The sequence below is a fragment of the Stenotrophomonas sp. FSL W7-1447 genome, from assembly GCF_037966425.1.
Classification (GTDB): Bacteria; Pseudomonadota; Gammaproteobacteria; order Xanthomonadales; family Xanthomonadaceae; genus Stenotrophomonas; species Stenotrophomonas pavanii.
The window spans coordinates 1,145,228-1,197,878 of the sequence record NZ_CP150199.1; the positions used below are offsets into that span (position 1 = coordinate 1,145,228).

General features: G+C 67.9%; 62 protein-coding genes and 1 pseudogene (2 of these 63 cut by a window edge). 15 read left to right on the plus strand and 48 right to left on the minus strand.

Annotated elements, in window-relative coordinates:
- The 13 genes from ptsP to NSQ78_RS05400 form a co-directional block, all read right to left on the minus strand.
- Window positions 1-487, minus strand: the start of a protein-coding gene (gene ptsP, locus NSQ78_RS05340; protein WP_339208055.1) for a phosphoenolpyruvate--protein phosphotransferase. It extends 1,283 nt beyond the left edge of the window; 487 of the gene's 1,770 nt are visible here — the first part of the coding sequence; its start codon is at window positions 485-487; its stop codon lies off the left edge, out of view.
- A gap of 2 nt (window positions 488-489) precedes the next feature.
- Window positions 490-759, minus strand: coding sequence for an HPr family phosphocarrier protein (locus NSQ78_RS05345; RefSeq protein ID WP_005408385.1), 270 nt, complete (start codon window positions 757-759; stop codon window positions 490-492).
- On the minus strand, window positions 752-1,144 hold the full coding sequence (locus NSQ78_RS05350) for a PTS fructose subfamily transporter subunit IIA (RefSeq protein WP_010483657.1): 393 nt from the start codon (window positions 1,142-1,144) through the stop codon (window positions 752-754). The genes NSQ78_RS05345 and NSQ78_RS05350 overlap by 8 nt, the downstream gene beginning before the upstream one ends.
- A 410-nt stretch (window positions 1,145-1,554) precedes the next feature.
- Complete coding sequence (gene rapZ / locus NSQ78_RS05355) at window positions 1,555-2,439, minus strand: RNase adapter RapZ (protein ID WP_057495186.1); 885 nt, start codon at window positions 2,437-2,439, stop codon at window positions 1,555-1,557.
- Between the two features lie 27 nt (window positions 2,440-2,466).
- The gene (gene hprK, locus NSQ78_RS05360) at window positions 2,467-3,417 is read right to left on the minus strand and encodes an HPr(Ser) kinase/phosphatase (protein WP_005408388.1); all 951 of its coding nucleotides are present in this window, start codon (window positions 3,415-3,417) and stop codon (window positions 2,467-2,469) included.
- Window positions 3,414-3,866, minus strand: a complete 453-nt coding sequence (locus NSQ78_RS05365; RefSeq protein ID WP_053462355.1) for a PTS sugar transporter subunit IIA — start codon at window positions 3,864-3,866, stop codon at window positions 3,414-3,416. The genes hprK and NSQ78_RS05365 overlap by 4 nt, the downstream gene beginning before the upstream one ends.
- 21 nt (window positions 3,867-3,887) lie before the next feature.
- Window positions 3,888-4,205: a ribosome-associated translation inhibitor RaiA gene (gene raiA / locus NSQ78_RS05370; RefSeq protein ID WP_005415556.1), complete on the minus strand. Its 318-nt coding sequence runs from the start codon at window positions 4,203-4,205 to the stop codon at window positions 3,888-3,890.
- A 58-nt stretch (window positions 4,206-4,263) separates the two neighbouring features.
- Entirely contained in the window at window positions 4,264-5,685 is a 1,422-nt protein-coding gene (locus NSQ78_RS05375; protein ID WP_064237785.1) for an RNA polymerase factor sigma-54, read from the minus strand.
- 40 nt (window positions 5,686-5,725) lie between these two features.
- Window positions 5,726-6,445, minus strand: a complete 720-nt coding sequence (gene lptB, locus NSQ78_RS05380; protein ID WP_049466089.1) for an LPS export ABC transporter ATP-binding protein — start codon at window positions 6,443-6,445, stop codon at window positions 5,726-5,728.
- Entirely contained in the window at window positions 6,445-7,011 is a 567-nt protein-coding gene (gene lptA / locus NSQ78_RS05385) for a lipopolysaccharide transport periplasmic protein LptA (protein ID WP_049466091.1), read from the minus strand. The genes lptB and lptA overlap by 1 nt, the downstream gene beginning before the upstream one ends.
- A 101-nt stretch (window positions 7,012-7,112) precedes the next feature.
- Window positions 7,113-7,688: an LPS export ABC transporter periplasmic protein LptC gene (gene lptC, locus NSQ78_RS05390; RefSeq protein WP_049466093.1), complete on the minus strand. Its 576-nt coding sequence runs from the start codon at window positions 7,686-7,688 to the stop codon at window positions 7,113-7,115.
- Window positions 7,685-8,233 (minus strand): HAD hydrolase family protein, encoded by a 549-nt coding sequence (locus NSQ78_RS05395; protein WP_049398160.1) that lies wholly within the window; start codon window positions 8,231-8,233, stop codon window positions 7,685-7,687. The genes lptC and NSQ78_RS05395 overlap by 4 nt, the downstream gene beginning before the upstream one ends.
- Window positions 8,234-8,299: 66 nt before the next feature.
- Window positions 8,300-9,301, minus strand: coding sequence for a KpsF/GutQ family sugar-phosphate isomerase (locus tag NSQ78_RS05400; RefSeq protein WP_064237786.1), 1,002 nt, complete (start codon window positions 9,299-9,301; stop codon window positions 8,300-8,302).
- Window positions 9,302-9,355: 54 nt separating this feature from the next.
- Here NSQ78_RS05400 and NSQ78_RS05405 point away from each other — a divergent pair, with 54 nt between their 5' ends.
- From NSQ78_RS05405 to NSQ78_RS05415, 3 genes are read left to right on the plus strand one after another with little or no spacing between them, the layout of a single operon-like run.
- Window positions 9,356-9,586 (plus strand): BolA family protein, encoded by a 231-nt coding sequence (locus tag NSQ78_RS05405; protein WP_021202589.1) that lies wholly within the window; start codon window positions 9,356-9,358, stop codon window positions 9,584-9,586.
- Window positions 9,587-9,607: 21 nt separating this feature from the next.
- Window positions 9,608-10,879, plus strand: a complete 1,272-nt coding sequence (murA, locus tag NSQ78_RS05410) for a UDP-N-acetylglucosamine 1-carboxyvinyltransferase (protein WP_049466097.1) — start codon at window positions 9,608-9,610, stop codon at window positions 10,877-10,879.
- Window positions 10,876-11,193 (plus strand): hypothetical protein, encoded by a 318-nt coding sequence (locus tag NSQ78_RS05415; protein WP_049466099.1) that lies wholly within the window; start codon window positions 10,876-10,878, stop codon window positions 11,191-11,193. The genes murA and NSQ78_RS05415 overlap by 4 nt, the downstream gene beginning before the upstream one ends.
- A gap of 87 nt (window positions 11,194-11,280) precedes the next feature.
- Here NSQ78_RS05415 and NSQ78_RS05420 read toward each other — a convergent pair whose 3' ends face one another.
- The 7 genes from NSQ78_RS05420 to purM form a co-directional block, all read right to left on the minus strand.
- Window positions 11,281-11,964 carry a DUF3108 domain-containing protein gene (locus NSQ78_RS05420; RefSeq protein ID WP_049466102.1) on the minus strand — a complete coding sequence of 228 codons (684 nt, stop codon included), beginning with the start codon at window positions 11,962-11,964 and terminating at the stop codon, window positions 11,281-11,283.
- Window positions 11,965-11,966: 2 nt separating this feature from the next.
- Entirely contained in the window at window positions 11,967-12,794 is an 828-nt protein-coding gene (locus NSQ78_RS05425) for a DUF3108 domain-containing protein (RefSeq protein WP_049466104.1), read from the minus strand.
- Between the two features lie 68 nt (window positions 12,795-12,862).
- Window positions 12,863-13,522 (minus strand): phosphoribosylglycinamide formyltransferase, encoded by a 660-nt coding sequence (gene purN, locus NSQ78_RS05430; RefSeq protein ID WP_064237787.1) that lies wholly within the window; start codon window positions 13,520-13,522, stop codon window positions 12,863-12,865.
- Window positions 13,519-14,181 carry a DUF2238 domain-containing protein gene (locus tag NSQ78_RS05435; protein ID WP_064237788.1) on the minus strand — a complete coding sequence of 221 codons (663 nt, stop codon included), beginning with the start codon at window positions 14,179-14,181 and terminating at the stop codon, window positions 13,519-13,521. Before NSQ78_RS05435 ends, purN begins: the two co-directional genes overlap by 4 nt.
- Window positions 14,182-14,222: 41 nt before the next feature.
- A complete protein-coding gene (locus tag NSQ78_RS05440) occupies window positions 14,223-14,645 on the minus strand; it encodes a hypothetical protein (protein ID WP_064237789.1) in 423 nt (140 codons plus the stop codon).
- The gene (locus NSQ78_RS05445; protein ID WP_064237790.1) at window positions 14,642-15,127 is read right to left on the minus strand and encodes a hypothetical protein; all 486 of its coding nucleotides are present in this window, start codon (window positions 15,125-15,127) and stop codon (window positions 14,642-14,644) included. Before NSQ78_RS05445 ends, NSQ78_RS05440 begins: the two co-directional genes overlap by 4 nt.
- A 21-nt stretch (window positions 15,128-15,148) precedes the next feature.
- A complete protein-coding gene (gene purM, locus NSQ78_RS05450; protein WP_049466113.1) occupies window positions 15,149-16,207 on the minus strand; it encodes a phosphoribosylformylglycinamidine cyclo-ligase in 1,059 nt (352 codons plus the stop codon).
- Between the two features lie 99 nt (window positions 16,208-16,306).
- On the opposite strand from purM, the gene NSQ78_RS05455 reads away from it, so the two are divergent.
- From NSQ78_RS05455 to hda, 3 genes are read left to right on the plus strand one after another with little or no spacing between them, the layout of a single operon-like run.
- Window positions 16,307-17,446 carry a DUF2066 domain-containing protein gene (locus NSQ78_RS05455; protein WP_064237791.1) on the plus strand — a complete coding sequence of 380 codons (1,140 nt, stop codon included), beginning with the start codon at window positions 16,307-16,309 and terminating at the stop codon, window positions 17,444-17,446.
- Complete coding sequence (locus NSQ78_RS05460; RefSeq protein ID WP_049466117.1) at window positions 17,443-18,615, plus strand: AI-2E family transporter; 1,173 nt, start codon at window positions 17,443-17,445, stop codon at window positions 18,613-18,615. Before NSQ78_RS05455 ends, NSQ78_RS05460 begins: the two co-directional genes overlap by 4 nt.
- A complete protein-coding gene (hda, locus tag NSQ78_RS05465) occupies window positions 18,615-19,322 on the plus strand; it encodes a DnaA regulatory inactivator Hda (protein WP_049466118.1) in 708 nt (235 codons plus the stop codon). The genes NSQ78_RS05460 and hda overlap by 1 nt, the downstream gene beginning before the upstream one ends.
- A 429-nt stretch (window positions 19,323-19,751) precedes the next feature.
- Here the strand turns inward: hda and murU are convergent, their stop codons facing one another.
- From murU to NSQ78_RS05485, 4 genes are all read right to left on the minus strand, one after another.
- The gene (murU, locus tag NSQ78_RS05470; RefSeq protein WP_064237792.1) at window positions 19,752-20,462 is read right to left on the minus strand and encodes an N-acetylmuramate alpha-1-phosphate uridylyltransferase MurU; all 711 of its coding nucleotides are present in this window, start codon (window positions 20,460-20,462) and stop codon (window positions 19,752-19,754) included.
- Window positions 20,459-21,484 carry a phosphotransferase gene (locus NSQ78_RS05475; RefSeq protein WP_064237793.1) on the minus strand — a complete coding sequence of 342 codons (1,026 nt, stop codon included), beginning with the start codon at window positions 21,482-21,484 and terminating at the stop codon, window positions 20,459-20,461. The genes murU and NSQ78_RS05475 overlap by 4 nt, the downstream gene beginning before the upstream one ends.
- Window positions 21,485-21,548: 64 nt before the next feature.
- A complete protein-coding gene (locus NSQ78_RS05480) occupies window positions 21,549-21,818 on the minus strand; it encodes a GlsB/YeaQ/YmgE family stress response membrane protein (protein WP_005415577.1) in 270 nt (89 codons plus the stop codon).
- 69 nt (window positions 21,819-21,887) lie between these two features.
- Entirely contained in the window at window positions 21,888-23,381 is a 1,494-nt protein-coding gene (locus NSQ78_RS05485; RefSeq protein WP_049467454.1) for a M20 family metallopeptidase, read from the minus strand.
- 201 nt (window positions 23,382-23,582) lie between these two features.
- On the opposite strand from NSQ78_RS05485, the gene NSQ78_RS05490 reads away from it, so the two are divergent.
- From NSQ78_RS05490 to NSQ78_RS05505, 4 genes are all read left to right on the plus strand, one after another.
- Window positions 23,583-23,909 (plus strand): helix-hairpin-helix domain-containing protein, encoded by a 327-nt coding sequence (locus tag NSQ78_RS05490; protein ID WP_308304597.1) that lies wholly within the window; start codon window positions 23,583-23,585, stop codon window positions 23,907-23,909.
- Between the two features lie 351 nt (window positions 23,910-24,260).
- Window positions 24,261-25,343, plus strand: a complete 1,083-nt coding sequence (locus NSQ78_RS05495; protein WP_064237795.1) for a L,D-transpeptidase — start codon at window positions 24,261-24,263, stop codon at window positions 25,341-25,343.
- Window positions 25,344-25,360: 17 nt separating this feature from the next.
- Window positions 25,361-26,086: a murein L,D-transpeptidase catalytic domain family protein gene (locus NSQ78_RS05500; protein WP_053506913.1), complete on the plus strand. Its 726-nt coding sequence runs from the start codon at window positions 25,361-25,363 to the stop codon at window positions 26,084-26,086.
- A 34-nt stretch (window positions 26,087-26,120) separates the two neighbouring features.
- On the plus strand, window positions 26,121-26,729 hold the full coding sequence (locus NSQ78_RS05505; protein WP_064237796.1) for a HutD family protein: 609 nt from the start codon (window positions 26,121-26,123) through the stop codon (window positions 26,727-26,729).
- A 289-nt stretch (window positions 26,730-27,018) separates the two neighbouring features.
- On the opposite strand, the gene NSQ78_RS05510 is transcribed toward NSQ78_RS05505, so the two are convergent.
- From NSQ78_RS05510 to NSQ78_RS05570, 13 genes are all read right to left on the minus strand, one after another.
- A complete protein-coding gene (locus NSQ78_RS05510; protein ID WP_064237797.1) occupies window positions 27,019-28,623 on the minus strand; it encodes a sulfite reductase subunit alpha in 1,605 nt (534 codons plus the stop codon).
- Window positions 28,620-29,591 carry an FAD:protein FMN transferase gene (locus NSQ78_RS05515; RefSeq protein ID WP_064239616.1) on the minus strand — a complete coding sequence of 324 codons (972 nt, stop codon included), beginning with the start codon at window positions 29,589-29,591 and terminating at the stop codon, window positions 28,620-28,622. Before NSQ78_RS05515 ends, NSQ78_RS05510 begins: the two co-directional genes overlap by 4 nt.
- 55 nt (window positions 29,592-29,646) lie before the next feature.
- Entirely contained in the window at window positions 29,647-30,450 is an 804-nt protein-coding gene (locus NSQ78_RS05520) for a DUF4198 domain-containing protein (RefSeq protein ID WP_049467443.1), read from the minus strand.
- Between the two features lie 114 nt (window positions 30,451-30,564).
- Entirely contained in the window at window positions 30,565-31,083 is a 519-nt protein-coding gene (locus NSQ78_RS05525; protein ID WP_049467441.1) for a DUF2271 domain-containing protein, read from the minus strand.
- 26 nt (window positions 31,084-31,109) lie between these two features.
- The gene (locus tag NSQ78_RS05530) at window positions 31,110-31,748 is read right to left on the minus strand and encodes a PepSY-associated TM helix domain-containing protein (protein WP_064237798.1); all 639 of its coding nucleotides are present in this window, start codon (window positions 31,746-31,748) and stop codon (window positions 31,110-31,112) included.
- Between the two features lie 197 nt (window positions 31,749-31,945).
- A complete protein-coding gene (locus NSQ78_RS05535) occupies window positions 31,946-34,366 on the minus strand; it encodes a TonB-dependent receptor (RefSeq protein WP_064237799.1) in 2,421 nt (806 codons plus the stop codon).
- 145 nt (window positions 34,367-34,511) lie between these two features.
- Window positions 34,512-34,913 (minus strand): hypothetical protein, encoded by a 402-nt coding sequence (locus tag NSQ78_RS05540; protein ID WP_064237800.1) that lies wholly within the window; start codon window positions 34,911-34,913, stop codon window positions 34,512-34,514.
- Window positions 34,914-35,077: 164 nt separating this feature from the next.
- Window positions 35,078-35,755 carry a Fe2+-dependent dioxygenase gene (locus NSQ78_RS05545; protein ID WP_064237801.1) on the minus strand — a complete coding sequence of 226 codons (678 nt, stop codon included), beginning with the start codon at window positions 35,753-35,755 and terminating at the stop codon, window positions 35,078-35,080.
- Between the two features lie 10 nt (window positions 35,756-35,765).
- Entirely contained in the window at window positions 35,766-36,485 is a 720-nt protein-coding gene (locus NSQ78_RS05550; protein WP_064237802.1) for a tetratricopeptide repeat protein, read from the minus strand.
- A 68-nt stretch (window positions 36,486-36,553) separates the two neighbouring features.
- Window positions 36,554-38,845, minus strand: coding sequence for a TonB-dependent receptor (locus NSQ78_RS05555; protein ID WP_064237803.1), 2,292 nt, complete (start codon window positions 38,843-38,845; stop codon window positions 36,554-36,556).
- A gap of 148 nt (window positions 38,846-38,993) precedes the next feature.
- The gene (locus NSQ78_RS05560; protein WP_064237804.1) at window positions 38,994-39,398 is read right to left on the minus strand and encodes a hypothetical protein; all 405 of its coding nucleotides are present in this window, start codon (window positions 39,396-39,398) and stop codon (window positions 38,994-38,996) included.
- A gap of 177 nt (window positions 39,399-39,575) precedes the next feature.
- Window positions 39,576-39,908 carry a non-heme iron oxygenase ferredoxin subunit gene (locus NSQ78_RS05565; protein WP_049467425.1) on the minus strand — a complete coding sequence of 111 codons (333 nt, stop codon included), beginning with the start codon at window positions 39,906-39,908 and terminating at the stop codon, window positions 39,576-39,578.
- Window positions 39,905-40,444 (minus strand): GNAT family N-acetyltransferase, encoded by a 540-nt coding sequence (locus NSQ78_RS05570; RefSeq protein ID WP_049467423.1) that lies wholly within the window; start codon window positions 40,442-40,444, stop codon window positions 39,905-39,907. The genes NSQ78_RS05565 and NSQ78_RS05570 overlap by 4 nt, the downstream gene beginning before the upstream one ends.
- Before the next feature lie 241 nt (window positions 40,445-40,685).
- On the opposite strand from NSQ78_RS05570, the gene NSQ78_RS05575 reads away from it, so the two are divergent.
- Window positions 40,686-41,057 carry a hypothetical protein gene (locus NSQ78_RS05575; protein WP_223224812.1) on the plus strand — a complete coding sequence of 124 codons (372 nt, stop codon included), beginning with the start codon at window positions 40,686-40,688 and terminating at the stop codon, window positions 41,055-41,057.
- Window positions 41,054-41,383 carry a hypothetical protein gene (locus tag NSQ78_RS05580; RefSeq protein WP_064237806.1) on the plus strand — a complete coding sequence of 110 codons (330 nt, stop codon included), beginning with the start codon at window positions 41,054-41,056 and terminating at the stop codon, window positions 41,381-41,383. The genes NSQ78_RS05575 and NSQ78_RS05580 overlap by 4 nt, the downstream gene beginning before the upstream one ends.
- A gap of 181 nt (window positions 41,384-41,564) precedes the next feature.
- Here the strand turns inward: NSQ78_RS05580 and NSQ78_RS05585 are convergent.
- The 6 genes and pseudogenes from NSQ78_RS05585 to NSQ78_RS05610 all read right to left on the minus strand — a co-directional run.
- Window positions 41,565-41,715, minus strand: a pseudogene (locus NSQ78_RS05585) (cysteine desulfurase CsdA); the annotation flags it as partial.
- 392 nt (window positions 41,716-42,107) lie between these two features.
- Window positions 42,108-43,364 (minus strand): cysteine desulfurase, encoded by a 1,257-nt coding sequence (locus NSQ78_RS05590; RefSeq protein WP_064237807.1) that lies wholly within the window; start codon window positions 43,362-43,364, stop codon window positions 42,108-42,110.
- Window positions 43,361-44,623 (minus strand): Fe-S cluster assembly protein SufD, encoded by a 1,263-nt coding sequence (gene sufD, locus NSQ78_RS05595; RefSeq protein ID WP_064237808.1) that lies wholly within the window; start codon window positions 44,621-44,623, stop codon window positions 43,361-43,363. Before sufD ends, NSQ78_RS05590 begins: the two co-directional genes overlap by 4 nt.
- Window positions 44,623-45,387, minus strand: a complete 765-nt coding sequence (gene sufC, locus NSQ78_RS05600) for a Fe-S cluster assembly ATPase SufC (RefSeq protein WP_064237809.1) — start codon at window positions 45,385-45,387, stop codon at window positions 44,623-44,625. Before sufC ends, sufD begins: the two co-directional genes overlap by 1 nt.
- Before the next feature lie 74 nt (window positions 45,388-45,461).
- The gene (gene sufB / locus NSQ78_RS05605; protein WP_057494207.1) at window positions 45,462-46,937 is read right to left on the minus strand and encodes a Fe-S cluster assembly protein SufB; all 1,476 of its coding nucleotides are present in this window, start codon (window positions 46,935-46,937) and stop codon (window positions 45,462-45,464) included.
- Window positions 46,938-46,953: 16 nt separating this feature from the next.
- The gene (locus NSQ78_RS05610; RefSeq protein ID WP_005408436.1) at window positions 46,954-47,409 is read right to left on the minus strand and encodes an SUF system Fe-S cluster assembly regulator; all 456 of its coding nucleotides are present in this window, start codon (window positions 47,407-47,409) and stop codon (window positions 46,954-46,956) included.
- A gap of 210 nt (window positions 47,410-47,619) precedes the next feature.
- Between NSQ78_RS05610 and NSQ78_RS05615 the strand changes: the two genes are divergently transcribed.
- Window positions 47,620-48,087 carry an SET domain-containing protein-lysine N-methyltransferase gene (locus NSQ78_RS05615; protein WP_049467412.1) on the plus strand — a complete coding sequence of 156 codons (468 nt, stop codon included), beginning with the start codon at window positions 47,620-47,622 and terminating at the stop codon, window positions 48,085-48,087.
- Window positions 48,088-48,208: 121 nt separating this feature from the next.
- Complete coding sequence (locus NSQ78_RS05620) at window positions 48,209-48,751, plus strand: type 1 glutamine amidotransferase domain-containing protein (RefSeq protein WP_049467411.1); 543 nt, start codon at window positions 48,209-48,211, stop codon at window positions 48,749-48,751.
- A gap of 92 nt (window positions 48,752-48,843) precedes the next feature.
- Here NSQ78_RS05620 and NSQ78_RS05625 read toward each other — a convergent pair whose 3' ends face one another.
- The 4 genes from NSQ78_RS05625 to NSQ78_RS05640 form a co-directional block, all read right to left on the minus strand.
- Window positions 48,844-49,440, minus strand: a complete 597-nt coding sequence (locus tag NSQ78_RS05625) for a DUF1439 domain-containing protein (protein WP_049467409.1) — start codon at window positions 49,438-49,440, stop codon at window positions 48,844-48,846.
- An 81-nt stretch (window positions 49,441-49,521) separates the two neighbouring features.
- Entirely contained in the window at window positions 49,522-50,076 is a 555-nt protein-coding gene (locus NSQ78_RS05630) for a hypothetical protein (protein ID WP_064237810.1), read from the minus strand.
- Window positions 50,077-50,131: 55 nt separating this feature from the next.
- A complete protein-coding gene (locus NSQ78_RS05635) occupies window positions 50,132-50,440 on the minus strand; it encodes a DUF3861 family protein (RefSeq protein WP_053462642.1) in 309 nt (102 codons plus the stop codon).
- Window positions 50,441-50,734: 294 nt separating this feature from the next.
- Window positions 50,735-51,133, minus strand: coding sequence for an HU family DNA-binding protein (locus NSQ78_RS05640; RefSeq protein ID WP_005408442.1), 399 nt, complete (start codon window positions 51,131-51,133; stop codon window positions 50,735-50,737).
- A gap of 370 nt (window positions 51,134-51,503) precedes the next feature.
- On the opposite strand from NSQ78_RS05640, the gene NSQ78_RS05645 reads away from it, so the two are divergent.
- Window positions 51,504-51,935 (plus strand): OsmC family protein, encoded by a 432-nt coding sequence (locus NSQ78_RS05645; protein ID WP_049467406.1) that lies wholly within the window; start codon window positions 51,504-51,506, stop codon window positions 51,933-51,935.
- Between the two features lie 166 nt (window positions 51,936-52,101).
- Here NSQ78_RS05645 and NSQ78_RS05650 read toward each other — a convergent pair whose 3' ends face one another.
- Window positions 52,102-52,651, minus strand: the 3' portion of a protein-coding gene (locus NSQ78_RS05650) for a PhzF family phenazine biosynthesis protein (protein ID WP_064237811.1). It continues 329 nt past the right edge of the window; the window shows 550 of its 879 coding nt (coding positions 330-879); its start codon lies off the right edge, out of view; the stop codon is at window positions 52,102-52,104.

The following is a 52,651-nucleotide window of genomic DNA, read 5'->3' on the forward strand; positions in this document are numbered from 1 at the left end:
CGCGTTCGGGTTGCAGGAAGGCATGGATACGGCCGATCACATGGTCCAGGTCGTCCATGCGGCTCTTCAGGTAGGCATCGTCCATGCCATCGAAGACCTTGGCCAGGCGGTCGCGCTGCAGGCGCAGGGCGTAACCGGCACTGTACGGGCCGCTGCGGATCAGTTCGTCCAGGCCATACAACAGCTCGGGGTCGTCCAGCAGCAGCGCGTGCAGGTCCAGGAACTCGCCCACTTCCTGGTTCAGTGCGCCATGCAGGCGCTGCCGCAGCTCGTGCATTTCCATGCGCGCGGCATCCACGGCATGGTGCAGGCGCGCCAGCTCGGCCTCGACCTGGTGGGGGGCGACACGTTGTTCGGCCACTTCCAGCGCATGCGGCAGGCGCACCCGGGCCCGGCCCATCGCCGTACCACGGGCGGCGCCGTGCCCGGCCAGCCGTTGTACCGGCCGCTGGCCCGGGGGAAGCTGGCCGGCGCGTGCGCGTGGCACGCTCAGCTGTCCTCGTCGAAGCGGCGTTCGAACAGGCCGACCACCGCCTCCATCGCGGCGGCTTCGTCCTCGCCGTTGATGCGGACCGTGACCGGAGTGCCCTGGCCCGCGGCCAGCAGCATCACGCCCATGATGCTCTTGGCGTTGATCTCACGGCCCTTGGCGGCCATGGTCACGTTGCAGCGGAACGGTGCCAGGGTCTGCACCAGCTTGGCGGTGGCCCGGGCATGCAGGCCCAGGCGGTTGCTGACGGTGAGTTCTCGTTCAAGCATCGTCGACTATCGCTCCATTACGGGTACCCGCCGCGGCTGTGGCGGGCAGTTGATCCAGTCCCTGTTCCGGATAATTCATCACCCGCAGCAACATCGGCAGGCTCAGCGCCGACACCCGGCGAACCGGGGTCCCCAGCCGGGCCAGCTGCCCGGCAAGGTTGGCGGGGCTGGCGCCGTACAGGTCGGTCAGGATCAGCACGCCTTCACCGCCGTCGACCCGCCGCAGGGCGGCCGAGGCAAGTGGCAGCAGGGCGTCCAGGTCTGCGTCGAACGGTACTTCGAAAGCTTCGGTTTTCAGCGGCAATTGCCGCAGCAGCCGGGTCGCCACGTCTAGCAGGGCGGTCCCGACCCCGGGATGTGTTACGAGGAGAATGCCACAGGTCATTACCGCACGTTAACAGGTCAAGGTGAATTGGCGATAGCAGCAGGCGAGGGGTACTGTGTCCCGTATTCAGTGTTGCTCGCTGGCGAGCCCTTTTCCGCTGAAAAAGAGATCCGACGCCATCCGTTTTTCGATGCCTGAAAGCGATTCATCCACGCACGGCGTGGATCCACGTGTCGACCAAGGTCGACACCCACCAACAGCACACGGAATCTGTCAGAGGCGGGGCGGTGTGGGCAGGCAGGACCGTTGGCGCCATGGATGGCGCCATCGAGCCCCCAGGGAGGGGTTCACGGCGTGTCCTGCCTGCCCACACCGCCCCGCCATCCCACGGAATGCCGCTTTTGCTGTTGCTGTTGCCGGCCAGCGGCCGGCACTACCGGCGGGTGCCGGGCGCAGCCCGGCCGACCCCCTCAATCCTGTTCGCGGTGGTACGTGGCCACGTCTTCCCAGCCCTTCTCGCGCGCATGCCGGGCCATGCGCTCGGCCAGGTACACCGAGCGATGCTTGCCGCCGGTGCAGCCGAACGCCACGGTCACGTAGCTGCGCGTGCCGTCGCCCAGTTTCGGCAGCCAGGTATCCAGGAAATCCATCAGCTGGGCCAGGTAGCGCTGCACGTCCGGCTGTGCCTCCAGGTAGTCGCGCACGCCGGGCTCACGGCCGCTGAGCGCGCGCAGGTCCGGGTCCCAGTGCGGATTGGGCAGCACACGCGCGTCGAACACGAAGTCCGCCTCGGCCGGTACGCCGCGCTTGTAGGCGAACGATTCGAACAGCAGCGACAGGCCGGTGGCATGGCCCATCGCGAACTCGGTGATGATCCGCCGCCGCAGCTGGTGCACGTTGAGGTGGCTGGTATCGATCACCGCATCGGCCTCACGGCGCAGCGGCGCGGTCAGTTCGCGTTCGCGGGCGATGGCCTCGGGCAATGACAGCCGCAGCTGGCTCAGTGGATGGCGGCGACGGGTGTCGGCGTAGCGCTTGAGCACCGCCTCGTCACTGGCTTCGAAGAACAGCACCTTCACTTCCACGCCGGCATCGGTGGCCAGCTGCCGCCAGTTGCCCAGTTGGCTCAGGTCGGCCTGGCCGCGGACGTCGATGCCTACCGCCAGCCGGCGCGGCGCGCTGCCGTCATGGTTGGCCAGCAGGCTGCGCACGAAGTCCGGCAGCAGTTGGATGGGCAGGTTGTCCGAGCAGTAGTAGTCCTGGTCTTCGAAGGTCTTCAGGGCGACGGATTTACCCGAGCCGGACAGGCCACTGACGATGATCAGGGTCGGGGCGGTAGGGGGTGCGGTGCTCATGGACAGGCTCTTCGCGGGGCAGGGGAATCAGGGGGTGCGCCGTTCCAGCAGGTTGCTGTGGCGGGCGATGAACATCGCCGCCGGATCAATGCCCTTGGTGCGCAGGATATGCAGGCGGGTCGCGGCCTCGGTCAGCACGGCCAGGTTGCGGCCGGGCATCACCGGCAGGGTGATCAGCGGGACATCCAGGTCCAGCACATGGCGGGTACCCGAGTCGCCGGTCAGGCGCTCGTAGCCATGCGGGGTAGGTTCGGTCATCGGCTTGGTCAGGTGGACGATCAGCCGAAGGTACTTGTTCTTCTTTACAGCCGTGTCGCCGAACATCTCGCGCACGTTCAGCACGCCCAGGCCGCGCACTTCCAGCAGGTCCTGCAGCAGCTCGGGGCAGGTGCCGTCGAGCACGTCCGGGGCGATCTGGGTGAACTCGGGGGCATCGTCGGCGACCAGGCGGTGCCCGCGGCTGAGCAGTTCCAGCGCCAGCTCGCTCTTGCCCGAGCCGGCCTCGCCGGTGATCAGCACGCCGATCGAGTAGATCTCCATGAACACGCCATGCAGGATCACGCGGGGTGCCAGCGTGCGCGCCAGGTGGTAGGACAGGTGGTTGAGCAGTTCGTGGCCGCGCTTGGGCGACAGCCACAGCGGCGTGCCGGATTCATCGGCGGCGGCACGCAGGTCTTCCGGGCACGCCTGGTTGCGGGTCAGCACCAGCGCCAGCGGATGCGACTGCATGATCTTCTCGATGGTCTCCCACCGCTGCCGCGGTTCCAGCGCGTCCAGCCAGGACAGTTCCTCGGTGCCCAGGATCTGCACCTTGTTGGGATAGATGGCGTTGAGGTAGCCGGCCAGCGAAGGGCGCCGCGAGACCGTGTTGCCGGCCTCCAGCTCGCGCTTCTCACCGGATTTGCCGGCGGCCCAGCGCAGTCCCAGCCGCTCGCGCTGCTGTTCGAACAGTTCACGGGCGGTGATGCTGGTATTCATGCGGCACTCGCAGGAGGGGTCATGTCCAGCGCCTCGCGCAGCGCGCGGGCATCGCCCGCTTCACGCAGGGCCTGGCGGATGTCGGGCACGGAGAACAGCTCGGCCAGCTCTGACAGCAGCATCAGGTGCTGGTGGGTGTAGTGGGCCGGGACGGCCATCGCAAACACCAGGTCCACCGGCTCGTCGCCGCCGAAGTCGACCGGGGCCGCCAGGCGCAGCAGGGCGCCACGGGGGCGGTCCAGGGCCGGCGCGCGGCCATGGGGGATGGCTATGCCGTGGCCGATCGCGGTGCTGCCCAGGGCTTCGCGCTGGCACAGGTTCAGATAGATCTGTTCGGCATTGGCCTGGCGGCAGGCCAGCAACCCGGCGGCGGCCTGCAGGACGCTGTCACGGTCGGAGGCCGTGCAGAGCTGGGTCTGCACGGCCGCCAGGAGGTCAGTCAGGGGCATGTCTGCGGGGAACGGTGGCGATCAGCCACCATTGTCGCCCACCGGCAGCGGTGCGTGCTGCTGTTTTTTCTCCTTGTGCTTGATGACCAGGCGGTCAAGCTTGTCCGCAAGCAGGTCGATCGCGGCATACATGGTCTGGCCACCGGCCTCGGCGTGCAGGGTCTGCCCGGGGATGTTGAGGCTGGCGTCGACGTGGTGTTCGGTCTTCTGCAGCTTGAGGGTCACCCGCGCTTCGCAGTGCTGGTCGAAGTGCTTTCCGATCCGGGCCAGCTTCTCCTCTACATAGGACTGCAGGGCCGGGGTGACTTCGACGTCTTTGCCAAACGTTTCGATGCGCATCGGGTTTCTCCTGTGTTCGGATGTGCCAATGAACCTCTCCGCCGGGCGCGGCGGCGCGTCAAGCGATTCTGACCCTTTCGTGCGAGGCGGAGATGTTCATGGCTTCACGATACTTCGCCACGGTGCGCCGCGCTACTGGAATTCCCGACGATTTGAGCAGCTCAGCCAGCTTGGCGTCAGAAAGCGGCTTGCGCGGGTTCTCATCGTCGATCAGGCGCCGGATCATCGCCTGGATGGCGGTACTGGACGCCTCGCCGCCGCCTTCGGTATCGATGCCGGAGGCGAAGAAGGCGCGCAGTGGCAGGGTGCCGCGCGGGGTGCGCACGTACTTGCGGGCGATCGCACGCGACACGGTGGATTCGTGCAGGCCCAGTTCGGCGGCGATCTCGCGCAGGGTCAGCGGACGCAGTGCCTGCTCGCCGAATTCGAGGAACCCGGCCTGTTGCAGGATCAGGCTGCGCACCACGCGCAGCAGGGTTTCGCCGCGCTGCTGCAGTCCCTTCAGCAGCCAGCGCGCTTCCTGCAGCTGGGCGCGCAGGTAACCGGCGTCGGCCTCGCCACAACGTCGGATCAGCTGTTCGTAGCCACGATGGATCACCACCCTCGGCCCGGCATGGCCGGCCAGCGCCGCGCGCCAGATGCCGTTCTGCCGCCACACCACCACGTCGGGTACCACGTAGGTATCCTGCGAAAGCGGCGCAACCTGCGTGCCCGGGCGCGGGTCCAGCGAGCGCAGCAGGGTCACTGCGGTCTCGACCTCGTCCAGCGGCTGTTTCAGTTCATGGGCCAGCCCGGCGACGCCACTGCGTGGCAGCCGTTCCAGCGGGCCTGCGGCAATCTGTCGCGCCAGGGCCAGCCCCGGCGTGTCGCCAGGCACCACGTCCAGTTGCAGCTGCAGGCACTCGCCGAGCGTGCGCGCGGCAACACCGACCGGGTCGAAGCGCTGGATGCGGTGCAGCACCGCCAGGATCTCGTCCTCGTCGGCATGGATCGTTGGCAACAGCGTTTCCGCGATCGTGGCCAACGGTTCGCGCAGGTAACCATCGTCGTCCAGTGCATCGATCAAGGCCGCACCGATACTGCGGTCGCGGGCGGACAGATGCGACAGGTGCAGCTGCCACAGCAGGTGGTCGGCCAGCGTCTCGGTTTCGGCCACGCGCTCGGCCGCGCTGCCGGTGTCATCGTCATCGTCGAAGCTGCCGCCACTGCCGGCGGCGCTCCAGTCGAGCTCGGCCGGCGCCCAGTCGTCGCCGGTGTCGGTGCGTTCGGCGGGTGCGTCGGCCCCGGTGCTGCCGCCGCCGTCATCGGCGGTGCTGCTATCGTTGCTGTCGGCCCAGTCCAGCAGCGGATTGCTCTCCACCGCCTGGGCGATCTCAAGCTCCAGTTCGGTCGTGGACATCTGCAGCAGCTTGATGGCCTGCTGCAGCTGGGGCGTGAGCACCAGCTGCTGTCCCAACGATGTCTGCAGCCGAGTCTTCATGCCTGTGCCGAACGGAAGGTAAGGGCCCCGGCGCCTGCGGTCACAACTTGAAGGAATCCCCAAGGTAGACGCGACGTACGTCGGCGTTGTCCAGGATCGCCTCCGGCGAGCCCTGGGCCAGCACGGTGCCCTCGGCGAGGATATACGCGCGGTCGCAGATTCCCAAGGTCTCGCGCACATTGTGGTCGGTGATCAACACGCCGATGCCGCGCTGCTTCAGATGGGTGACGATGCGCTGGATTTCGCCCACCGAGATCGGGTCGACACCGGCGAACGGTTCGTCGAGCAGGATCAGGCGCGGCTGCGCGGCCAGGGCGCGGGCGATCTCGCAGCGGCGGCGTTCGCCACCGGACAGGCTTGCACCGAGCTGGTCGGCCACATGGCCCAGCTGCAGTTCGTCGAGCAGGCTGTTCAATTCGCGTTCGCGGCCGGCCGAATCCAGGTCTTCGCGCAGCTCCAGCACCAGCCGCAGGTTGTCGGCCACGGTCAGCTTGCGGAACACCGAGGGTTCCTGCGGCAGGTAGCCCACGCCCTGCTTGGCACGGGTATACATCGGGTCGCCGGTGATGTCCTTGCCGTCGAGCACGATGCTGCCTGCATCGGCGGCGACCAGGCCGACGATCATGTAGAAGCAGGTGGTCTTGCCGGCGCCGTTGGGGCCGAGCAGGCCGACCACTTCGCCGGCGTCGAGGGTCAGCCCGAAGTCCTTGACGACTTCGCGCTGCTTGTAGCGCTTGCGCAGGCCCTTGGCGACGAGCATTACTTCTTGCTCCCGGTCGGCTTGGCCGGCGTGCTGGCCGGAGCCGCCGCCTTGGGCGCAGCGGCCGGCTGTGCAGCCGCGTTCTTGTTCTTCGGCGGAATGACCGTGCGCACGCGGCTGCCATCGCCACCGGAGTTCATCTCGCCGCTGCGGGTGTTGTAGACCATGCGCTGGCCGGCATTGGTGCCGCGCGCGCTGGTGACCTTGTAGTTGCCGGTCAGGGTGATGATCTCGGTCTTGATGTCGTAGTCGATGCGATCGGCCACCGCGTCCATCCAGGTGCCATCGTCGAGCTGCTGCTTCATCGTGGCCTGCTTGCCGGTGAACACCGCACGCACGGCTTCGCCATCCTTCAGGTAGATCTCGGCTTCCGACGAGCGGAGGTCCAGCGTGCCCTGGGTGACGGTCACCCCCTGCGACAGCACGGTCTTGCCATCGCCGGTCAGCACGCCCGACTGGGCGCCGGCGTCGATGTTCATGTTCTCGTTGCGGTCGGTCGACTTGGCAAAGGCTGCGCTGGGAACAAGGAGACCGAGCGCGAGTACGGCTGCAAAGGGAATCTTCATCGGGGTCCGTTCTACCGGTGGGGCCGCCCGGAAACCCGGGGGCGGGTGGGGGAGCTGCCTTCCTTGCGCCGGTCCGGGGACGTCGCAGGAGGGCGGCGGAATCAGCGTCGGGGCGTGTAACGGCCCTTGGACTGGCTGAGGAAATGATACGTGTTGTTCTTCGAATCCACCTCGAAGCCGACGCCGGACTGTTCCATGCCGGGGCGGGTCATGACCACCCGCGCGTCGGTGCGGGCACGATTCTCCTTAGGGAAGACATCCAGGTGGTCGGTGCGGAAGGTGGTCGGCACCACGCCCGGACCGGCCGGGCTGTCGCCGGCGACATTGCCGCGCAGCTTCATCTGGTCGCCCTTGGCGCTGAGCCAGCCGGTCTCGGCGCGCAGGGTCCAGTGCTTGCCGTCCTTGTCCGGCATCTCGAACAGCGGCGTGGCGATGTTGATGGTCTGGTCGCCACGCTGGCGTTCCAGCAACGGCGCGCGCAGGGTGGTCGATTCCTTGCCCTGCTCATCCAGCGCGACGATCTGGAAGTCGTGCAGGATGTAGTCCACGCCGACGTCCTGGCCGGCCGCGGCCGCGCCCTTGTCGCGGTTGCGCAGGGCCGCCCAGCTGCTGAGCAGCGCGGCCAGCAGCAGGCCGATGCCAAGCACGGTGCGCCAGTTCAGGGTCGGCAGGTTCATGCGCCGAACCTCGCCAGCACCGCGTCCACATGGCCCTGGGCAGCCAGCAGGATGTCGCACAGCTCACGTGCCGCGCCACGGCCGCCATCGGCGCGCGTCTGCCAATGGACGCGCTCGGCGATCCACGGGTGGGCATTGGCCGGGGCCACTGCCAGGCCGACCGCGCCCAGCGGCGCCAGGTCCGGCAGGTCGTCGCCCATGAAGGCCACCTGCTCCAGGCCGATGCCATGCTGCGCGCACAGCGCCTGCACGCTGGCCAGCTTGTCGCCCACGGCGATCTGGGTGTCGATGCCGAGGTCGGCGCCGCGCTTGAGCGCGGACTGGCTGTTGCGCGCGGTGATCAGCACGGGGTGGATACCGTGCTGCTGCAGCAGTTTCAGGCCCAGGCCATCCTGCACGAAGTACGCCTTGCTCTCGTTGCCGTCCTTGTCGTAGTACAGCCGACCGTCGGTGAGGGTACCGTCCACGTCGAAGCAGGCCAGGCGGATGCGGGCCGCGGCGGCATGCAGGTGGGCGGGGAAGGCGGGCAGGGGGGACCAGGGCATCAGGGGGGCGGGCTCGGTGGATTCGGGTGGGGCGTTACAGACTGAATGGGGTCTACGGACTGTCGGTTAAACCACCCGGGCCCGCAACAGGTCATGAATGTTCAGGGCGCCGACCGCGCGGCCCTGGCCATCGACCACGATCAGGCCATTGATTTTCTGGGTTTCCATCTGCCGGGCGGCCTCCACGGCCAGCTGGTCGGCGCCGATGGTGCGGGGGTTGCGGGTCATCACATCGGCGATCTTCGCGGTCCGCACGTCCAGCGCGCTGTCCAGCGCCCGGCGCAGGTCACCGTCGGTGAACAGGCCGATCAGCACACCGTCGGCATCGACCACGGCGGTCATGCCCAGCCGTTTGCGGCTCATTTCGACCAGCGCCTCGCTGAGGCTGGCGTCGGCGCTCACGCTGGGCAGGTCCTCACCGGTGTGCATGACGTCGGTGATGTGCAGCAGCAGGCGGCGGCCGAGGCTGCCGGCCGGGTGCGAGCGGGCGAAGTCGTCGGCGGTGAAGCCGCGTGCATCGAGCAGGGCCACGGCCAGCGCATCGCCCATCGCCAGCGAAGCGGTGGTGCTGGAGGTCGGCGCCAGTGCCAGCGGGCAGGCCTCGGCCGGCACGCTCACGTCCAGGTGGATGTCGGCGGCGGTGGCCAGGCTGGACTGCGCGCGGCCGGTCATGGAAATCAGCAGGTTGCCCTGGCGCTTGAGCACCGGCAGCAGCATCAGCAGCTCGTCCGACTCACCCGAGTAGGACAGTGCCAGCACCACGTCGTCCTCGGTGATCATGCCCAGGTCGCCGTGGCCGGCTTCACCGGGGTGCACGTAGAACGCCGGTGTGCCGGTGGAGGCCAGGGTGGCGGCGATCTTGCGGGCGATGTGCCCGGACTTGCCCATGCCGGTGGCAACCACCCGGCCGCGACTGGCCAGGATCGCCTGGCAGGCCTGCTGGAAGGCCTCGCCGAGGCGGGTGGCGACCGCGTCGAGGGCCTGCTGTTCGATCTCGAAGACGCGGCGGCCACTGGCGACCAGGCTGGCCGGATCGACGGAACGGGGGGGCAGGAGGGACTCGGCCATGCGGACGCCACGCAGCGGAAGTAGAATGAGCGCTCATTTTATTAGGAAAGCCCGTTGGACGCCGACACCATCCGCAACCTGATCGAAACCGGCCTGCCCGGCGCCCGCGCCGACGTGCGTGGCGACGATGGCGTGCATTTCGAAGCGACCGTGGTCTGCGAGGCCTTTGCCGGCAAGATGCCGCTGGCCCGCCACCGGATGGTCTATGCCACCCTCGGCGACCTGATGGGCGGCGCGATCCACGCGCTGGCGCTGAAAACCGTGACCCCGGCCGAAGCCGGCTGAACCGCAGAAGATCCCCAATACATGGCCAAGATCGTTGTGACCGGCGGCGCTGCGCTGCACGGTGAAGTGAGCATCTCCGGCGCCAAGAACGCCGTCCTCCCCATTCTCTGCGCGACCCTGCTGGCCGATGAGCCGGTGGAGATCACCAACGTGCCGCACCTGCACGACGTGGTCACCACGGTGAAGCTGCTGGGCGAACTGGGCGCCAAGGTCACCATCGACCAGGGCACGCTGTCGCGCGGCAGCGCGATCGTGGTCGATCCGCGCCCGGTCAACCAGCACGTCGCACCGTACGAGCTGGTCAAGACCATGCGCGCCTCGATCCTGGTGCTGGGCCCGCTGCTGGCCCGCTTCGGCGCGGCCGAAGTGTCGCTGCCCGGCGGCTGCGCGATCGGTTCGCGCCCGGTCGACCAGCACATCAAGGGCCTGCAGGCGCTGGGTGCCGAGATCGTGGTCGAGAACGGCTTCATCAAGGCCACGGCCAAGCGCCTGAAGGGGGGCCATTTCACCTTCGACATGGTCAGCGTGACCGGCACCGAGAACGTGCTGATGGGCGCGGTGCTGGCCGAAGGTACCACCATCCTCGACAACTGCGCGATGGAACCGGAAGTGACCGATCTGGCGCATTGCCTGATCGCGCTGGGCGCGAAGATCGAAGGCCTGGGCACCGCGCGCCTGGTCATCGAAGGCGTCGAGCGCCTGTCCGGTGGCCGCCACGAAGTGCTGCCCGATCGCATCGAGACCGGCACCTTCCTGGTCGCCGCAGCGATGACCGGTGGCAAGGTCACGGTCAACCGTGCGCGCCCGAACACCATGGACGCGGTGCTGTCCAAGCTGGTCGAGGCCGGTGCGAAGATCGAGACCACCGACGACACCATCACCCTGGACATGCAGGGCAAGCGGCCGAAGGCGGTCAACCTGACCACCGCGCCGTACCCGGCCTTCCCGACCGACATGCAGGCGCAGTTCATGGCGCTCAACTGCGTGGCCGACGGCGTTGGCGTGATCAATGAAACGATCTTCGAGAACCGTTTCATGCACGTCAACGAACTGCTGCGCCTGGGCGCGGACATCCAGGTCGAAGGCCACACCGCCATCGTGCGCGGCAGCGATCACCTCAGCGGTGCGCCGGTGATGGCCACCGACCTGCGTGCCTCGGCATCGCTGATCCTGGCCGGGCTGATGGCCCGCGGCGAGACCACCATCGACCGCATCTACCACCTTGACCGTGGCTACGAGAACATCGAAGAGAAGCTGTCTTCGCTCGGCGCCACCATCCGGCGCGTGCCATGATCCTGCGTGGCAAGTTCAGCCCGCGCCGCAAGGCGCTGCTGGCCCTGGTGCTGATCGTGCTGGCGTGGCTGGGCTACGCCTGGTACGCCAACATCGCCATCACCCAGGGCATCGAGCAGAAGGACATGGACTGGAATGGCGATGGCACGGTCTCGCGCGACGAGATCATCGAGTCGTTCTATGCCGTTGCAGTGAACGACAGCCAGGAGGGCAACCGCCATTGCCGCACCTTCGTCTGGCGCAGCACCGGCGAGCAGATCCGCGTGGACTGCCGCACCGAGTTCAAGCCGGCGGCGGCCGAGGAAAAGAAGTAAGAAAAACGCCCGCGAAAGCGGGCGTTTTCTTTGCGCGGTGCCTGGGGCCGGATCCCTTTCCATCGGAAAGGGCTCCGACCCCGGCACTCAGTTCATCGCCTTGATGGTCAGGTCCAGCGCGTCACGGCCACTCTCACGCTGCAGCATGCGCGCCGGCACCGGGAATTCCGGCACGATCCAGGCGATCAGCTCCTTGTTGCCGTCGGCACGCGAGACCTTGGTGGCTTCGTAGCTCTTGCCGCCCACGGTGATCGACTCCTTGCCGACCACGCGATAGGTCATGTTCTTGATGCGGCCTTCGTCGACCATGCGATAGGTCAACGGCTTGCCGGCTGCCAGGTCGCGGGCGATCGCCAGGTTGATCAGCAGGGCATCCATGTCACCGGCCTTCAGCGCGATCGGGCCGGCCCGGTCCGGCTTGATGTCGCCGGTCCAGGTGGCCTGGTTGCTGGTCCAGTTGTAGGTGGCCTGCACGTTGCGCTTCTTGACCAGCAGCGCCGAACGGTCCTGGCTGCTGAGCGGGCGCAGCTGGCCGCGTACTTCCTCGAACACGGTGCTCTGGCTCAGGTCTGCCAGCTGGTTCTTCACCTGCAGCGTGTAGCGCCACTTGTTGGCGCCCTCGCTGCTCAGGGTCATGCTGCCATTGGCCTGCATGCCCATGTAGCTGGCGAGATAGTCGGCCTTGAACGGCTGCAGGGCCATGGCCGGCAGGCTGGCCACCGACAGGGCGGCCGCAGCGATCCAGGCGAGGGGGCGGGTCAGGGTGCTCATGCTCAGACTCCTTGGTATTCGATCAGGCGCAGATCGACGCGGTCTTCGCCGTCTTCGCGTTGCAGGATGCGCACCGGGGTGGGAACTCCGTTGGCGATCCAGAGGATGGTTTCATTGTTGCCGCCGTTGGTCCGGTAGACCCGCAGCGCGTTGTAGGACAGGTCGCCGACTTCGACGTTCTCGGTCTGCGGCGCGGCCTGGTAGTCATGCTGGCGGACCTTGCCCATGTCCACGTAGCGGTAGTGCATGGTGGCACCCGGACGGGCGTCGCGCATGATCGCCAGATTGATCAGCAGGGCACTCTGGTCGCCCGGCTGCAGCGGAATCGGCTGCGCACGCTTCTTCTCGACGTCGCCGCTCCACTGCGCGGTACCGGCCTGCCAGTTGTACGTGCCGACCGCCTTCTTGCCGAGGAACAGGCCCTTGCGCACCGTGCTCTGGCTCAGCGGTGCATAGGCGCCGGCGCGCTCCTCGAAGACCGTGCTCTGCTCGATGTTCAGGCCCAGCACGCTGGCGAACCCGCGGCGGCCGACCACCTGCATGTCGACCCGCCACTGGTTGCCGCCGGTATGGGTGACCTGCATGCTGGCATCGCCGGCCTCCTTGCCCTTGTAGAAGGCCTGGTAGGTGGCGCTGAACGGCTGCAGCGGCGGCGGTTCCCACGCCAACGCCGGCAGGGCCGGGGCCGCCGCTTCGGCCGGCGGCTGCACCGCTGGCACCGGCGCCGGAGCGGGCGAGGCGGCAGGCGCCTGCGCCTGGCCCCAACCCACGCCGGGAAGCACGACAAGCGACAGCAGCAGTGAAGTGGACAGCAGGGTCGTGGTCTTCATGGAAGAGAGGAGCCGCAGGAGGTGGGCAGGATGCCAGCCCCGCAGTCAGCGGGGCGTGTGCGTGGGCGTTACCGGTTCAGGTTCCCGGCGGAATCTAGGGCCAGCGGGCTAAACAGGGGGTGACCGTCCAGTTGCGGCTGGCCCTCCCGTTCAGTCAGGCGGCCGGCGCACAGCAGCTGCAGCGTGGCGATCAGCAGGGGATGCTCCACCGCCAGCACGCGTGTGGCCAGGGTGTCGGCGTCATCGCCGGGCAGCACCGGTACCCGCACCTGGGCCAGCACGGCGCCGGCGTCCAGCTCGGGTACGACCAGGTGCACGCTGGCACCGTGCTCGGCGTCGCCGGCGTCCAGTGCCCGCGCATGCGTGTCCAGCCCCTTGTGCAGCGGCAGCAGGGAGGGGTGGATATTGACCAGGCGGCCATTGAAGCGCTGCACGAAGGCGGCGCCGAGAATGCGCATGTAGCCGGCGCAGACGATCCAGTCCGGCGCGACGGCGGCCAGTGCATCGCCCAACGCCTGCTCGTAGGCCGCGCGGTCCTGGAATTCCTTCGGCGCATGCGCCCAGCGCAGGGCAGCGTCGACCCGCTGCAGCGCGGCGGCAGCGGGGCGGTCGGAGAACACGCCGACGACCTCGGCGGGCAGTTGGCCGCCGGCAATCGCATCGAGGATGGCCTGCAGGTTGCTGCCACGGCCGGAGGCAAGCACCGCAATGCGGGTGGGCGTGGTCATGGCCGGGCGCTCCGGCGGATCAGCGGCCAGGTCAGCAGGCTGCCCACGGTGGCCAACAGCATGTCGGCGTGCGCGTCCCACATGTCACCCTGCTGCCCGTTGTAGGCCTCGGCGGCATCCGGCGACAGGGCCAGCGCGATGGCCCACTCGAACCACTCGTAGACCAGGCTGGCGCACATCACCGTCATCACCGCCAGGATGAAGGCCTGGCCCCGACGCAGGGCCGGCCACGCGTGGCGTGCCAGCTGCAGCAGCGCCGGCGTGAAGCAGACGCCGAACAGGAAGTGGATGAGGCGGTCGAAATGATTGCGCTGCCAGCCGAACGCCGCGTTGGGCGACCAGCCGGTCAGCGCCTGCGCCCACGCGTCGTAGGGCACGTTCGAGTACAGCCAGCGCGCCGCCACGCAATGCAGCGCGATGAAGCCGCAGATCGCGATGAATGCGCCGTTGCCCAGCCAGCCACCACGGCGGTCGACCCACAGCAGGGCGGCCAGCCCGACCACGGTCAGCGTGCTGTGCAGGGCCTGCTCGGTGGGCCAGAGCGGATGGATCCAGCTGATTGCGAACACTGCCAGTACGGCGGCAAAGGCCAGCCGCTTGGGGCCCGGGAAACGGGAGGCGGTGGGCGGGGCGGTCGTCGGTAGCGCGGGCGCGGACATGGGGAGTCGATCAGGGGAGGGCGGAGCGTCTGCCGGCAAGCTCAGACGCGGAGATGGTCGCCGCGGTCGAACAGGGCGGCCATGTCCGGCCTGGACAGGAACACCCAGGCATAGGCGGTCAGGGCCATGCCCAGCGGGCCGGCCAGTACCGCCAGCCAGGCCGCGCGCTGGCACCAGGCCAGCCCGGTGCGGCGCGACAGCAGGCGCGCGGTGTGCAGCTGCACGAAGCCAAGCGCGGCAGCCAGCACTGAAACGACGCCGTACACAGTGGCCAGTACCGCGCCATCGTCCAGCCCGCGCGCGCTGGCGACCAGGCCGATGAAACCGAGGAAGGTCAGCGCGGCCACCCAGTGGAAAACCGCCAGCGCGTAGAACAGTACCTTCAGCGTCTGCAGGTGGCTGCCCAGCTGCAGGTGCGCCAGGGTCTGATGCGGCAGCGGCGGTGGCGTGCCCGGAATCGTCATGCCGCCGTGCCAGCTGCATCGAACGCAGCCTTGACCTGCGGGCGCAGCAGCGTGATCAGGCTGAGTACTCCCAGCACGGTACCGATCGGCGTGAACAGGCAGGCCAGCCCGGCCACGATCAGGCACAGCAGGTAGCGGCGGCGGCGGGCCAGGCAACGGCCGGCGTAGGCCACGAACGCGCCCAGGGTGACGCCACCGAACACGATGACACAGCCGATCAGGACGAACATCCAACCGAACACGCGCTGTTCGGCCGGCGACGAGGGCTGGCCGCCGGAGTTCATCGGCAGGTTGCCGGTGAGCGCGGTGACGCCGAGCACGATGTGGACGATGAAGATCAGCGAGAACAGCGCGATCAGGCCGCCGACCACGTAGTGCGCGATTGACAGCATGCGCAGGTGGTCGGCGTCCTGGGGGCCGAACGCCGGTACCGTCGTCGCCGGCGGCACGGGGGCGGGGGGCAGTGGGGGCGTTGCGTCCATGCGGGCTCCTCGGCGTCGGGTTCAGCCGATGCGGACGCGCTCGGCGCCTTCAGCGGTCACCACCTGGCCGATGGTCCAGTGGTCCAGGCCCTGGGCCTTGACCGCCTCGGACACCGCAGCGACCTGGTCGGCGGCCACGATCAGCACGAAGCCGATGCCGCAGTTGAAGGTGCGCCACATCTCGCTGTCGGCCACCGCGCCTTCCTTCTGCAGCCACTGGAACACCGGCGGCAGGGTCCAGGACGAGGCCTGGATGTCCAGGCCGAGGCCATCGGGCACCACGCGGATGATGTTCTCGGTCAGGCCGCCACCGGTGATGTGGGCCATGCCGTGGATGGCGGCACCGTGCGACTTCAGCAGCGCCAGGATCGGCTTCACATAGAGGCGGGTCGGTGCCATCAGCGCGTCGACCAGCTTCACCCCGCCTTCCAGCTCCAGGTCGGCCGGGCGGCCGGCGCGGTCGTAGATGCGGCGTACCAGCGAGTAGCCGTTGGAGTGCGGGCCGGACGAGGCGATGCCGATCAGCACGTCGCCTGCGGCCACGCTGGCGCCGTCCTTCAGCTCGCTCTTCTCGACTGCGGCGACGGTGAAACCGGCCAGGTCGTACTCGCCCGGGGCATACATGTCGGGCATTTCAGCGGTTTCACCGCCGATCAGCGCGCAGCCGGCCTCGGTGCAGCCGTTGGCGATGCCGCCCACGACCGCTGCGGCGGTGTCGATGTCCAGCTTGCCGGTGGCGAAGTAGTCCAGGAAGAACAGGGGCTCGGCACCCTGCACCAGCACGTCGTTCACGCACATGGCGACCAGGTCGATGCCGATCGTATCGTGGCGGTTCAGCTGGTGGGCCAGCTTCAGCTTGGTACCCACGCCGTCGGTGCCCGACACCAGCACCGGCTCGCGGTACTTGTTGGACAGGTCGAACAGGGCCCCGAAGCCGCCCAGGCCACCCATCACTTCCGGGCGGAAGCTGCGCTTGACCAGGGGCTTGATCCGCTCGACCAGCGCGTTGCCGGCGTCGATGTCGACCCCCGCGTCACGGTAGGTGAGGGGGGAGGGGGCGGAAGACGGGGTGTTGGTCACGGGCGTCGGCGCTGGCAGGGGTTGAACGGGCGATTTTAACAGGCCGCATTGGCGCAAAGGCCGTATTCGGGCAACAATTCCCCCGGATTCGTCGAGCCAATGGATGTCCTGATGCGCCGCAGCCTGATTCTGACCCTGCTCCTTGCACTGAGCCTGCCGGTGGCCACGATGGCCCAGAGCGGCCTGCGCACCGAGGGAGATGTCGCCACCGCTTCGGGGGCCTACGAGGCCGAAGTGCCCGTCAACAGCCAGGCCGAGGCCGATCGCAACGGTGCCCTGGCCCGTGCCCTGAGCGTGGTGCTGGGCAAGCTGTCCGGCGATCGCAACGTGATGTCACGCCCCGGCGTGGTGCAGGCGCTGCGCAATGCCAAGGACTACGTGGCCAGCTACGACTACAAGCAGGACCAGAGCGTGGGCGCGAGCGGCGCGCCGAGCTTCCGGACTCTGCTGGTGGCCCGCTTCCGCGAGGACGACGTCGATGCGCTGGTCTCGGCGCTCGGCCTGCCGCTGTGGCCGCAGCCGCGGCCGAAGCCGGTGCTGTGGCTGGCGGTCGATGACGGCAGCGGCCCGCGTCTGGTCAGCGTGCAGCAGGCCAACGCCGCCCGTCCGTTGCTGAACCGTGCCATCGAGCGGGGCTACAAGCTGGGCCTGCCCAGCGGCGGCGCTGCCGAACAGGCCCTGGCCGGGGCCATCTGGCGCCAGGACAGTGCCGCCGTGGCCCGCGCCTCCTCGCGCTACTCGCCACCGATGCAGCTGATCGGCAAGCTGTACCGCGCCAATGGCGGCTGGCAGGCGGACTGGGTGTTCGTCGACAACGGCCGTGAACTGAACAAGTGGACCAGCAAGGACGCCAACGCCATGCGCGCGATGGCGGCCGGCGCCGATGGTGCCGCCGACGCGCTGGTCAAGCGCTACGCCAAGGCGGGGGCGGCCACCGGCCAGGCCGGCACCTACCGCGTGGTGGTGACCGGCATCAACAGCGCCGATGACTACCTGCGCCTGGCCGCAGGCCTGCGCGAAGTGCCGGTGGTGCGCACTGTCACCCCGCTGCACGCCTCGGCCGGCCAGCTGGAGCTGAGCGTGGAGATGACCACCGGCCTGGCCGGCTTCAACCGCATGCTCGGCGACAACGGCGTGCTGGTACCCAGTGCGCCGCTACCGGCGCTGCCGACCCCGATCGATGACACCACCGGTGCCCCGGTGGCCGCGCCGGTCAGCAACGAGTACCGCCTGCGATGACCCTGACCCCGGAAGCTGAAATCGCGCAGTTCCTGCGCCGGCTGAAGTACATCCTGTTCGCCGGCCTGATCGGCTGGGTGGTGTGGCTGCTGGCGCCGATCCTGACCCCGTTCGTGATGGCGCTGGCGCTGGCGTGGCTGGGCGACCCGCTGGTGGACCGCATCGAGGCCACCGGCCGCTCGCGCATGACCGGCGTGGTGCTGGTGTTCGCGGCGATGGTGCTGGTGATCGTGGCGCTGCTGCTGGTGCTGGTGCCGATGATCGAGCGCCAGATCACCACCCTGATCGCGGTCGCGCCGCAGGCACAGGCGTGGCTGATGGAAAAGGGGATTCCCTGGTTCGAGCAGAAGACCGGCCTGGAAGTGATGCAGTGGCTGGACCCGGACCGCCTGATCGAGTGGGTGCGCAGCCACTGGCAGCAGGCCGGCGGTTTCGCCACCACGTTCATGGGCTACGTGTCGCGTTCGGGCTTTGCGATGGTGACCTGGGTGGTCAACATCCTGCTGCTGCCGATCCTGGCGTTCTACTTCCTGCGCGACTGGGACAAGCTGGTGGAGCGGGTGGCCTCGGTGATCCCGCGCAACCACATCGGCACCATCAGCGCGCTGGCGCGTGAGTCCAACGAAGTGCTGGGGGCGTTCATCCGCGGCCAGTTCCTGGTGATGCTGGCATTGGGCGTGATCTATGCCGGTGGCCTGTCGCTGGTCGGCCTCAAGCTGGGCCTGCTGATCGGCCTGATTGCCGGCCTGATCAGCTTCATCCCGTACCTGGGCGCGACCACCGGCGTGCTGATGGCGGTGATCGCCGCGCTGGTGCAGGCGCAGGGCTTCGACCTGAAGCTGCTGATCCTGGTCGGCGTGGTGTTCACCGTGGGCCAGTTGCTGGAAAGCTACGTGCTGACCCCGCGCATCGTCGGCGACAAGATCGGCCTGCACCCGGTGGCGGTGATCTTCGCGGTGATGGCCGGCGGCCAGCTGTTCGGCTTCCTCGGCATGCTGCTGGCGCTGCCGGTGGCGGCGGTGACGAACGTGCTGCTGCGCTACGCCCACCAGCGTTATCGCCAGAGCGAGCTGTACGTGGGCGAGAAGCCGGCGATCGTGCTTGACGGGGTGGTCGACCAGCCCCATATCCTGCTCGATCCGAACGACAAGGGCCCCGACCTGAAGTGATGGGTGTGCCGCAACTGCCGCTGGCCCTGCATTACCCGCGGGACCAGCGCCTGGAGACCTTCATCGGCGCGCCGGATGGCGCGCTGGCGCAGCTGCGCGCGATCGCGGTCGGCGCCAGCCACGACTGGGTCTACCTGGAAGGCGCGGCGGGCACCGGCAAGACCCACCAGGCACTGGCGATGTGCTCCAGCGCCGAGCAGGCCGGGCGCCTGCCGACCTACGTGCCGCTGGCCAGCGCCGCCGGCCGTGTCCGTGCGGCGCTGGACGGGCTGGATGCGCGCGAACTGGTGGCGTTGGACGGCCTGGACGAAGTGGCCGGCAATCGCGAGGACGAGGTCGCGCTGTTCGACTTCCACAACCGTGCACGTGCGGCTGGAGTGACTGTGCTGTACACGGCGCAGAAGTCGCCGGGCGAGCTGGGCCTGCTGCTGCCCGACCTGCGCTCGCGGCTGGGCCAGTGCGTGCGCGTGCTGCTGCAGCCGCTGGATGAGGAAGGCCGTGCCGCGGTGCTGCGCGAGCGCGCGCTGCGCCGTGGCCTGGCGATCGATGAGGCGGCCATCGAGTGGCTGCTGTCGCACACCGGTCGCGAGCTGGGCGGATTGATCACGCTGCTGGACTGGCTGGACCGTGAGTCGCTGGCGGCGAAGCGGCGGATCACCGTGCCGTTCCTGCGCCAGGTGCTGGAAGAAGGCCGGCCCCGCTACTGAGGTGGGGTTTGTTTGCAGGGCTGCGCCCTGCACCCGCGGTAGTGCCGGCCGCTGGCCGGCAACGTCAACGTCAACGTCAAAAGCTGGCTTCCTGAGGGGAGGCGGGGTGGCTCAGGTTGCGGGGGACGGCGCAAGTACGTCCCTGTAGCCTCGGTCGCGCCATCCATGGCGCTCACGCCCCCGCAACCTGAGCCACCCCGCCTTCGACAGGTTCCCGCGATCTGCTGGGACTGCGTACTGCACTGCTGTTGGTGGGTGTCGACCTTGGTCGACATCCGAGCAAGCGCAGCGAAGCGACCCGCTTTTTCTTTTCTTTTCTTTCTTCCGTGGCTGGACGCCCACGGAAACTGTCAGAGGCCGGGCGCCCGCCCGGCCAACTCACATGCCAGTCGACTAACAGTCGACTCTACGCGACCAACCACGAGGGGCTCAGCCGTTCGCCGCCAACTCCGCATCGAGCGCGCGCAGGCGATCAACCGTCCCGACGTCGGTCCAGCGCCCGCGATGGTGCTGCCCGGTCATCAACCCCTGCGCCATGAAATGCTTCTGCAGCGGCACCACCGAGAACTTCGGCGGCAGCCGTTCGCTGCCCGGCGCGTCGCCGATCACCGCGCGCCAGTGGGCCACGATCGAAGGACGGTACACGCCGATGCCGGCATAGGTCAGGCACGGCCCTGCGCGGTCGTGGTGCAGCAGCCCCTGCGCATCGAGGCGGTAGTCGCCCTCCGGGTGTTGCGCCGGGTTGTCGACCAGCACCAGGTGCGCCTGGCCCTGCGGCTCGCGCGGTAATGCAGCGAAATCAAAATCGGTCCAGATGTCGCCGTTCACCACCAGGAACGGGGCGTCGCCCAGCACCGGCAGTGCGTTGAGGATGCCGCCACCGGTTTCCAGCGGGGTCTGTCCTTCGTACAGGAAATGCAGGCGCAGGCCCCATTGGTGGCCATCGCCCAGCGTTGCCGGGAACTGCTCGGCCAGCCACGCAGTGTTGATCACCACCTCGCGCACGCCGAGTGCCGCCAGGCGTTCCAGGTGCCAGACGATCAGCGGCTTGCCGGCCACTTCCAGCAACGGCTTGGGCGTGTGCAGGGTCAGCGGGCGCATGCGCTCGCCCAGCCCTGCGGCAAAGATCAGCGCCTTCATCGGGCCACGCGCAGCGGCGCACCCAGCTCAGCCAACGCCGGCTTGATGCGGTCCTCCAGCAGCCGCTGCAGCGGTGCCAGTTCGGGATAGCGCGGCAGCACTTCATCCAGGTAGCCGATGAAGCGCGGCGCGTCGTCCAGGTAGTGGCCCTTGTTGTCGCGGTAGCGCAGGCGGCAGAACAGGCCGAGGATCTTGACGTGGCGCTGGATGCCCATCCAGTCGGCATCGCGCAGGAACGTGGCGCGGTCGGGCACCGGCAGGCCGGCATCGCGCGCGCGCGCGTGGTACTGCGCCAGCCACGCGTCCACGCGTTGCAGCGGCCAGCTCAGGAAGGCGTCCTTGAACAGGCTCACCGCGTCGTAGGCGATCGGGCCACGCACCAGGTCCTGGAAATCCAGCACCGCAGGGCCATCGTCGACCGGCATCAGGTTGCGCGGCATGTAGTCGCGATGGGTCATCAGCTGGGCCTGGCCCAGCGCGTTGTCCATCAGCCGGCGATGCACCAGCTGCAGGCCTTCGATCTCGCCGCAGTCCAGTTCAAGGTTCAGGTGGCGCTGCAGGAACCACTCGTCGAACAGGCCGGCATCGCGCTGCAGCAGTGCTTCGCCGAACTGGCCGAAGTCGGCCGGCACCGGGATAGCCTGCAGGCGCAGCAGCTGTTCGATCGCGCGGCCGAACCAATCATCGGCGTTGCGCTCGTCGAGGATCCTGGCCAGGGTCGGGCCGCCGAGATCTTCCAGCAGCAGGAAGCCGGCCTGCAGGTCCTGCGCCAGCAGTGCGGGTACGCGCAGGCCGTTGTCATGCAGCAGGCCGCGCATGCGCAGCCAGGGTCGCGGATCTTCCAGCCCGGGCGGCGCGTCCATCACGATGTGGCTGCCGCGCGTGCTGGTGGTGCGCCAGTAGCTGCGCATGCCGGCGTCGACCGAGGCGCGCTCGACCACGGCGTTGGCATCCTCGAGCTGGGTACGGGCCCACTGCAGGCGCTGCGCGCTGCGCTGGGGATCGGAGGCGGGTTCGGTCATGCGGGCATATCCGGGCGCGCCGGGCGCGCCAACGTCGGCAACAGGAAGGAAAGGGGGAACGGCGTCAGCGGCGACCGCTGAACAGGCGCAGGACGGCCAGCACGGCCACCGCGCCCACCACCGCACCGAGGAAACCGGCCGGTTCGCCGGGGGCGTACCAGCCCATGTACTGGCCGAACCAGCCGGCCAGCAGGGCACCGAGGATGCCCAGCACGATGGTCAGCAGGCAGCCCATGCGGTTGTTGCCGGGCATGAAGAAACGCCCGAGCAGGCCGACGAAGAAGCCGACCAGCAGGATGTACAACCAGCTGCTGCTGCCGAACAGACCATTCATGCGCGCGGATTCCGCTTGAGTGTGGACGCAGCCTAGCAAGGCCAGGCTGCGTCCGTCACCGGTGCCGGGTCAGCAGCAGCCGTGGTCGCCGTGGCGGGTACCGCTGTCGGCCGCTACCGGCGAACCGCTGGTCTCGCCGCGCAGGCTGGCGGCGTAGTGCTCGCTGATCACCTTGGACACGCAGGCGGTCACCTTCTTGCCCATCGGGATGTGCAGGAACTCGTTCGGGCCATGCGCATTGGAGTGCGGGCCGAGCACGCCGGTGATCATGAACTGCGCACCCGGGAACTTCTCGCCCAGCATGCCCATGAACGGGATCGAGCCGCCTTCGCCCATGTACATCGCCGGCTTGCCGAAGAAGGCCTGGCTGGCGTCCTCGATGGCCTGGGTCAGCCACGGCGCCATCGCCGGGGCGTTCCAGCCGGTAGAGGCCTTTTCCAGGTCCAGGGTGACCTGCGCGCCGTTCGGCGGATCGCGCAGCAGGGCTTCCTTCAACAGTTCGCCGCAGGTCTTGCCATCGGCGGTCGGCGGCAGGCGCAGCGACAGCTTCACCGAGGTCTGCGGGCGCAGCACGTTGCCGGCCGATTCCAGCGGCGGCATGCCGCCGACGCCGGTGACCGACAGGGCCGGGCGCCAAGTGCGGTTGAGCACCAGCTCGGTCAGGTCCTCGTTCATCGGACGCAGGCCGTCGACCATCGGGAACTTCTCGAAGATCTCGGTATCGACCACTTCGGCGGCGCGCTTGGCCTGTTCCAGGCGTTCGGCCGGGATCTCCACGTTCATGCCGTCGATCAGGATGCGGCCGGTGTCCTGGTCCTCGATGCGCGACAGCAACTGGCGCAGCAGGCGGAAGCTGGACGGCACCACGCCGGAGGCATCGCCGGAGTGCACGCCTTCGTTGAGCACCTTCACGGTGAAATTGCCGCCGGTCAGGCCGCGCAGCGAGGTGGTGCACCACAGCTGGTCGTAGTTGGCGCAGCCCGAATCCAGGCAGACCACCAGCGACGGCTTGCCGATGCGGTCGGCCAGGTGGTCGACATAGGCCGGCAGGTCGTAGCTGCCGGACTCTTCACAGGCTTCGATCAGCACCACGCAGCGTGCGTGCGGCAGGCCCTGGGCCTGCAGCGCCAGCACCGCGGCCAGCGAGCCGAAGATGGCGTAGCCGTCGTCCGCACCGCCGCGGCCATACAGCTTGTCGCCACGCAGGACCGGGGTCCACGGGCCGAGATCGTCGTCCCAGCCGGTCATTTCCGGCTGCTTGTCCAGGTGGCCGTAGAGCAGGATGGTGTCGTCACCGGTCTCGGCGCCGGTGGCCGGAATTTCTAGGAAGATCAGCGGGGTACGGCCTTCCAGGCGCACGACTTCAACCGTCAGGCCGGGCAGCTGCTGGGCCTTAGCCCAGTTCTCCATCAGGGTGACCGCCTGTTCCATGTAGCCGTTCTGCACCCAATTGGCGTCGAACATCGGCGACTTGTTGGGAATGCGGATGTAGTCGACCAACTGCGGGACGATTTCGCTGTCCCACTTGTCATTGACGAATTGGCCGAGCTTGGCGCTGTCCATCTGATACTCCGGTTGCATGGGCTGTGATCGCGCCATTCTACGCCTGTGCCGCGGGTAGGGTTTTTCCTACATCACGTCGGGTATTTGGCTGGCTTACGGAAATCCGGGAAACCGATAGGCTGTGCACATGTGGTGACGGACACTGTTCCTGCCGACGGGATTGCCGGTCGGGGCGGCCAGAATCACAGGGAGATACACGTCGTGCCTTGGAGTGTCGTGTTGAGGGCACTGGTGCTGGTAGTGGGGATCGCTGGGGCGCATGCCGCCGAACCGATCGACATCAACCGCGCCGATGCGCAGGCGCTGCAGCAGGGACTGACGATGGTCGGAGCCGCCAAGGCCGAGGCGATCGTCGAGCACCGGCGCAGACACGGCCCGTTTCATCGCGTCGAGGACCTGACGCAGGTGAAGGGGATAGGGAAAACGATCGTCGAACGGAATCGACAGCGGATCACCGTAGGCAACAGAGTGTTGCCGGCGGATCCGGTACCCGGATCGGTACCGGTGCGAACCGTACCCAGGCGCTGACAGCAGGAATCGTCGGAACCGGCAGGAGGCTGGTTCACCGGTCGCGGACAGGAAGACCGTGACCACCGACCGCCGCAGGACGCGGCACCAATCACCAGGATGGTGGCATCACAGACCTGTGGAAGGGGCTGAGATACAAACAGGACAGACGCGGCCGCGTGCAGGACGCAACGCTACCCCCACAGCGCAGGATGCGAGGGGGCGGCAGCAGGCCGACAGGGACGTAACGATTGCCCGGTACGACACATGGCTGTGTCGCCGGGCAGTTTCATTTCCGGCGCCTGGATTTGCCGCGGCCACCACGGGCCGATGGTGTACGGTGGCCGCTCCGCATGGAAAGGACCCCGCTGGATGCCTGCGAACCGCCTTACACCCCTGATGCTCGCCTTGGCACTCACCCTGCCACTGCTGGCCCACGCCGCTGCGCCGACGACGGCTGCCAAGCCGGCAGCTGCCGCCAGCACCGCCGACGTGCGCGGGCCGACCGACCTGAAACCGGGCGAATACCTGTGGCATCCGGAAATCTCGCCGACCGGCCCGATCGTGCTGGTGGTCAGCCTCGATGAGCAGCGGGCGTACGTCTACCGCAACGGCATCGCCATCGGCCTGACCACGATCAGCTCGGGCAAGGCCGGGCACGAAACACCGACCGGGGTGTTCACCATCCTGCAGAAGGACAAGGACCACAAGTCCAACCTCTACAACAGCGCGCCGATGCCCTACATGCAGCGGCTGACCTGGGACGGCATCGCCCTGCACGGCGGCAGCCTGCCCGGGCATCCGGCCTCGCACGGCTGCGTGCGCCTGCCGCAGGCCTTCGCGCAGAAGCTGTTCAGCGAAACCCAGCGCGGCGACACGGTGGTGGTGGCCGATGCCAAGAGCTCGCCGATGACCCTGGCCTATCCGTCGGTCCTGGCGCCGGTCAATGCCCGCGGGCAGGCCCTGCCGGAGGCAGAGGGCGGGGCGCCGGCGCAGGCGTGGTGGAACGACAGCGCCGCGCCGGCCGGTCAGGTCGGCATCCTGGTCAGCCTGCATGACCAGCGCCTGTACGTGCTGCGCGATGGCGTGATGATCGGCGAGTCGCCGCTGAAGGCCGACGCCCTGCCGGCGTTCCAGGGCACGACGCTGTTCGTGATGGGGCAGGGCTACAGTGACACGCCCAGCCCGCTGGACGTGAACCAGCGCCTGCACCAGTGGACGGCCTACCCGCTGCTGGGCCAGGACCGTGCCCAGGCCACCCCGGACCTGCTGGCCACGCCCTCGCTGCCGATGGCGCTGCCGGCCGATTTCGCCCGCCAGCTGTACCAGGTACTGGTGCCGGGCACGACCCTGCTGGTGACCTCGCTGCCGGCGGTCCGCCCAAGCCCGGCTGAATCCGGAATGCAGCCGGTCTTGGAATCCGAGCCGCCAGGGTCCACCCTCAAGGGCAACTGAGTCCCCTCGTTGTGCCCATGACTGCATCCCGCCTGTGCCGGCTGGCCGCGTTCGGCCTGCTGGCGACCTCGGCCAGCGCCCCGGCGCTGGCACAGACGCCCGCCCTCGCCACCTCTGCCGATGACCTGGCTGCGCTGTTGTCGCGCAGCGCGCCCAGGGCCGACCGCCACGTGCTGCAGCTGGCGGCGCACGCCATGCGCTGCGCGCTGCAGCGGCCGGAGCTGGGCATCAACGGTGATCGCCTCAGCGTGATCGACTATTCGCGGCCGTCCACCGAGCCGCGCCTGTGGGTGTTCGACCTGGCGCACCAGCGCCTGCTGTTCGAGGAATGGGTGGCGCACGGCCGCAACAGTGGTGAGAACCGCACCGAACACTTCTCCAACCGCGACGGCAGTTTCATGTCGAGTCTCGGCGCGTTCACCGCGCAGGAGACCTACATGGGCGGCAACGGGTATTCGCTGCGACTGGCCGGGCTGGAGCCGGGCTTCAACGACCGTGCGCGCGAACGCGCGATCGTCATCCATGGCGCGCCCTACGTGAACCCGGCGACCGCGCAGCTGCAGGGGCGGCTGGGCCGCAGCCTGGGTTGCCCGGCGGTGCGCCTCTCGGTGGCCAAGCCACTGATCGATGCGTTGCGCGGCGGCACCATGGTGTTCGCCTATTACCCCGACCAGGACTGGCTGAAGCATTCGCAGCTGCTCGGCGGCGAGTGTGGTGGCCAGGGGACGCTCGCCACACGGTGATGCACCGCGGCGCGCGGCATGATGCAATGCGCCGATGAACATCGACTCCCTGCTGCACACCCCGAGCCAGGTCATCTCCAGCCTGGACTACCGCCGCGAACGCTGGCGCAACGGCCTGGGCTGGACCCGCGAGATCCTGCGCCTGCCCGCACAGGGCGACGACTGGGCGCTGCGCCTGTCAGTAGCCGAGATCGAACAGGACGCCGCGTTTTCCGCTTTCCCAGGCGTGGAGCGCGAACTGGTGCTGCTGCAGGGCAACGGCGTGCGCCTGCGTTTCGAAGACGGCCGCGTGGCCGAAGTGCTGCCGCCGCATGGACGGGTACGGTTTGCCGGTGAAGAGGCACTGCATGGCGAGCTGGTCGATGGCACCACCCACGACTTCAACCTGATGTGGAAGCGCGAGCTGCTGCAGGCCGAACTGCTGCACCGGCCGCTGGTTGGGTCGATGTTCTTCTTCTGCGAACCGGGCGTAGCCTGGGCGCTGCACCTGCTGGCCGGTCAGGCGGAGTTTGGTGCCGACAGTGGCCTGCCGCCGCTGCAGGCCGGCGATACCGCGTGGTTGTCAGCGGGTGAACGGCAGCGGCACGCGTTGCAGGGCGGGGGCGAGTTGCTGGCGATACGGGTGAGTGCGGCAGAGGGGTGATTCCCGGGCGCCGGTGGCCCCATCCACGCATGGCGTGGATCTACTTGCACTGCGGTTGCCACCCCGCCTGGACACGCCGTTCAGTAGATCCACGCCATGCGTGGATGGGGCCACCGACACCGCGTCATGGTGCGAACCAAGGTTCGCACGCATTGATGCCGTTCAGTAGATCCACGCCATGCGTGGATGGGGCCACCGACATCGCGCCATGGTGCGAACCAAGGTTCGCACCCACCAGAAGGCGGCTCGAACCCCGCTGTAGATCCACGCCATGCGTGGATGCGCAACCTCAATACACATCGCGCCGGTAACGACCGGCCAGCAACAGCGCTTCCTTGCCTGCGGCACCCAGCACCTGCTCGATCACCCCATCCACGGCCGGGGCCATGCCCTGCAGGCTGCCGCAGACCAGGATCGTCGCGCCGTCATCCACCCACTGCCGCAGCGTTGTTGCTTCGGCCAGCAGCCGGTCCTGCACGTAGCGATGCGCACCACCATCGCGGCTGAACACAGCATCCAGCCGCGCCAGCGTTCCGCTGGCCAGCATTGCCTGCAGCTCGTCGCCGAAATGGAAGTCGTGTGCGGCGGTGCGCTCACCGAACAGCAGCCAGGTGCGGCGTGCGCCCTGCTGGGCACGTTCGTGCAGGTGGGCGCGCAGGCCGGCGATGCCGGTGCCGTTGCCGATCAGCAGCAGCGGCACATCGGCGGGCACGCCATGGAAATTGTCATTGCGGCGCAGGCGCAGCTGCACCGGCTCGCCGATGGCCACGTGGTCGCACAGCCAGCCGCTGCCGATGCCGGGCGTGCCGTCGGCGCGCAGCTGTCGGCGCAGCAGCAGCTCCACCGCACCGTCGGCCATCACCGAGGCGATCGAGTACTCACGATGCGGCAGCGGCTGCAGGGTCGCCAGCAATGTGGGCAGGTCACCCGGCGGAACCAGCGAGGGCAGGTGCGAGCGCGCGACGCGCGCCAGCAAGGTCTGCCCGTCCTCCAGCACGGTGTCCGCATCGAAGCCCTGCGCGTGCAGCCAGGCGCGCGCGCTGGCGCGGGCATGTTGCGGGCCGATCTCGGCGATGTCGCCGGCCTGCCACTGCGCCTCTGCGTCGGCCGGTGGCTGCAGGCGCAACCAGTACACCGGACCGCCGGGGCTGCCCGGGTTCAGATGCTCGCGCTGCAGCAGCGTCCACGGCTGGTACGCGGCCGGGCTCCAGTCGGGCAGTTCACTGGCGCCGCCGCCGAGTTGCCCCAGCAACTGCTGCCAATGCCGCAGCGCGGCCGGATCGGCGTTGTCGACTTCGATCGCATCGAACAGTGGATGCGCGCCATGCTGGCGCAGCCATTGGTCGAGCTGGTGGCCGAATCCGCAGAAGTGGCCATAGCTGCGATCGCCCAGCGCGAGCACGCCGTACTGCAGGTGCTGCAGTGACGGCGGCGCGGCCATCACCCCGCGCAGGAAGGGCAGGGCGTGGTCGGGCGGATCGCCCTCGCCGGTGGTGCTGGCAATGAACAGCGCGCGCTGGCTGTCGGCCAGCAACGCGGCGTCGACGTCGTGCAGACCGCGCACGCGCACGGGCATGCCGGCGCCGCGCAGGGCTTCGGCACTGCGTTCGGCCAGCTCGCGGGCAAAGCCGGTCTGGCTGGACCAGACCAGCAGGAGGGGCGCGGTGTCTCCGGTTGCGGCATCGTCGCGCGTGCGCCCACGCCACCACAGTGCAGCGCAGGCCAGCGCATACAGGGCCGTGGCGAGTGCCGCGATCTGCGAGTGTCGAATCGGTGGCGCGCCCTGCCACCATGCCTCACCGAGATGCAGGCGCAGCAACGCCCCGCCGATCAGCGCCAACAGGAGCAGGGCCAGGGTGTTGCCGAGCCACGCGCGCGACCGGCGTCCGCTCATGCGCCCTGCTCGTCGAGAAGACGCTGGAAGGCGCTGCTGAGGAACTCCTGCGGGCCGCCTGCAGCGCGCTGCAGGTAGCGCGCCGCCAGGCCTTCGCGCTCGGCCAGCGCCATGCCCTGGTCGCGACCGAGTACGGTCAGCGCGGTCGCCCAGGCATCGGCGTGCATCGCATCGCCGGCCACCACCGTGACTGCCGCAGCGACCTGGCGCACCGGCCTGCCGGTACGCGGATCGAGGCTGTGGCTGTAAGCCTCGCCATCGGCGTGGTACTGGTGCCAGCGATCGCCGGAGGTGGCCACCGCCCGGCCATCCAGTGCCAGCACGCGAGGCGGGGTATCGGTCCGCGCATCTTCTTCCGGTGCGGACTCCACCAGCACGCGCCACGGCTGGCCATCCGGTTTCCGGCCATAGCCGGCCAGTTCGCCACCGACCTCGATCAGCGCGGCAGCGATGCCTTGTCCGCGCAGCCACGCGGCGACGTGATCGACGCCGAAGCCCTTGGCGATCGCAGAGAGATCCAGTTCCAGCCCACCCGGTTGCAGCAGCGCATCGCCCTGCCACTGCAGGCGCTGCCAACCGCAGCGCTCACGCGTGGCCTGCAGGGTGGCGGCATCGGGCTGGCGGCGTTCACCGGCATGTGCACCGAAGCCCCACAGTGCAACCAGCGGACCGACGGTGGGATCGAAGGCGCCGTCACTGGCCGCAGCGATGGCCTGTGCGCAGGCCAGAACGTGGCGGGTCTCGGCCGGCAGCGTGCACCACTGGCCGGCAGCGGCATGATTGAAGCGGCTGAGGTCCGAGCCGGCTTCCCACGTGCTCATCTGCGCGACCACATCATCCAGGCGCGCCTGGATGCCAGCATGCAGCGGATGCAGGTCGCGCTGGCGTGGCGCGACCAGCGACACGCTCCAGGTGGTGCCCATGGTGGTGCCGCCGAGGCGGGCGATGTCGAGCAGGGGATCGGTCATGGGGGTCTGCTGCAGGCGCGATGCCGGGGCCTGCCCGGCATCGCCGCCCACGTCGTTACTGCGGCAGCACTTCCAGCGTGGCGACGTAGCTCAAGCGGCGCTTGGCGGCCTGCTTCACCGACGTCTTGTTGTCCTCGGTACCGGTTTCCAGCCAGTACATGCCGGCTTCCGGCCAGGTCACCTTGATCTCGCCCTTGGCATCGCTGGTGACCTTCAGCTCGTCCTGCGCGTTGCGGTAGCGGGTGGCGCCACGCACGATCTCGAATTCCAGGCCGGCGGTCGGCTTGCCGTCGACCAGCACGCGGAAGGTCGCTTCCTCGCCGGCGAACAGGTCGTTCGGGTGGCCGACGGCCACCAGCTCGATGCCGCGGTTGGTCGGCTTTAGGGCGGTATCGTTCGGCGCACCGTTGGTGACGAACGTCTCCACGCGGCCGACCGACTGGCTCAGTTCCAGCTTCTTCGCGTCCTTGGGCAGTTCGCCAAGGGTGGCGACGCTGCCGCGCCAGCGCTTGCGCTCGCCGTTCTGCTCGTAGGTGGCGAACAGGCCGTCATTGACCGACGCGATGCGGTAGGTACCCGGTTGCTTCAGTTCGATGTCGAACACGCTGCGGTACTTGCCGGTGGCCGCGTTCTGCGGCTGCACGGTGCTGCCGTCCGGCGCGGTGATCACCAGCGACTCCAGGCGCAGCGGCACGTGGTTGAAATAGAACAGGTCGTTGGAGACCGCACCGTCGACGGTGATCCACGGCGCGTTGCCGGCGATCACGGTCTGCGAGGGCAGCAGCCAGGCCTTGTGGGCCAGGGCGGAGAAGGGAAGGGCAGCGGCCAGGGCGGCGGCGAGGACGAGCGTGCGCTTCATGCGGAAGACTCCAGTGGATGCGGATGGGTGGGGTCAGAGCCCTTTCCGCGGGAAAGGGATCCGACCCCGGGGTCGGATCCCTTCCGCAGGAAGGGCTCTGACCCGGATGAGCGGTCAGGGTTTGACGGCGAGGGTGACCTGTCCCAGCTCGGTGGCGCCCTGCGCCTTGCCGTTCTGCGCGGTGGTCGCCGGCCAGGTGAAGGGGATCTTCAGCAGTTCACGGCCGCCGACTTCGCGCACCGCTTCGACCACCAGGGTGTAGTTGCCCGGGGCCAGCTGCTTCAGGGCCGGCTGCCTGTCGTTGAACGACAGCGCGTGCTTGCCGGCCGGGCGGGTCGGGCCGGTCACGCCATCCACCGGAACCTGCAGGGTGCGGCCGCTCTTGCGCCACCACTGGCGCAGGTCGGGAAGCCACTTGGTGCCGTGGCCTTCGCTGTTGCTGGTCTGCTGGTACCAGACCGACAGGTTGGCCGCGACCTTCTGGTCGGCGCCTTCCAGCCACACCGCCACGTACGGGCGGTGGTACTCGGCCACGTTGAGCTTGGGCACTTCGACATTGATGTCGAGGGTGGCGGCATAGGCCGGCGAGGTGGCCAGCAGGCCGCTGAGGGCGATGGTCAGGGTGACGCGCATGGGGCGGCTCCGGGAACGGGGGAAAGTCAGTGGATCAGCAGCAGGGCGATCAACAGCGGGATCATCAGGCCCAGGCCGACCAGCGGCCAGGTCATGCGCCGCTGCCGCGCATGCAGGTGCAGCAGGAACAGCCCGGTGATGCAGAACACCAGGCAGGCCACGGCAAACAGGTCCAGGAACCAGCCCCAGGCCGGGCCCGCGTTGCGGCCCTTGTGCAGGTCGTTGAGGTAGGACACCACGCCGCGCGAGGTCGATTCGTACTCCACCGCGCCGGTCTGGCGATCGATGCTCAACCAGGCGTCGCCACCGGGGCGCGGCAGCGACAGGTAGATCTCTTCGGCCGACCACTCGGCCGGGCGTCCGCCGATGGCGATGCCGAGCTGCGCGTCCAACCATTGGCGGGCCGGGCGCGGAATCGGCGCGTTGCCGTCCTCGCGCGTGCCGAGCTGGCCCAGCAGCGCGGCCGGCAGCGCCAGGTGCTGGTTCTGCACCTGGGGCCTGGCTTCGATCTTCGCCGCATGGTTGAGGGTCAGGCCGGTCACCGCGAACAGCAGCATGCCGATCAGGCACACCGCCGAACTGATCCAGTGCCACTGGTGCAGCGTCCGCAGCCAGAAGCCACGGTTCTGTTGCTGCTGCACGGTGGAAGTAGCAGGACGGCTCACGGCACGGTTCGGGGCGGACGGGGACTGCCCATTACATCATTGATGAGAATAGCTCGCAATTGCGTGTCGTTCTGTATCCCTGGAGCAGGTATGGGGGGGGCGGCCAGCGGCCGGCACCACCGATCGGTAGATCCACGCCATGCGTGGATGAAGCGGTGCCGACCAGGGTCGGCACCCACCGGGGCAGGGCGCGGCGATCAGAACGTCGCGTTCAACGAAATCCAGTAGCTGCGGCGCTGGTCCTTGGTCGCGTAGTCGTCCACGCAGTTGAACTCGCTCTGGCTGATCAGCAGGCACGACTGCGAGACGAAGTCCTTGTCGAACAGGTTGTTGACCCGCGCGTTCACCGTCAGCCAGGGCGTGGCCTTCCAGCTGCCACCGAGGTGGAAGATCGTGTAGTCCTCGTAGTAGCGGGTGTGGCGGGCGCCGTTGGCGTCCAGCAGTGTGTCGCGGTAGCGGTCGTAGCGGCCTTCGCCGGTCAGCGACAGGCTGATCGCTTCGTTGAGCTGCCAGTTGAGGCTGGCATTGGCCATGTGCCTGGCCGGCATGGTGCCGCTGATCGGCAGGCCCTTCTGCGCGCCGCTGGTCTGCTCGCTCAGGGTCCAGGTGTAGTTGCCGCGCAGCTGCAGGTTGTCGAGCAGGTCGACATGCGCGGCCAGTTCGGCGCCACGGGTCTCGGCCTTGTCGATGTTCACGCTCTGGGTGAAGGTGCTGTAGCCCAGGGCCGCCCAGCCCGGGCCGATGTCCACGCAGTAGCCGCTGCCGGCGCGGGCCACTTCGCAGTTCGGGAAGGTGCCGCCGCTGGCGATCTTGTCCTCGAACGTGTTGAAGAAGCCGGTGACATTGAAGCCCCAGCGCTGGCCCTCGTAATAGGCCGCCAGCTCGTAGTTGGTGCTGGTTTCGGGCTTCAGGTTCGGCGAACCGACCAGCGGCAGCACGCCCTGGCCACCGAAGCCGGTGATGCCCGGGAACAGCTGGTCCGGTCGCGGGGTCTTGTAGCCGGTGCTGACGCCACCCTTGAAGGTCCACGCATCGCTGGCGTTCCACACCAGGTAGCCACGCGGACTGACGTGGCTGCCGAACACGTTGTGGTCGTCGTAGCGCAGGCCGAAGGTGGCGGTGAGGGTGTCGGTCAGCGCCCAGTTGTCCTCGGCGAACAGCGCCCACATGCGATGCGTCTGCTTGACGTTGCTGCGGTAGCCGGCGCCGTCCATGCCGAACACACCGTCGACCATGTCGGTGTCGTTGTATTGGCCACCCACGGTCAGCGTGTGCGTGCCGAAGTCCAGGTCGAGCATGGTGTCGAGCACGTAGCCTTCCAGCTCCATGGTGCGCAGCGGACGCGGCAGGAATGCCTGCAGGCTTGCCATCTCGCTCGGGTTGAGGGCGGCCAGTGCATTGCCACGGCCGGCTGCACAGTTGCTGGCGGCGCCGGTGCGGCGGCAGACGTCATTCCACAGCGCCTGCAGGTTGGCGCGCTCGTCCAGGGTCAGCGGCAGCGAGCGGCCCAGGTTGCTGCTCCTGCTGTGGGTCAGCGAGGTCTGCCAGGTGCCGAAGCTGTAGCGGCCCTGGTGGGTCAGCGACAACTGGTCGCGCTCGTAGCGCTGGTAGGCGGTGTAGCCCACGCGCGGCTGCACTACGCGGCGGGTGAGCGTGCCGTTGCCGTTCGGGTTGGGAATGACCGCGTTGCCGACGCGCCACAGGCTGGCCAGGCTGTCGAGGGTGCCGGTCTGGCCTTCGCTGTTGTCGAACTTCTGCCGCGACACGTCGTAGTCCAGCCACAGTTCGTGGTCGTCGTTGATGCGGACGTCCAGGCGTACGCCGCTGTTCCAGTTGGTGTTGGCGACCGACTTGCCGCCACCGCCGAAGCCGATGCTGCGCTCCCACAGGGTGCCATCCGGCAGCGGCAGCGCATCCCATTCGGGGTTGGATGCCTTGGCATCGTAGTAGCTGCCGCGTACCCCCAGGCTCAGGCGATCCTTCAGCAGCGGGCCGCTGAGGTAGAGGTCGGTGGTGCGTGCGTCGCCGAACTGGTCGTCCTGCTGCACGGTGAAGCCCTGGGTCAGCGCGCCGTGCCAGCTGTCCTGGTTGCGGCGGGTGATGATGTTGATGACGCCGCCCATCGCGTCCGAACCGTACAGCGTGGACATCGGCCCGCGCACGACTTCGATGCGTTCGATCGCATCCAGTGGCGGCAGGTAGGCGAACTGGCCGCCACCGAAGTTGTTCGGGTAGATCTGGCCGACGTTGCTCTGGCGGCGGCCGTCGATCAGCACCAGGGTGTACTCGGACGGCAGCCCGCGCATCGACACGGTGGCGCGGCCGTTCTTGTCGGTGGCCTCCAGGCCGACATCGATGCCTTCGACGTCGCGCAACGCATCGACCAGGCTGGTGTACGGGCGCCTGCTCAGTTCCTCGCGGCTGACCACGCTGATGCTGGCCGGGGCATCGATCACCTTCTGCTCGAAGCCGGCGGCGGTGACCACCACCTTGTCCAGCGTCTGCGGGGCGCCGGAAGCGTCACCGTGGGCGAAAGCGGGGCTGGCGAAAGCCGCCAGCACGGCGCTGGTCAGCAGGGTGCGGGACAGGGACGAACGGACACGATGGCGCTGGGCCATGGCAGTTACCTCGAAGGATGCAGGGTGGCGCGATGCCGCGCGCGAACGGCGTGGCAGGCACGGAAGGCCCGGTCAGGGGCGGCAGGGATGAAGCAGGCAGCGGCGCGCGGGCACGACCGCGCAGGCGGTCACGTCGGGCCGTGGATCAGGCGAGCGGCGGCGCCTGGCCGCGTTGCTGGCGGCGCCCGGGCGCAGCGGCCCAAGGCGTGTCCGGAGCGGCCAGCGGCCAGTCCGGGCGCACGCCGGGCATGGCCGGCGTGGCGGGTACGAGTTCAAGCTCGGTGCGCAGCCATTGGCTGGCCAGCAGCAACGGCGTGCGTGCCTTCTCGGCTGATTTCACCGGAGCGGCAGCACATCGGCGCAGCTTGGCCGGTGCTTCTTCCAGCAAGGTGCCTTGGCCGCCGCGCTCTTCCAGCGGCATCTGCACGGCCATTCCGGCTTGGGCCTGTGGCAGCAGCGGCAGCGCGCCCAGCAGCAACGCCAGCATCGCCACCCATGCCAGCAGGCTGGCCAGCGCAGGACGCTGGCCGCGCATGGCGGTACCCATCGTGCGCTGGATCAGTGGGCGAGGGCGAAGCGGGCGCAGCAAGCGAAGATCCCCAGGGGCCTGCCGGCAGGGGCCGGCATCAACGGGGCGTGATTGTAATGAGAGCCGTTAGCTGTTGCAAATGAGAATGATTGCCAAAGTGTCGCAGGCCGGCACGGCCAGGCTCAGACTTCGCTCCAGCGCCGCAGCAGGTTGTGGTACACGCCGGTCAGCTGCAGGATCGCCTCAGCGTCGGCGCCGGTCTGGCGCAGGCGCTCGATCGCGCCATCCATTTCCCACAGCAGGCGACGCTGCACATCGTCGCGGATCATGCTCTGCACCCAGAAGAACGACGCCACGCGTGCGCCACGGGTGACCGGCCGCACCTGATGCAGGCTGCTGGACGGATAGACGATCAGGTCGCCGGCCGGCAGCTTCACTTCGTGCTCGCCGTAGGTGTCGCTGATGACCAGCTCGCCGCCTTCGTATTCGTCCGGCGCCGACAGGAACAGGGTGCAGGAGATATCCGAACGCAGCTGTTCGCCGTTGGCCAGGTTCATCACCGCGCCATCGACATGGAAGCCGTAGGTGCCGCCGCCGCTGTAGCGGTTGAAGCGCGGGGGCAGGTACTTCAGTGGCAGCGCGGCGCTGAAGAACAGCGGGTGCCGGGCCAGCGCGACGAGGATGATCTCGCCCAGTTCGCGGCGCAGCGGCGACGCCTCGGGCAGCTGCTGGTTGTGCTTGGCCTGCGCGCCCAGGTGGCCGACGGTTTCGCGGCCATCGGTCCAGTCGGCGGCATCGAGGTGGCGGCGGAAGTCGGCCACCTGGTCGGCGCTGAGGATGTCGGGGATGTGCAGCAGCATGCGGGACTCCTCAGAGCGACGGTGGCGCAACCAGGGCGCGCACCTGTGGATGCGGCGAGGCGGCCAGTTCGGGCACGATGTGCGCCATGAACGCCGGGCTGCCGTGGGCCAGTGCAAGCCGTAGCCAGTGCACGGCCTGCTCGACCTGGCCGGCCTGCAGCAGGATCGAGGCGTAGTTGGCCTGGCCGCGGAAATCACCGGCTTCGGCCGCGCGCTGGTACCAGGCCAGCGCTGCCTGCGGATCGGGCGCGGTGTCCAGCCCGTCCTCAAGGTGGCGGGCCAGCAGGTTCATCGATTTGGCATGGCCCAGGTGCGCGGCACGGGTGTACAGGGCCAGTGCCTGCGCGCGGTCCTGGGTGACGCCGCGGCCGGTGGCCAGCAGGTTGGCCAGGTTGTACAGGCCCCAGTCCAGCCCGGTGTCGGCTGCGCGCCGGTACCACACCGCCGCCAGTGCCGGATCCGGCGCGGTGCCCTGGCCCAGTTCATGGCAGCGGCCAAGCATGTTCATCGCCATCGGTGCGCCGTTGTTGGCGGCGGTTTCGTACCAGAGCAGCGCAGCCGAAGCATCCTGCGCGGTGCCTTTGCCTTCCATGTGCATCTGCGCAAGCAGCAGTTGTGCCTCGACCTGTCCGGCCTGCGCGGCGTCGCGGACGCGTGCGAACGCGGCCTGCGGATCGTGCTGCAGCAGCTCGGCCAGGGCGCTGCTGTCGATGGGGGTACGGTTCGCCATGGGGTGAGTATCGCCGGAAACAAAAACGGCGGCAGGAGAACCTGCCGCCGTGGTGGAACGAAGCTACATCAGAACTTCACGTTCAGTGCCAGGGTGGCCGAGCGACCCGGGGCGATGCTCGCGTAGTGCGAGGCATAAGCCTTGGTGAAGTAGGTCTTGTCGGTCAGGTTCTGCACGTTGAGCTGCAGGCTGATGTTGTCCTGGATCGCGTAGCTGGCCATCGCGTCGAAGCGGGTGTAGCTGGCGATCCACTTGGTGTTGGCAACATCACCGTACTGCTTGTCGGAGTAGAACGCACCGGCGCCGACGGTCAGGCCGATCGGGAAGCGGTAGGTGGTCCACAGGTTGGCGCTGTGCTTGGCGGTGTTCGGGAACACGTTGCCGTTGTACGGCGAGGGCACGTAGACGTTGGACGGGCAGGTACGACCGACCGGTGCGCCACAGACGAAGCCGTTGTCCTTCAGTTCCGAGTCCAGGTAGGTGTAGCCGCCGTACAGGCTCCAGGCCTCGGTCAGCTGGCCGGTGAAGCCGAGCTCGAAGCCGTTGATTTCCTTCTTGCCGGCATTCTGGCTGGTGCCGTTGTCGACGGTCACGCGCGCGTTGTTCATCACGGTGTGGAAGATCGCCGCGGTGAGGTTCAGGCGCTGGTCGAACAGGTCCCACTTGGTGCCCAGTTCGAGGTTCTTCGTATCCTGCGGCTTGAGGTCGGCCACGGCGGCGCTCAGGCCGTCCGAACCATCGCCCCCGTCCATGCCCGGCGGCGTCGAGGAGGTGCCCCACGACAGGTAGATGCTGCCGTTGGCAGCCGGCTTGAACACCACGCCGGCCTGGTAGTTCAGGAAGTCGTTGCTGTTGCGCACGCGGGTCGGCGCCTTGCCGGCCACCGGAGTGGTCAGGGTGGTGCGGAAGTCGTCGTAGCGCAGGCCGAGGTTGATCATCCACTGCTCATTGAGCTCGATGGTGTCGAACACGTAGGCCGAGGTGGTCTTGGTGCGCTGCTCGACGTCCAGTGCCTTGTCGCTGCGATACACCGAATGGGTGGCCGCCCACGGATCGCGCGGGTTCGGGTTGGCGAAATCGGTGCAGTTGTAGCCGGTGGCCGCGCCGGTGGTCGGGCACTTGCTGTTGCCGGTGAGCGGGTTGCTGGTGCCCGGGGTCATCAGGTAGCTGCCGCGGGTCATCTTCTCGTCGCTGTACTCCACGCCGGCGCTGTAGCTGTGCTTGAGCACGCCGGTCTGGAAGGCGCCGGTCAGGCCCAGCTGGTCGGCGAAGCTCTTGACGTCGACGGCACGGCTGTTGGTACGGCGCCACAAGGTGCCGTAGTTGTTCGGGTTGCCCTGGCTGTCGTCCGGCTGGGTCCACAGGTAGTCGTTGCTGGTGTTGCCCAGGCGCGCGATGTTGCGCAGCTTGTGGCCGCCGAAGTCGTAGCTGGCATCCAGGGTGCTGATGTCGGCGCGGGTGCGCTGGAAATCACGGTCGACCAGGCCGTAGTAGTTGTTGCGGTCCGGCACCATCGGGCGGCCGTCGACCCACTTCGACGCCGGCGCACCGCTCGGGTTGCCGTACGGGAAGCCACCGGCGTCCGGCAGGTCGTCGCTCTGCATGTGGTAGTGGCTGGCGATCAGCTGCGCCGGGCCGTTCAGGCCGAACGCGATCGACGGCGCGATGCCCCAGCGGCTGACGTTGGCGGCGTCGCGGCCGGCGATGTCCGATTCGTGCTTCATCAGGTTCAGGCGCGCGGCGATGCCATCGCCCAGCACGTAGTTGGCGTCCACGGTGCCACGCGCGTAGCTGTCGGTACCGATGCCCATGCTGGCGCTGGTCTCGTTCTTCAGCTTCGGCGTCTTGCTTACCAGGTTGAGGCTGCCACCGCCGGAATCGCGGCCGCCGTAGGCCGAGCTCGGGCCCTTGACCACTTCCACCTGCTCCAGGTCGAAGATTTCGCGGGTCTGCGAACCGACGTCGCGCAGGCCGTCGACGAAGACGTTGCTCTGCGAATCGAAGCCACGGATGAAGGGGCGATCACCGGTGGGGTTGCCGCCTTCTCCGGCGCCGAAGGTGATGCCCGGCACCATGCGCAGCGCATCCTGCAGGTTGGTCGCACCGGTTTCGGCGATCAGCTTCTCCGACACGATCGATACCGACTTCGGGGTGTCCAGCAGTTCGGCGGTGAACTTCGGCGAGGACGGATTGAACCAGCTGCCGCGCACCTGCACCTTGTCCAGCTCGGTGGCGTTGCGGGAGCCGGCGTCGGCGCTGTCGGCAGCCTGCGCAGCCAGCGGCGCGAAGCCCGCAGCCAGGGTAGCGGTGGCGAGCAGGGAAACGCGCGGGGCGTGCTTGCGGGACGTGATGTAGGTCATGGCGATGGGTCGTGGCGTGGATCGGGAAAGGGCGAGGGGCGAAGCGCAGGCAGCGCGTCGACACATGGAAGGCTTCTTCTGCAGGACCGGGCCGATGCCCGGCTGGCAGGAAACGCAATCAGGCGCACGGCAACGGCCGCAGGGCGCCTCAGCTGGCGTGCGGTGCGGGCGGCGCGTGGCCGGGGTTCAACCGCAGTGCGGGATCGTGCCGCTGCCAGCGCAGGGCGTCGGAGCACCACAGCGGAATGTGCGCGACCAGGACGGCACGCGGGGGAGCCAGTGCGGTGCAGGGCGCGGCGCCCTCGCCATCCAGCGGCGGCTCCGGTGCCGGGGCGGCATGGTGCGGGCATTCGTCCACCGGCGGGGCCGGCAACGGCATGGCTTGCTGCAGCCCGTCAGCGTGCGCCTGCCAGCCGTGGGCCGCAGGCCCGTTGCCGCGCCCTTCGTGCAGCGCCGACCAGCCCAGCAGCAGCGTCAGCAGCGCGGCCACGAGCAGCGGCCACCCTTGGCGGGCGAGCTGGCACAGCGTGGCGGTGGGCGCGGGCGAAGCCATGGCGCAGGGGCGGCGTCGTTACGAAGGTGTTACGTAGAATAACATCAACGATAATGATTCGCATATGCGCAATTGGATGAGCGGTCTGGAGGCCCGGAGAGGGTCGTGAAGGCCCCTCAGTGCGCTCCGCTGGCTCCACCCCCTTGGGTGACATCCACCGGCGGCCAGGAGGGCACTTCAATCGCGGTCGTCGCGGGTCCAGACGGCGTCGTGTTCGCGCTTCACCGGGAACTTGGGCACCGGCGTATAGGCCGGTGCGCACAGGGCGCGGCCATCGCGCACGTCGAAGCGCGCGCCGTGCAGCACGCATTCCACGCTGCCTTCGGTGGTGTTGAACTCGCCTGAAGACAGCTCGAACTCTTCATGCGTGCACTGGTCTTCCAGGGCGTACAGCTCACCGTCCAGGTTGAACACCACGATCGGCGCGCCGGTCACTTCGTCGAACACACTCTTCATTTCGCCCGGCAGCAGCTCGTTGCCGGCGCAGACGAAGGTCCAGGTATCGCTCACGCGGCGGCTCCGGCCAGCGGCTTTTCCAGGATCTCGAAGCGCAGGTCGTCGCGCTTGGGGATGCCGAAGCGTTCGTCGCCATACGGGAATGGCTTCTTGATGCCGGTGCGCTGGTAGCCACGACGCTCGTAGAAGGCGATCAGCTCATCTCGCACGTCGATCACCGTCATCTGCATCACCGGTACCTTCCATTCGCGTGCGGCGTGCGCTTCGGCGGCGTCCATCAGCTGCTTGCCGACGCCGCCGCCCTGCTGCGCCGGATCGACCGAGAACATGCCGAAGTAGCCCTTGCCGTCGACGTCGGCGACGTGTGCGCAGGCCACCAGCTGGTCCCCGCGCTCAGCCAGCAGAATGGTCGAGCGCGGGCGGTCCAGGTCGGCCTGGATGCCTTCGGCGTCGATGCGGGCGCCATCCAGCAGGTCGGCTTCGGTAGTCCAGCCGACGCGGCTGGCGTCGCCACGGTAGGCCGAGGTGACGAGGGCGATCAGGGCGGGGATGTCGGCCGGCGTGGCGGCGCGGAAGGTCAGGGTGGTCATGGGGACATTCTATGTGGGGCGGGGAAGGGCGCGGGAGGCTGCTGGTTGACGTGACTTTGCCGAGTGTGGTCAATACGTAGACTTGACGCCATCTTCATTATTCGTTCATACCTGTGACCAGCACCCGCCCACCGTGAAGCAACGCGTGGCTGTCTGCCGGCGCGGGTGCCGCCTGGTCGAAGGCCAACTGCCGTTCGGCGCAGGTGGGGCACACAGGGACGTCGATCCAGGGAGGATCTGCATGCAGTCTGGCCTCATTTCTCATCCGCGCGCCGCAATGGCGGCCAAGCGTCTGCTTCTGGGTGTCGTTGGCCTGTGCGTGCTGGCACCGGTCGCCGTTTCAGCCCAGATCGTTCCCACCTGGCGGCAGGAGTACGACAAGCGGCTGAAGTACGGGGACCTTGTCGAACCGCTGAAGGGCGAGATCTTCGGCGAGCAGGTCAATCTCTATGACGGCTCGATCAGTTTCAAGGCTACGGATATTTCTATTGGTTTGAGTGCCCGTTTCAATGATCACGGCGGAGGGTCTCTGTCGGTTTCTGCTGGGGGTGGCTTTGGTGGACAGGCAATAGTCAAGCCTCCCGCAATGGGGGGATGGGAGAAAGAGCTATGAGCTGGTTGTTCTTGCTTTCAATTCTGGGAATCATCATCTTCTATCCAGCATATTTCTACCTTCTTCACGAGTTTAAGGTGAGGCTGGAGCGTGATCATCCGGAGTTGAGCAGGCGCAAACGTCCGGGAGTTTCTTGGGCATTTGAAGGCGCCCATCAACGGCTCCGCGCAGTGAAAAGAGGGCGCCTTGATGGAGTGATCTTGAGTAAGAGTGTTTGTGACTCGCATCGGCTGGCGAGCCTATTTCTGTACTTGGGGATGACTTCCTTCATGGTGCTTCTCATGCTGGGGCTTTACGACTCGGTATGGGGTGGCGGCAAGCGTTGATGCATGGTCGACATGTTTCGCGGTTGCCGTTGAGGCTGCTATCAGCGTATTCGCAGCTGACGCCGCCTTGGCAGATGTCATTCTTGATCGTCGTGCGGCATGGCAGAGCAGGTAGTCGCTGAAAACAAGAAAGCCACGGTTTCCCGTGGTGTTCTCGCACGTCCTTGACTCCGGCGAATCCTCATCCCAGCAACTTGCGCACCGTGGTCAATGCGGTCATGAATCGCTCGATCTCGGCGTGCCAAGTCGAGCAGGGTGGCTAGGTCATGTGCAAGTGCGCCTTCGTTCAGGAACGAGACTACGGCAGCCTTCTCCAGCGCTTCGCCGATGCGATGCTGAGTAACGATACGACCTCTCGACATCGACTTAGCAATTTCAAGGGGTTCTTCAGGATCCAAGGGCGGCTCGACGCAAGGCGTCTTGAAAAGCAACCCTCGGGGAAGTGACAGGGTTCGGTTTCGATGAAGATCATAATTTTTCTATTTGCTGCGTTATCGATGCCGCTTCTTGCCTCCTGTGTGCAGGAGCGCGGTTGTCTTCTTCGGGTAGCCAATCAGGACCACGACAGCTCCTCATCTCAGAAGATTCATGCTGATATGGATGAGGTAATACATTCGCGCCCCGTGGATAGGGCGCGGGGAGTGAATGCAGAGTTGGTGGTGCGCAATAAAAAACGCCGCAGTTTCCTGCGGCGTTCTCATACTTCCCCGATTCTCGCGAATCCTCAGCCCAGCAGCTTCCGCACCTTGGTCAGCGCCGTCATGAACCGCTCGATCTCGGCGTGCGTGTTGTAGAACGCCAGCGAGGCACGGCAGGTGGCCGCCACACCAAAGTACTGCAGCAGCGGGTGTGCGCAGTGCTGGCCGGAGCGCACCGCCACGCCTTCCAGGTCAAGCAGGGTCGCCAGGTCGTGCGCATGCGCGCCATCGATCAGGAACGAGACCACGGCGGCCTTCTCCGGCGCTTCGCCGATGATGCGCAGACCGTCGACGCGGCGCAGCTCTTCGGTGAAGTGCGCCAGCAGTTCGGCTTCGCGGGCTTCCACGTTCTCCTGACCAAGCTGCTGCAGGTAGTCGGCAGCCACACCCAGGCCGATGAAGCCGGCGATGTTCGGGGTGCCGGCTTCGAATTTGTGCGGGGCATCGTTGAACACGGTGCCGTCGAAGCTGACTTCCTTGATCATTTCGCCGCCACCGAGGAACGGCGGCATCGCATCCAGATGCTCGCGGCGCGCCCACAAGGCGCCGGTGCCGGTCGGGCCGCACATCTTGTGGCCGGTGATCGCGTAGAAGTCGCAGCCGATCGCGGCGACGTCGACCTTGCGGTGCGGCACGGCCTGCGAGCCATCGACCACGGTGATGATGCCGCGCTTGCGCGCTTCGCGGCAGATCTCGCGCACCGGGTTGACCGTGCCCAGCACGTTGGAGACATGGGTGACCGCCAGCAGCTTGACCTCCGGGGTCATCGCCGCGCGCAGCGCATCCAGGTCCAGTGCGCCGTCAGGCGTGATCTCGGCCACGCGGATGGTGGCACCGGTACGCTGCGCGACCAGCTGCCACGGCACGATGTTGGCGTGGTGCTCCATGCGCGACACCAGGATCACGTCACCGGTCTTCAGCCGCGGCAGCGCCCACGAGTACGCCACCAGGTTGATGGCGAAGGTGGTGCCGCTGCACAGCACCAGCTCGCTGGGGCGCACGTTGAGGAAGCGCGCCAGCGTGTTGCGCGCGCCTTCGTAGGCGTCGGTGGCCTCGCTGCCCAGCGCATGCACCGCGCGGCTGACGTTGGCGTTGTAGCGGCGGTAGAACTCGTCCACCGCGCCGATCACCTGCACCGGCTTCTGGCCGGTGTTGGCATTGTCGAAATAGACCAGCGGCTTGCCGTGCACTTCCCGCATCAGCAGCGGGAAGTCGAGGCGGACGCGGTCCCAGTCGGGGGCGCCAGTGCGTTCTTCGATCGGGCGCGGGGTGGACAGGTTCACGCCACACCTGCCTCGGCCAGGGCCTTGTCCAGGCGGCGTGCCAGCTGCTCGCGCAGCGCGTCCGGCAGGATCTTCAGCGGTTCGTGGCAGAACGCGGCGCTCAGCAGGGCCTGCGCCTGTGCCTGCGGCAGGCCGCGCGAGCGCAGGTAGAACAGCGCGTTGGCATCGAGCTGGCCGACGGTCGCGCCGTGCGCGGCCTTCACTTCATCGGCGTCGATCACCAGCGTCGGCTGGGTGTCGATCTCGGCATCGGCCGACAGCAGCAGGTTCTTGTTGGACAGGTTCGCGTCGGTGCCGTCGGCGCCTTCGCGGATCTGGATGCCACCATGGAACACCACGCGGCTGCGGTTGGCGGCGACGCCGCGCCACAGCAGTTCGCAGGCGGTATCGCGCGCGATGTGGTCGATGCCCAGGCGGGTTTCGACATGGCGGCGGCCGTTGCCGAGCAGCACGCCATTGGCGGTCAGCTGGGCGTTGTCGCCTTCCAGGCGGACGTTCAGTTCATGGCGGCTGAGCGCGGCGCCCAGTTCCAGGTCAACGCGGTGGTACTGCGCGTCGCGGGCCAGCACCGCGTCGGTGCGCAGGAAGCTGGTCTGGCGCGCGCTGCCGGCCTGCACGCGGGCGTGCTTGAGCACGGCATCGCGGGCGACGTGGGCATGCAGCACGGTGTTGTCCAGGTGGGTGGAATCACCGACGCTGAAGCGGTGCTCGACCACGCCCAGGCTGGCGCCGGCGCGCAGTTCGATCAGGTGGCGGTGATGCCAGGCCAGGTCGGTGTCGCCGGCGACGCTGGCAAACACCAGCTGCAGCGGCGTCTCGACCTGCACGCCTTCATCCACGCGCAGCACGACGCCTTCATCGGCCAGTGCGGCGTTGAGCCGGGCGAAGATCTCTTCGCTGCGCTCGTAGCGGCGGCCAAGGAAACGCACGGCATCTTCGCCGGAGGCCAGTGCGGCCGACAGCGGCTGCAGCTGCGCGCCGTCCGGCAGCGCCTGCACGTCGCTCAGCGCGGCGTCCAGGCGGCCGTTGACGAACACCAGGCGCGGTGCCGGGATGTCGTCCAGCAGCGCGGCGTCCAGCGCCGGTGCCTGCAGCGGTGCCGCAGCGAACGCGCGGCGCTCCAGCTGGCGCAGCGAGGTGTACTTCCAGGCTTCGTTGCGGGCGGCGGGAAGACCGTCGCGCAGGGCCGCATCCAGCACTTCGTGGCGCGCATCACTGCCGCAGAAGGCCTGGGCCATCGAGTCAAGCAGGGCGCTCATCAGACCGCCGCCTCGGGCACGACCCGGTCCTTCAGGAAATCATAGCCGTGCGCTTCCAGTTCCAGCGCCAGTTCCGGGCCACCGGTCTTGACGATGCGGCCATCGGCCAGCACGTGCACCACGTCCGGCTTGATGTAGTCCAGCAGACGCTGGTAGTGGGTGATGACCAGGAACGAACGGTCGGTGCCGCGCAGTGCGTTGACGCCGTCGGCCACGCTCTTCAGCGCGTCGATGTCCAGGCCCGAGTCGGTCTCGTCCAGGATCGCCAGCTTCGGTTCCAGCACGGCCAGCTGGAAGATCTCGTTGCGCTTCTTCTCGCCGCCGGAGAAACCTTCGTTCACGCCGCGGTGCAGCAGTTCGTCCTTCAGGTGCAGCACGGCCAGCTTCTGCCGCACCAGCTTGAGGAACTGCATGGAATCGAGTTCTTCCTCGCCGCGCGCCTTGCGCTGGGCGTTCAGTGCCGCGCGCAGGAAGTAGGTGTTGTTCACGCCCGGGATTTCCACCGGGTACTGGAACGCCAGGAACAGGCCGGCAGCGGCGCGCGCTTCCGGGTCCAGCTCCAGCAGGTCGACGCCGTCGAACTGCACGCGGCCTTCGGTCACTTCGTAGCCATCGCGGCCGGCCAGGACATTGCCCAGGGTGGACTTGCCGGCGCCGTTCGGGCCCATGATGGCGTGCACCTGGCCGGGCTTCACGTCCAGCGACAGGCCCTTGAGGATTTCCTTGCCGCCGATGCGGGCGTGGAGGTTTTCGATCTTCAGCATGGTGGGGATTTCCGTGGGGCGGGCCAGGGCCCGCCGGTAAAGAGAATGCGTTTGCGAGGGGCAGGGGCGGGCGCTCAGCCCACCGAACCTTCCAGCGAGACTTCCAGCAGCTTCTTGGCTTCCACCGCGAACTCCATCGGCAGTTCGCGGAACACCTGCTTGCAGAAGCCGTCGACGATCATCGACACCGCGTCTTCCTGGCTGATGCCACGGGCGCGGCAGTAGAACAGCTGGTCGTCGGAGATCTTGGAGGTGGTGGCCTCGTGCTCGACGGTGGCGCCCGGGTTCTTCACCTCGATATAGGGGAAGGTGTGCGCGCCGCACTGCTTGCCGATCAGCAGCGAGTCGCACTGGGTGTAGTTGCGCGCGCCGTCGGCGTTGCGGTCCACCCGCACCAGGCCGCGGTAGGTGTTCTGGCCGCGGCCGGCGCTGATGCCCTTGCTGACGATCTTGCTCTTGGTGCGCTTGCCGACGTGGATCATCTTGGTGCCGGTGTCGGCCTGCTGGCGGTGGTGAGTCAGTGCCACCGAGTGGAACTCACCGACCGAGTCGTCGCCCAGCAGCACGCAGGACGGGTACTTCCAGGTGATCGCCGAACCGGTTTCGACCTGGGTCCAGGTGACCTTGCTGCGCGCGCCACGGCATTCGGCACGCTTGGTGACGAAGTTGTAGATGCCGCCGACGCCGTTCTCGTCGCCCGGGTACCAGTTCTGCACAGTGGAGTACTTGATCTCGGCGTCTTCCAGTGCCACCAGCTCGACCACTGCGGCGTGCAGCTGGTTCTCGTCGCGCATTGGCGCGGTGCAGCCTTCCAGGTAGGACACGTAGGCCTTGTCCTCGCACACGATCAGGGTGCGCTCGAACTGGCCGGTGTGGCCGGCGTTGATGCGGAAGTAGGTGCTCAGCTCCATCGGGCAGCGCACGCCCTTGGGAATGAACACGAAGCTGCCATCGGAGAACACCGCCGAATTGAGCGCGGCGAAGTAGTTGTCACCGACCGGCACCACGGTGCCCAGGTACTGGCGCACCAGCTCCGGGTGTTCCTTGATCGCCTCGGACATCGAGCAGAAGATCACGCCCTTCTCGGCCAGTTCCTTGCGGAAGGTGGTGCCGACGGACACCGAGTCGAACACCGCATCCACCGCCACGCCGGCCAGCTTGGCGCGTTCGTGCAGCGGCACGCCCAGCTTGTCGTAGGTGTCGAGCAGTTCCTTCGGCACGTCGTCCAGCGAGGCGTACTTCGGGCCCTTCGGCGCGGAGTAGTAGCTCAGCGCCTGCAGGTCGATCGGCGCGATCTCCAGCTTGGCCCAGTCCGGCATCGGCAGGGTCAGGAAGTGGCGGTAGGCGTCCAGGCGCCACTGTGTCATCCACTCCGGCTCCTCCTTCTTGGCCGACAGGGCACGGATGGTGTCCTCGTCCAGGCCCGGGGGCAGGGAGTCCGATTCGATCTCGGTGATGAAGCCTGCCGAATACTTGCGGCCGAGCTGTTCGTGGATCTCGCGGTTGGGCGTGTCGTCGTGGGCGACGTTTTCGATGGTTTCGGTGGCCATGGGGGCTGCCTGTGGATCAGGAGACGACATCGACAGCGATGGTGCGGCGCTGTTCGTCATCGGCAAGGGGAAGAGGGGGCAGGATCTGGGCGAGGGTGACATCGCGCAGGGCCTCGGAGACCACGTCGTTGATCAGCCGCCAGCTGCTGCGCGCGCCGCACTTGGGCGCCATGCCGCACTGGTGGTGGTCGTGGCTGCATTCGGTCAGGGCCAGCGGCCCTTCCATTGCTTCGACCACCTCGAACAGCGAGATCTCGATGGCCGGGCGGGTCAGCCGGTAGCCACCACGGACGCCGCGCAGGCCTTCGACCAGGCCGGCCTGGGCCAGCGGCTTGAGGACCTTGCTGACGGTGGGCGGCTCCAGGCCGGTGAATTCGGCCAGCTCGGTGGCGCTGAGCACCTCGCCCGGACGGGCGGCGAGCACGGTCAGCACGACGGTGGCGTAATCGGTGAGCTTGGTGACGCGCAACATGGGGATGCGAGTGGTTCTTAAAGCGGACTGAAATTGTACGCTTTTATTCGCCACCATCCAACCCGGGCATTCAGCCGGCGCTGGGGCCGGGCCGGGAGGACACGCCGGGGCCGTTGCCGGGCCGCAATCCTGCGCCAACGGGGTGATTTTCGCAAATCACCCGGAATGGGCGAGAATCAAGGTTCCATCCGCTGCAAACAGCCCGTGCCGATGCCGAAGAAGATCCAAGCCCGCAAGTCCGCCATCCATGGCAACGGCGTGTTCGCCGTGGCCCCGATCAAGCAGGGCGAGCGCGTGATCCAGTACAAGGGCCTGCTGCGCAGCCACGGCGACGTTGATGCCGATGACAGCGGCGACGTCGAAAGCGGCCATACCTTCCTGTTCACCCTCAACGATGACTGGGTGATCGATGCCAACTACAAGGGCAACGATGCGCGCTGGATCAACCATAGCTGCGACCCGAACTGCGAGGCCGTGATCGAGGAAGACGAGGACGGCGACAGCCGCGGCGACAAGGTGTTCATCGAGGCGCTGCGCGACATCACGCCCGGCGAGGAACTGACCTACAACTACGGCATCACCCTGGCCGAGCGCCACACCGCCAAGCTGAAGAAGATCTGGGAGTGCCGCTGCGGCTCGCCCAAGTGCACCGGCACCATGCTGCAGCCCAAGCGCTGACCCTTCCGGCGGTGCCGACCGCTGGCCGGCACGGATGCTCTCCACCTGCCGTGCACGGCAGGGTCACCGCCGTGCAAGGGAGGTTCGTCCACGCTGTGCGCTCCCCAACTGGAGCGCACCCATGGCAGAACGATTGAAGGGCAAGCAGATCGCCATCCTGGCCACCCACGGCTTCGAGCAGTCCGAGCTGACCGAGCCCAAGCGGCTGCTGGAAGCGGAGGGCGCGCGGGTCAGCGTGGTGTCGCCGGCGAAGGAAGCGACCATCAAGGGCTGGAAAGAGAAGAACTGGGGCGACGCTGTCGCGGTCGACATTCCGCTGGATGAGGCGGATCCGGCGCGCTTCGATGCCCTGGTGCTGCCCGGGGGCGTCATCAATCCGGACACGCTGCGTACCGATGATGCCGTGCTCGGTTTCATCCGCTCGGTGGATGAAGCCGGCAAGCCTGTGGCGGCGATCTGCCATGGCCCGTGGTTGCTGATCAACAGCGGCCTGGCCGATGGCCGCGAGCTGACCTCCTGGCCGTCCCTGCAGCAGGATCTGGCGAACGCAGGTGCGAAATGGCGCGATGCCGAGGTGGTGGTCGACGGCAACGTCATCACCAGCCGCAAGCCGGACGACATTCCGGCCTTCAGCGAGGCGGTGGTGAAAGCGCTTGCGGCCTGACGCGCTACCGGTAGTGCCGGCCGCTGGCCGGCAGATGCAGTCACTGCACTGCCGGCCAGCGGCCGGCACTACCTCATTGACCCGGTACGACCTTACTTGCCCAGTACGCCTGACGGCACCAGGTTGCCCAGGTTCTGGTTGAACGTGACCACCAGCTTGCCGTTCTTCACCTGGGCCGACTGCACCTGCAGCGCGCCGAGCAGGCCGGCCACGGCCGGGTCCAGCTTGTAGATCGGCTCACGCTGGGCGTAGTCGCTCAGCCAAGCGTTGAGCAGGCTGCGGGTGCGCGAGTCGAGGCGGCCGCCCTGGTTGGCCGGGGTGAAATCATCCACGCTCGGTTGCTGCAGGTGGAAGCCCTGGGTCTGCGCGTCATAGCGCAGGCCGCTGCTGAGTTTGACCGTGCCCAGTTTGGCCGGACTGCCGCCGGCAGTGGCCAGCGCCACATCCATGCCCAGGTTCAACCGTTCGCCGGCCGGCAGGCTCAGCTGTGGGTGGCTCATGGTCAACGCGATCAGGCCGCCGAGGGCGTCCTGGGTGCGCGGGAAGCTGCCGTCCAGGTACTGCTGCACATCGCTGGCGCCGACCGACAGTTCGCGGCCGGAGATGGAAGGGGCGGCCTGTGCGCCGATCGCCGCAGCGATCAGCACGGTGGAGGCCGCGAGGCGGGTCATCAGGGAACGCAGGCGCATGGCAGTGACCGGTGAGCAGGATGGAGTGGATCAAAGAGTAGCCGCGCAGGCTGAATCGCGCGTGCATGCTGCTGCAACGGTTCAGTCCAGCGTTGGGCGCAGTTGTGCCGAGTGGATCTGCCAGGCACTGCCATCGCGGCTGGGCTGCACGCGGTACCAGCCGCTGAAGCGGAAGGTGCCGTTGGCGGTGACCGCGCGGACCTGCACCGGCACCTCGAGCAGCTGCGGTGGCTGCCGATCATCGCGCGCGATCGGGGGATCGCTGTGCAGGCGCAGGGTGCGCAGGTCCTGCAGCTGCCGCAGCGCGGCGTCGTCGGCGCGCCGTGGATCGCCGGGCGGAATCGTCCAGGCGGCGTCACTGGCGGCGCGGTCGCGGTTGAGCAGTGCGGCGACGTAGCGGTTGAGCATCGTCGAAGGCGGCTCTGCGCCGTCGTCGACGGCAGCCAGCAGCGGGATTTCGCTTGCCTGCAGCGCCGGCGCCTGCGGGCCAAGCGCCGGGTCGGTGGCCGCAGTGGCCGCAACGTCCTCGGACGCGTGGGCGCGTTCGCCGGTTAGCTCGGCGGCCGGGCGCGAGCAGCCCGGCAGCACCCAAGGGGCGATCAGTAATGGGATGATCTGGAACAGGGCCCTGCGCATGCCTGCCTCCTCCCCGAGGCAACCGTGGCGCGGCAGTGTACCGATTGGGCGGGGATCAGCGCGAGGAGGGCAGCTGCTCCAGCGCGTCCAGCGCCGGCAGCACTTGGGCGGCGATGGCCGCCAATGCGTGGCCGTCGGTCCCGGCGTGGCGCTGCACGATGTCGCGCAGCAGCTGGGTGGCGATCACCAGCGTCGCGCGCTCGTCGCCGCTGATGCCGGCGGTACGCGGGGCCGCTTCCAGCAGGCGCATCAGGTCGCGGCTGGCGCGATGTTCCAGTTCGATGGTGCAGCGCCCGGTGCACTGCAGCCCGTCCTTTTCGATCGGGGTCACCGAGATCCGGTAGCGGGTGGAGGGGCTGGCCATGAGGATGTGCTCGCCGTAGCTGTGGAGGATGTGCCCACCATAGGCAAGGCCACGGCCGGCGGCGACGGCCACCGCTGCACGCAGTGTTCCACCCGGTACGTTCCAGCGCCTGCCGGGGCGGCGCCCGGCCAATGACGACGGGCTTGAACGGGGATCGCCCAGCGTGCGGCAACGCTGTGTTGCGGATTGCTCCGGGGCGACGTCCCGCGCATGGCGCGGATTCCCCGCAGGGCGCGCGCAAAAAAAAACGGGACGGCCAGAGCCGTCCCGTCGGAATCCGCGTAGGGCGCGCGCTTAGAGCGCGGCGTCCTTCAGCTTCTTCAGCGGACGCACCTTCAGCTTGGTGGTGGCCGGCTTGGCGGCGAACCACTGCTCTTCCTTGGTGAACGGGTTGATGCCCTTGCGCTTCGGCTTGGCCGGCACATTGACGGTGGTGATCTTCAGCAGGCCCGGCAGGGTGAAGGAGCCTGCGCCCTTCTTGTGCACGGAGGAGGCGACGGCGCTTTCCAGCGAGGCCAGCACAGCGCGGACGTCCTTGGCGACGACGCCGGAGGCTTCAGCGATGTGTGCAACCAGGCCGGACTTGGTCAGCACTTCCTTGATCGGCTTCGGAGCGGCCGGCTTGGCGGCTGCCTTCGTCGCGACTTTCTTCACTGCCTTCTTCGGGGCAGCCTTCTTAGCGGTCTTTGCCATGGTTTCCTGTTCCGTGAACGGTTGGTTGTTTGGTCGGCGCCGAACCCCGTCGGCAAGCGCAATGTAGGGCAACTCCGGGGCGCCGCCAATAGCCCGAAGCGCGGAAAGTGCATGTTTTTTCATATCCAGGCCGATTCAGTACATGGCCGGCGGTGGGGATGGGGGCGTAGTGGCGCGCGCGGTGAGCGGCCCCTGTCCATCGAGCGGATGCGCGAAACCACTGAAAACAAGGGAAAAATGCGCTCCGGGCTGGCGAGGAAGTGTCCACGTGCGGGTGCGGGGACGACGTCCGGCCTGCGGCGGAGCGACGCAGGGCTAACGCGTGGCATGCGAGGGTGACCGTTCATCACCGCCACGCAGGAGCAGCACAATGGGAATCTCGCGACACGCCACCGCGCACTGGGAAGGCGATCTGAAGTCGGGCAAGGGAGCGTTGAGCACGCCGCAGAGCGGGCTGCTGGACAAGACCCGCTACGGCTTCAACAGCCGTTTTGGCGACGAAAAGGGTACCAATCCGGAAGAGCTGATCGCCGCCGCGCACGCGGGCTGCTTCACCATGGCGCTGTCGGCCAAGCTGGGCGAAGCCGGCTTCACCCCGACCTCGCTGGACACCGAGGCGAAGGTCGACCTGTCGCTGGAAGGTGGCCCGCAGCTGTCGCAGATCCGGCTGAAAGTGAAAGCGGTGGTGCCCGGCATCGACGCGGCGCAGTTCCGCGCCATTGCCGATGACGCCAAGCAGAACTGCCCGGTATCCAAGGCGCTCAGTGCGGTGCCGATCAGCCTGGAAGCCGAACTGGGCTGAGCCGAGGTAGTGCCGGTCGCTGGCCGGCAACCGCATGATGCCGAGGTCCATGTAGCAGCCGGCCAGCGTTATGGCGGCCTTCCTGGCCGCCACCCTCCGGGCCGTCGCGTCCGACGTTGGCAGCGGCTCGTGCCGCTGCCTTCGGCTCTACCGCCTCCCAGCGCGATCACCAATCAAGGGTGCCGGTAATCACCGTCTGCACCTGGCCGCCCGACCAGACCTCGCCGTCCTCATCGACCCGCAGGGTCAGGCGCGCATCGTGGCCGACCTCGCGGCCCTGGCTGACTTCGAACGGTGCACGGCCGTGGGGCAGGGCCTGGCGCAGGTCCAGCCACGCGGCCAGCACTGCATTGGCAGCACCCGAGGCGGCGTCCTCGAAGCGCCGGCCATTGCCGACGAAGGCACGCACGGCCAGGTCGAATCCCTCGCGGCCATCGCTGAAGGCATAGGTGAACACGCCCATGCTGTCGGTGGACTCGGCCAGCGCCGCCACCGCGTCCCAGTCCGGGCGCAGAGCGCGCAACGCCGCTTCATTGGCTACCTGCACCAGCCACCAGCTGCGTCCGCCCTGCATCCGCGCCGGCGGCAGTGTGCCCAGCGGCCAGTCCTTCAGCGCCGCCTGCAGGCGCGGGTCGGTGGCCTCGGCGATCTCCGCCAGCTGCGCGCGCGGGGTGCGGATGGCGATGCGCTGCTGCGCGCCCTCGCCGCTGACGCGC

Coding starts and splice junctions, on each gene's coding strand:
- NSQ78_RS05345 (WP_005408385.1), bottom strand. CDS start 759: ATGCTTGAACGAGAACTCACCGTCAGCAACCGCCTGGGCCTGCATGCC.
- NSQ78_RS05350 (WP_010483657.1), bottom strand. CDS start 1,144: ATGACCTGTGGCATTCTCCTCGTAACACATCCCGGGGTCGGGACCGCC.
- rapZ (WP_057495186.1), bottom strand. CDS start 2,439: ATGAGCACCGCACCCCCTACCGCCCCGACCCTGATCATCGTCAGTGGC.
- hprK (WP_005408388.1), bottom strand. CDS start 3,417: ATGAATACCAGCATCACCGCCCGTGAACTGTTCGAACAGCAGCGCGAG.
- NSQ78_RS05365 (WP_053462355.1), bottom strand. CDS start 3,866: ATGCCCCTGACTGACCTCCTGGCGGCCGTGCAGACCCAGCTCTGCACG.
- raiA (WP_005415556.1), bottom strand. CDS start 4,205: ATGCGCATCGAAACGTTTGGCAAAGACGTCGAAGTCACCCCGGCCCTG.
- NSQ78_RS05375 (WP_064237785.1), bottom strand. CDS start 5,685: ATGAAGACTCGGCTGCAGACATCGTTGGGACAGCAGCTGGTGCTCACG.
- lptB (WP_049466089.1), bottom strand. CDS start 6,445: ATGCTCGTCGCCAAGGGCCTGCGCAAGCGCTACAAGCAGCGCGAAGTC.
- lptA (WP_049466091.1), bottom strand. CDS start 7,011: ATGAAGATTCCCTTTGCAGCCGTACTCGCGCTCGGTCTCCTTGTTCCC.
- lptC (WP_049466093.1), bottom strand. CDS start 7,688: ATGAACCTGCCGACCCTGAACTGGCGCACCGTGCTTGGCATCGGCCTG.
- NSQ78_RS05395 (WP_049398160.1), bottom strand. CDS start 8,233: ATGCCCTGGTCCCCCCTGCCCGCCTTCCCCGCCCACCTGCATGCCGCC.
- NSQ78_RS05400 (WP_064237786.1), bottom strand. CDS start 9,301: ATGGCCGAGTCCCTCCTGCCCCCCCGTTCCGTCGATCCGGCCAGCCTG.
- murA (WP_049466097.1), top strand. CDS start 9,608: ATGGCCAAGATCGTTGTGACCGGCGGCGCTGCGCTGCACGGTGAAGTG.
- NSQ78_RS05415 (WP_049466099.1), top strand. CDS start 10,876: ATGATCCTGCGTGGCAAGTTCAGCCCGCGCCGCAAGGCGCTGCTGGCC.
- NSQ78_RS05420 (WP_049466102.1), bottom strand. CDS start 11,964: ATGAGCACCCTGACCCGCCCCCTCGCCTGGATCGCTGCGGCCGCCCTG.
- NSQ78_RS05425 (WP_049466104.1), bottom strand. CDS start 12,794: ATGAAGACCACGACCCTGCTGTCCACTTCACTGCTGCTGTCGCTTGTC.
- purN (WP_064237787.1), bottom strand. CDS start 13,522: ATGACCACGCCCACCCGCATTGCGGTGCTTGCCTCCGGCCGTGGCAGC.
- NSQ78_RS05435 (WP_064237788.1), bottom strand. CDS start 14,181: ATGTCCGCGCCCGCGCTACCGACGACCGCCCCGCCCACCGCCTCCCGT.
- NSQ78_RS05440 (WP_064237789.1), bottom strand. CDS start 14,645: ATGACGATTCCGGGCACGCCACCGCCGCTGCCGCATCAGACCCTGGCG.
- NSQ78_RS05445 (WP_064237790.1), bottom strand. CDS start 15,127: ATGGACGCAACGCCCCCACTGCCCCCCGCCCCCGTGCCGCCGGCGACG.
- NSQ78_RS05455 (WP_064237791.1), top strand. CDS start 16,307: ATGGATGTCCTGATGCGCCGCAGCCTGATTCTGACCCTGCTCCTTGCA.
- NSQ78_RS05460 (WP_049466117.1), top strand. CDS start 17,443: ATGACCCTGACCCCGGAAGCTGAAATCGCGCAGTTCCTGCGCCGGCTG.
- hda (WP_049466118.1), top strand. CDS start 18,615: ATGGGTGTGCCGCAACTGCCGCTGGCCCTGCATTACCCGCGGGACCAG.
- murU (WP_064237792.1), bottom strand. CDS start 20,462: ATGAAGGCGCTGATCTTTGCCGCAGGGCTGGGCGAGCGCATGCGCCCG.
- NSQ78_RS05475 (WP_064237793.1), bottom strand. CDS start 21,484: ATGACCGAACCCGCCTCCGATCCCCAGCGCAGCGCGCAGCGCCTGCAG.
- NSQ78_RS05480 (WP_005415577.1), bottom strand. CDS start 21,818: ATGAATGGTCTGTTCGGCAGCAGCAGCTGGTTGTACATCCTGCTGGTC.
- NSQ78_RS05485 (WP_049467454.1), bottom strand. CDS start 23,381: ATGGACAGCGCCAAGCTCGGCCAATTCGTCAATGACAAGTGGGACAGC.
- NSQ78_RS05495 (WP_064237795.1), top strand. CDS start 24,261: ATGCCTGCGAACCGCCTTACACCCCTGATGCTCGCCTTGGCACTCACC.
- NSQ78_RS05500 (WP_053506913.1), top strand. CDS start 25,361: ATGACTGCATCCCGCCTGTGCCGGCTGGCCGCGTTCGGCCTGCTGGCG.
- NSQ78_RS05505 (WP_064237796.1), top strand. CDS start 26,121: ATGAACATCGACTCCCTGCTGCACACCCCGAGCCAGGTCATCTCCAGC.
- NSQ78_RS05510 (WP_064237797.1), bottom strand. CDS start 28,623: ATGAGCGGACGCCGGTCGCGCGCGTGGCTCGGCAACACCCTGGCCCTG.
- NSQ78_RS05515 (WP_064239616.1), bottom strand. CDS start 29,591: ATGACCGATCCCCTGCTCGACATCGCCCGCCTCGGCGGCACCACCATG.
- NSQ78_RS05520 (WP_049467443.1), bottom strand. CDS start 30,450: ATGAAGCGCACGCTCGTCCTCGCCGCCGCCCTGGCCGCTGCCCTTCCC.
- NSQ78_RS05525 (WP_049467441.1), bottom strand. CDS start 31,083: ATGCGCGTCACCCTGACCATCGCCCTCAGCGGCCTGCTGGCCACCTCG.
- NSQ78_RS05535 (WP_064237799.1), bottom strand. CDS start 34,366: ATGGCCCAGCGCCATCGTGTCCGTTCGTCCCTGTCCCGCACCCTGCTG.
- NSQ78_RS05540 (WP_064237800.1), bottom strand. CDS start 34,913: ATGGGTACCGCCATGCGCGGCCAGCGTCCTGCGCTGGCCAGCCTGCTG.
- NSQ78_RS05545 (WP_064237801.1), bottom strand. CDS start 35,755: ATGCTGCTGCACATCCCCGACATCCTCAGCGCCGACCAGGTGGCCGAC.
- NSQ78_RS05550 (WP_064237802.1), bottom strand. CDS start 36,485: ATGGCGAACCGTACCCCCATCGACAGCAGCGCCCTGGCCGAGCTGCTG.
- NSQ78_RS05555 (WP_064237803.1), bottom strand. CDS start 38,845: ATGACCTACATCACGTCCCGCAAGCACGCCCCGCGCGTTTCCCTGCTC.
- NSQ78_RS05560 (WP_064237804.1), bottom strand. CDS start 39,398: ATGGCTTCGCCCGCGCCCACCGCCACGCTGTGCCAGCTCGCCCGCCAA.
- NSQ78_RS05570 (WP_049467423.1), bottom strand. CDS start 40,444: ATGACCACCCTGACCTTCCGCGCCGCCACGCCGGCCGACATCCCCGCC.
- NSQ78_RS05575 (WP_223224812.1), top strand. CDS start 40,686: ATGCAGTCTGGCCTCATTTCTCATCCGCGCGCCGCAATGGCGGCCAAG.
- NSQ78_RS05580 (WP_064237806.1), top strand. CDS start 41,054: ATGAGCTGGTTGTTCTTGCTTTCAATTCTGGGAATCATCATCTTCTAT.
- sufD (WP_064237808.1), bottom strand. CDS start 44,623: ATGAGCGCCCTGCTTGACTCGATGGCCCAGGCCTTCTGCGGCAGTGAT.
- sufC (WP_064237809.1), bottom strand. CDS start 45,387: ATGCTGAAGATCGAAAACCTCCACGCCCGCATCGGCGGCAAGGAAATC.
- sufB (WP_057494207.1), bottom strand. CDS start 46,937: ATGGCCACCGAAACCATCGAAAACGTCGCCCACGACGACACGCCCAAC.
- NSQ78_RS05610 (WP_005408436.1), bottom strand. CDS start 47,409: ATGTTGCGCGTCACCAAGCTCACCGATTACGCCACCGTCGTGCTGACC.
- NSQ78_RS05615 (WP_049467412.1), top strand. CDS start 47,620: ATGCCGAAGAAGATCCAAGCCCGCAAGTCCGCCATCCATGGCAACGGC.
- NSQ78_RS05620 (WP_049467411.1), top strand. CDS start 48,209: ATGGCAGAACGATTGAAGGGCAAGCAGATCGCCATCCTGGCCACCCAC.
- NSQ78_RS05625 (WP_049467409.1), bottom strand. CDS start 49,440: ATGCGCCTGCGTTCCCTGATGACCCGCCTCGCGGCCTCCACCGTGCTG.
- NSQ78_RS05630 (WP_064237810.1), bottom strand. CDS start 50,076: ATGCGCAGGGCCCTGTTCCAGATCATCCCATTACTGATCGCCCCTTGG.
- NSQ78_RS05635 (WP_053462642.1), bottom strand. CDS start 50,440: ATGGCCAGCCCCTCCACCCGCTACCGGATCTCGGTGACCCCGATCGAA.
- NSQ78_RS05640 (WP_005408442.1), bottom strand. CDS start 51,133: ATGGCAAAGACCGCTAAGAAGGCTGCCCCGAAGAAGGCAGTGAAGAAA.
- NSQ78_RS05645 (WP_049467406.1), top strand. CDS start 51,504: ATGGGAATCTCGCGACACGCCACCGCGCACTGGGAAGGCGATCTGAAG.